This is a genomic window from Streptomyces sp. NPDC020996, assembly GCF_040641355.1.
GTDB lineage: Bacteria > Actinomycetota > Actinomycetes > Streptomycetales > Streptomycetaceae > Streptomyces.
The window spans coordinates 1-57671 of record NZ_JBFADM010000049.1 but is presented as its reverse complement, the minus strand read 5'-3'; the positions used below and the strand labels follow the sequence as shown (position 1 = coordinate 57671).

46 protein-coding genes and 1 pseudogene (1 of these 47 running past the window's edge) are annotated in these 57671 nt (G+C 72.2%); 31 read left to right on the top strand and 16 right to left on the bottom strand.

What is annotated here, in order from left to right; genetic code table 11:
• The 9 genes from AB0G63_RS28245 to AB0G63_RS28205 form a co-directional block, all read left to right on the top strand.
• Positions 1 to 2277, top strand: the 3' end of a protein-coding gene (locus AB0G63_RS28245) for a HAMP domain-containing protein (protein WP_360755686.1). The gene continues 3183 nt to the left of window position 1, outside the view; only the last 2277 of its 5460 coding nucleotides appear in the window; its start codon lies off the left edge, out of view; it ends in the stop codon at positions 2275 to 2277.
• A gap of 277 nt (positions 2278 to 2554) precedes the next feature.
• Complete coding sequence (locus AB0G63_RS28240; RefSeq protein ID WP_360755683.1) at positions 2555 to 3229, top strand: response regulator; 675 nt, start codon at positions 2555 to 2557, stop codon at positions 3227 to 3229.
• A gap of 125 nt (positions 3230 to 3354) precedes the next feature.
• Positions 3355 to 6087: a DNA translocase FtsK gene (locus AB0G63_RS28235; RefSeq protein ID WP_360755681.1), complete on the top strand. Its 2733-nt coding sequence runs from the start codon at positions 3355 to 3357 to the stop codon at positions 6085 to 6087.
• Positions 6088 to 6346: 259 nt separating this feature from the next.
• A complete protein-coding gene (locus tag AB0G63_RS28230) occupies positions 6347 to 7186 on the top strand; it encodes a RodZ domain-containing protein (RefSeq protein ID WP_360755678.1) in 840 nt (279 codons plus the stop codon).
• Between the two features lie 102 nt (positions 7187 to 7288).
• Positions 7289 to 8758 (top strand): 30S ribosomal protein S12 methylthiotransferase RimO, encoded by a 1470-nt coding sequence (gene rimO, locus AB0G63_RS28225; protein ID WP_360755675.1) that lies wholly within the window; start codon positions 7289 to 7291, stop codon positions 8756 to 8758.
• On the top strand, positions 8755 to 9480 hold the full coding sequence (pgsA, locus tag AB0G63_RS28220; protein ID WP_360755672.1) for a CDP-diacylglycerol--glycerol-3-phosphate 3-phosphatidyltransferase: 726 nt from the start codon (positions 8755 to 8757) through the stop codon (positions 9478 to 9480). The genes rimO and pgsA overlap by 4 nt, the downstream gene beginning before the upstream one ends.
• Complete coding sequence (locus AB0G63_RS28215) at positions 9477 to 10022, top strand: CinA family protein (RefSeq protein ID WP_360755669.1); 546 nt, start codon at positions 9477 to 9479, stop codon at positions 10020 to 10022. The genes pgsA and AB0G63_RS28215 overlap by 4 nt, the downstream gene beginning before the upstream one ends.
• Positions 10023 to 10131: 109 nt before the next feature.
• Positions 10132 to 10512, top strand: a complete 381-nt coding sequence (locus AB0G63_RS28210; protein ID WP_324789644.1) for a helix-turn-helix transcriptional regulator — start codon at positions 10132 to 10134, stop codon at positions 10510 to 10512.
• 247 nt (positions 10513 to 10759) lie between these two features.
• Entirely contained in the window at positions 10760 to 11098 is a 339-nt protein-coding gene (locus tag AB0G63_RS28205; RefSeq protein ID WP_360755665.1) for a hypothetical protein, read from the top strand.
• Here the strand turns inward: AB0G63_RS28205 and AB0G63_RS28200 are convergent.
• From AB0G63_RS28200 to AB0G63_RS28190, 3 genes are read right to left on the bottom strand one after another with little or no spacing between them, the layout of a single operon-like run.
• The gene (locus AB0G63_RS28200) at positions 11046 to 11810 is read right to left on the bottom strand and encodes an SDR family NAD(P)-dependent oxidoreductase (RefSeq protein ID WP_360755662.1); all 765 of its coding nucleotides are present in this window, start codon (positions 11808 to 11810) and stop codon (positions 11046 to 11048) included. The two genes, AB0G63_RS28205 and AB0G63_RS28200, sit on opposite strands and share 53 nt — an antisense overlap.
• Before the next feature lie 32 nt (positions 11811 to 11842).
• Positions 11843 to 12679, bottom strand: a complete 837-nt coding sequence (locus AB0G63_RS28195; protein WP_360755659.1) for a DNA-formamidopyrimidine glycosylase family protein — start codon at positions 12677 to 12679, stop codon at positions 11843 to 11845.
• A 44-nt stretch (positions 12680 to 12723) separates the two neighbouring features.
• Positions 12724 to 17628, bottom strand: coding sequence for an ATP-dependent helicase (locus AB0G63_RS28190; protein ID WP_360755656.1), 4905 nt, complete (start codon positions 17626 to 17628; stop codon positions 12724 to 12726).
• A gap of 488 nt (positions 17629 to 18116) precedes the next feature.
• Between AB0G63_RS28190 and AB0G63_RS28185 the strand changes: the two are divergent.
• The 3 genes and pseudogenes from AB0G63_RS28185 to AB0G63_RS28175 form a co-directional block, all read left to right on the top strand.
• Positions 18117 to 18947 (top strand): annotated as a pseudogene (locus AB0G63_RS28185) (AraC family transcriptional regulator); the annotation flags it as partial.
• A gap of 31 nt (positions 18948 to 18978) precedes the next feature.
• Positions 18979 to 19683, top strand: coding sequence for an AzlC family ABC transporter permease (locus AB0G63_RS28180; RefSeq protein WP_360755654.1), 705 nt, complete (start codon positions 18979 to 18981; stop codon positions 19681 to 19683).
• Positions 19680 to 19988 carry an AzlD domain-containing protein gene (locus AB0G63_RS28175; protein ID WP_360755651.1) on the top strand — a complete coding sequence of 103 codons (309 nt, stop codon included), beginning with the start codon at positions 19680 to 19682 and terminating at the stop codon, positions 19986 to 19988. Before AB0G63_RS28180 ends, AB0G63_RS28175 begins: the two co-directional genes overlap by 4 nt.
• Positions 19989 to 19990: 2 nt before the next feature.
• Here the strand turns inward: AB0G63_RS28175 and AB0G63_RS28170 are convergent, their stop codons facing one another.
• On the bottom strand, positions 19991 to 20935 hold the full coding sequence (locus tag AB0G63_RS28170; RefSeq protein WP_360755648.1) for a hypothetical protein: 945 nt from the start codon (positions 20933 to 20935) through the stop codon (positions 19991 to 19993).
• A gap of 78 nt (positions 20936 to 21013) precedes the next feature.
• Between AB0G63_RS28170 and AB0G63_RS28165 the strand changes: the two genes are divergently transcribed.
• From AB0G63_RS28165 to recX, 4 genes are all read left to right on the top strand, one after another.
• Positions 21014 to 21208 carry a DUF3046 domain-containing protein gene (locus AB0G63_RS28165; protein ID WP_324785082.1) on the top strand — a complete coding sequence of 65 codons (195 nt, stop codon included), beginning with the start codon at positions 21014 to 21016 and terminating at the stop codon, positions 21206 to 21208.
• Between the two features lie 60 nt (positions 21209 to 21268).
• On the top strand, positions 21269 to 22600 hold the full coding sequence (locus AB0G63_RS28160) for an AI-2E family transporter (RefSeq protein ID WP_360755645.1): 1332 nt from the start codon (positions 21269 to 21271) through the stop codon (positions 22598 to 22600).
• 256 nt (positions 22601 to 22856) lie between these two features.
• The gene (gene recA / locus AB0G63_RS28155) at positions 22857 to 23978 is read left to right on the top strand and encodes a recombinase RecA (RefSeq protein WP_360755642.1); all 1122 of its coding nucleotides are present in this window, start codon (positions 22857 to 22859) and stop codon (positions 23976 to 23978) included.
• 3 nt (positions 23979 to 23981) lie between these two features.
• Positions 23982 to 24659, top strand: coding sequence for a recombination regulator RecX (gene recX / locus AB0G63_RS28150; RefSeq protein WP_360755639.1), 678 nt, complete (start codon positions 23982 to 23984; stop codon positions 24657 to 24659).
• Positions 24660 to 24801: 142 nt separating this feature from the next.
• Here recX and AB0G63_RS28145 read toward each other — a convergent pair whose 3' ends face one another.
• The 8 genes from AB0G63_RS28145 to AB0G63_RS28110 form a co-directional block, all read right to left on the bottom strand.
• Positions 24802 to 25203 carry a rhodanese-like domain-containing protein gene (locus tag AB0G63_RS28145; protein ID WP_360755694.1) on the bottom strand — a complete coding sequence of 134 codons (402 nt, stop codon included), beginning with the start codon at positions 25201 to 25203 and terminating at the stop codon, positions 24802 to 24804.
• 32 nt (positions 25204 to 25235) lie between these two features.
• Positions 25236 to 25793, bottom strand: a complete 558-nt coding sequence (locus AB0G63_RS28140; protein WP_360755636.1) for a cysteine dioxygenase — start codon at positions 25791 to 25793, stop codon at positions 25236 to 25238.
• 132 nt (positions 25794 to 25925) lie between these two features.
• The gene (locus AB0G63_RS28135; RefSeq protein ID WP_309544753.1) at positions 25926 to 25997 is read right to left on the bottom strand and encodes a putative leader peptide; all 72 of its coding nucleotides are present in this window, start codon (positions 25995 to 25997) and stop codon (positions 25926 to 25928) included.
• A 112-nt stretch (positions 25998 to 26109) separates the two neighbouring features.
• Complete coding sequence (locus AB0G63_RS28130) at positions 26110 to 27714, bottom strand: FAD-dependent monooxygenase (RefSeq protein WP_360755633.1); 1605 nt, start codon at positions 27712 to 27714, stop codon at positions 26110 to 26112.
• Positions 27715 to 27903: 189 nt separating this feature from the next.
• Positions 27904 to 28815 (bottom strand): amino acid ABC transporter permease, encoded by a 912-nt coding sequence (locus tag AB0G63_RS28125; protein WP_360755630.1) that lies wholly within the window; start codon positions 28813 to 28815, stop codon positions 27904 to 27906.
• The gene (locus AB0G63_RS28120) at positions 28812 to 29480 is read right to left on the bottom strand and encodes an amino acid ABC transporter permease (RefSeq protein ID WP_324785089.1); all 669 of its coding nucleotides are present in this window, start codon (positions 29478 to 29480) and stop codon (positions 28812 to 28814) included. Before AB0G63_RS28120 ends, AB0G63_RS28125 begins: the two co-directional genes overlap by 4 nt.
• A gap of 109 nt (positions 29481 to 29589) precedes the next feature.
• The gene (locus AB0G63_RS28115; RefSeq protein WP_360755627.1) at positions 29590 to 30429 is read right to left on the bottom strand and encodes a glutamate ABC transporter substrate-binding protein; all 840 of its coding nucleotides are present in this window, start codon (positions 30427 to 30429) and stop codon (positions 29590 to 29592) included.
• Between the two features lie 195 nt (positions 30430 to 30624).
• On the bottom strand, positions 30625 to 31401 hold the full coding sequence (locus tag AB0G63_RS28110; RefSeq protein WP_360755624.1) for an amino acid ABC transporter ATP-binding protein: 777 nt from the start codon (positions 31399 to 31401) through the stop codon (positions 30625 to 30627).
• Positions 31402 to 31690: 289 nt separating this feature from the next.
• On the opposite strand from AB0G63_RS28110, the gene AB0G63_RS28105 reads away from it, so the two are divergent.
• Entirely contained in the window at positions 31691 to 32377 is a 687-nt protein-coding gene (locus tag AB0G63_RS28105) for a response regulator transcription factor (RefSeq protein WP_360755621.1), read from the top strand.
• 9 nt (positions 32378 to 32386) lie between these two features.
• Entirely contained in the window at positions 32387 to 33790 is a 1404-nt protein-coding gene (locus AB0G63_RS28100) for a HAMP domain-containing sensor histidine kinase (RefSeq protein WP_360755618.1), read from the top strand.
• Here the strand turns inward: AB0G63_RS28100 and AB0G63_RS28095 are convergent.
• The gene (locus tag AB0G63_RS28095; RefSeq protein WP_360755615.1) at positions 33780 to 34778 is read right to left on the bottom strand and encodes a TAXI family TRAP transporter solute-binding subunit; all 999 of its coding nucleotides are present in this window, start codon (positions 34776 to 34778) and stop codon (positions 33780 to 33782) included. The two genes, AB0G63_RS28100 and AB0G63_RS28095, sit on opposite strands and share 11 nt — an antisense overlap.
• 169 nt (positions 34779 to 34947) lie before the next feature.
• Here AB0G63_RS28095 and AB0G63_RS28090 point away from each other — a divergent pair, with 169 nt between their 5' ends.
• From AB0G63_RS28090 to AB0G63_RS28080, 3 genes are all read left to right on the top strand, one after another.
• Positions 34948 to 35352 (top strand): MazG nucleotide pyrophosphohydrolase domain-containing protein, encoded by a 405-nt coding sequence (locus tag AB0G63_RS28090; RefSeq protein ID WP_360755612.1) that lies wholly within the window; start codon positions 34948 to 34950, stop codon positions 35350 to 35352.
• Between the two features lie 87 nt (positions 35353 to 35439).
• Positions 35440 to 36957: a tRNA (N6-isopentenyl adenosine(37)-C2)-methylthiotransferase MiaB gene (miaB, locus tag AB0G63_RS28085; RefSeq protein ID WP_360755609.1), complete on the top strand. Its 1518-nt coding sequence runs from the start codon at positions 35440 to 35442 to the stop codon at positions 36955 to 36957.
• Between the two features lie 149 nt (positions 36958 to 37106).
• A complete protein-coding gene (locus tag AB0G63_RS28080; RefSeq protein WP_360755608.1) occupies positions 37107 to 37829 on the top strand; it encodes a class III extradiol dioxygenase subunit B-like domain-containing protein in 723 nt (240 codons plus the stop codon).
• 89 nt (positions 37830 to 37918) lie between these two features.
• On the opposite strand, the gene AB0G63_RS28075 is transcribed toward AB0G63_RS28080, so the two are convergent.
• Positions 37919 to 38230 carry an antitoxin gene (locus AB0G63_RS28075; RefSeq protein WP_360755606.1) on the bottom strand — a complete coding sequence of 104 codons (312 nt, stop codon included), beginning with the start codon at positions 38228 to 38230 and terminating at the stop codon, positions 37919 to 37921.
• 632 nt (positions 38231 to 38862) lie between these two features.
• Here AB0G63_RS28075 and miaA point away from each other — a divergent pair.
• The 6 genes from miaA (at position 38863) to hflX (ending at position 47039) form a co-directional block, all read left to right on the top strand.
• On the top strand, positions 38863 to 39801 hold the full coding sequence (gene miaA, locus AB0G63_RS28070) for a tRNA (adenosine(37)-N6)-dimethylallyltransferase MiaA (RefSeq protein WP_360755604.1): 939 nt from the start codon (positions 38863 to 38865) through the stop codon (positions 39799 to 39801).
• A 108-nt stretch (positions 39802 to 39909) separates the two neighbouring features.
• Positions 39910 to 40413, top strand: coding sequence for a hypothetical protein (locus AB0G63_RS28065; protein WP_360755691.1), 504 nt, complete (start codon positions 39910 to 39912; stop codon positions 40411 to 40413).
• 165 nt (positions 40414 to 40578) lie between these two features.
• Positions 40579 to 41448, top strand: a complete 870-nt coding sequence (gene dapF, locus AB0G63_RS28060) for a diaminopimelate epimerase (RefSeq protein ID WP_360755600.1) — start codon at positions 40579 to 40581, stop codon at positions 41446 to 41448.
• Between the two features lie 211 nt (positions 41449 to 41659).
• Positions 41660 to 43810: an HD domain-containing protein gene (locus tag AB0G63_RS28055; protein WP_360755598.1), complete on the top strand. Its 2151-nt coding sequence runs from the start codon at positions 41660 to 41662 to the stop codon at positions 43808 to 43810.
• Between the two features lie 69 nt (positions 43811 to 43879).
• Complete coding sequence (locus AB0G63_RS28050; RefSeq protein ID WP_360755595.1) at positions 43880 to 45397, top strand: M1 family metallopeptidase; 1518 nt, start codon at positions 43880 to 43882, stop codon at positions 45395 to 45397.
• A gap of 148 nt (positions 45398 to 45545) precedes the next feature.
• On the top strand, positions 45546 to 47039 hold the full coding sequence (hflX, locus tag AB0G63_RS28045) for a GTPase HflX (RefSeq protein WP_360755592.1): 1494 nt from the start codon (positions 45546 to 45548) through the stop codon (positions 47037 to 47039).
• Positions 47040 to 47119: 80 nt separating this feature from the next.
• On the opposite strand, the gene AB0G63_RS28040 is transcribed toward hflX, so the two are convergent.
• The gene (locus AB0G63_RS28040; RefSeq protein WP_360755591.1) at positions 47120 to 48343 is read right to left on the bottom strand and encodes a hypothetical protein; all 1224 of its coding nucleotides are present in this window, start codon (positions 48341 to 48343) and stop codon (positions 47120 to 47122) included.
• Between the two features lie 462 nt (positions 48344 to 48805).
• Here AB0G63_RS28040 and AB0G63_RS28035 point away from each other — a divergent pair, with 462 nt between their 5' ends.
• Complete coding sequence (locus AB0G63_RS28035; RefSeq protein WP_360755588.1) at positions 48806 to 50203, top strand: aminotransferase class III-fold pyridoxal phosphate-dependent enzyme; 1398 nt, start codon at positions 48806 to 48808, stop codon at positions 50201 to 50203.
• Between the two features lie 84 nt (positions 50204 to 50287).
• Positions 50288 to 52282 carry an ATP-dependent DNA helicase gene (locus AB0G63_RS28030; protein WP_360755585.1) on the top strand — a complete coding sequence of 665 codons (1995 nt, stop codon included), beginning with the start codon at positions 50288 to 50290 and terminating at the stop codon, positions 52280 to 52282.
• Between the two features lie 194 nt (positions 52283 to 52476).
• Here AB0G63_RS28030 and lexA read toward each other — a convergent pair whose 3' ends face one another.
• Positions 52477 to 53256 carry a transcriptional repressor LexA gene (gene lexA, locus AB0G63_RS28025; protein ID WP_360755582.1) on the bottom strand — a complete coding sequence of 260 codons (780 nt, stop codon included), beginning with the start codon at positions 53254 to 53256 and terminating at the stop codon, positions 52477 to 52479.
• 654 nt (positions 53257 to 53910) lie between these two features.
• Between lexA and nrdR the strand changes: the two genes are divergently transcribed.
• Both nrdR and AB0G63_RS28015 read left to right on the top strand, forming a co-directional pair.
• Positions 53911 to 54471, top strand: a complete 561-nt coding sequence (gene nrdR, locus AB0G63_RS28020) for a transcriptional regulator NrdR (protein WP_360755579.1) — start codon at positions 53911 to 53913, stop codon at positions 54469 to 54471.
• A 166-nt stretch (positions 54472 to 54637) separates the two neighbouring features.
• Positions 54638 to 57523, top strand: coding sequence for a vitamin B12-dependent ribonucleotide reductase (locus tag AB0G63_RS28015; protein ID WP_360755577.1), 2886 nt, complete (start codon positions 54638 to 54640; stop codon positions 57521 to 57523).
• The last annotated feature ends 148 nt before the right edge of the window (positions 57524 to 57671 follow it).

The window sequence follows — 57671 nt, the reverse complement described above, 5'->3', positions numbered from 1 at the left end:
GCCATCGCGCGCGTGGCGACGGCGGTGACCCGCGGCGACCTGAACCTGAAGATCGACGTCGACGCGTCCGGCGAGATCCAGGAACTGCAGGACTACATCAACAAGATGATCGCCAACCTGCGCGACACCACCATCGCCAACAAGGAGCAGGACTGGCTGAAGGGCAACCTCGCGCGCGTGTCCGCCCTGATGCAGGGCCGGCGCGACCTGGAGGACGTGGCCTCGCTCATCATGAGCGAACTGCCGCCCCTGGTGGCCGCGCAGCACGGCGCGTTCTTCCTGGCGATGCCTCCGGCCGACGGCAAGGACGACGGCGACGAGTACGAGCTGCGGATGCTGGGCTCGTACGGCTACTCGATGGGCTCCATGCCGACGTCGTTCCGGCCCGGCGAGGCGCTGATCGGGACGGCCGCGCAGCAGAAGCGCACGATCCTGGTGGAGGACGCGCCCAGCGGCTACCTGAAGATCTCCTCCGGGCTCGGGGAGGCGCCGCCCGCGCAGGTGATCGTCCTTCCGGTGCTGTTCGAGGGCAAGGTGCTAGGCGTGATCGAGCTGGCGTCGTTCACGCCGTTCACGCAGATCCAGAAGGACTTCCTCAACCAGATCGCGGAGATGATCGCCACCAGCGTCAACACCATCTCGGTCAACACCAAGACCGAGCAGCTGCTGAAGCAGTCGCAGGAGCTGACCGAGCAACTGCGGGAACGCTCGGCGGAGTTGGAGAACCGTCAGAAGGCGCTCCAGGCGTCCAACGCCGAACTGGAGGAGAAGGCGGAGCTGCTGGCGCGGCAGAACCGCGACATCGAGGTGAAGAACACCGAGATCGAGGAGGCGCGGCAGGTCCTGGAGGAGCGCGCCGAGCAACTCGCGGTCTCCATGCGCTACAAGAGCGAGTTCCTCGCCAACATGTCGCACGAGCTGCGCACGCCGCTCAACTCGCTGCTGATCCTGGCCAAGCTGCTCGCCGACAACGCCGAGGGCAACCTGTCGCCGAAGCAGGTGGAGTTCGCCGAGACCATTCACGGCGCCGGCTCCGACCTGCTCCAGCTGATCAACGACATCCTGGACCTGTCGAAGGTCGAGGCGGGCAAGATGGACGTCTCGCCGACGCGTATCGCGCTCGTCCAGCTCGTCGACTACGTGGAGGCCACGTTCCGGCCACTGACCGCGGAGAAGGGCCTGGACCTGTCCGTGCGGGTCTCGCCGGAGCTGCCCGCCACCCTGCACACCGACGAGCAGCGGCTGCTGCAGGTGCTGCGCAACCTGCTGTCCAACGCGGTGAAGTTCACCGACTCCGGCTCGGTGGAGCTGGTGATCCGGCCGGCCGGCGCGGACGTGCCGCAGTCCATCCGGGAGCAGTTGCTGGAGGCCGGTTCGCTGACCGACCCGGACGCGCCGCTGATCGCGTTCTCCGTCACCGACACCGGTATCGGCATCGCGGCCAGCAAGATGCGGGTGATCTTCGAGGCGTTCAAGCAGGCGGACGGCACGACCAGCCGCAAGTACGGCGGCACGGGCCTGGGCCTGTCCATCTCGCGGGAGATCGCCCAGCTGCTCGGCGGGGAGATCCACGCGCAGAGCGAGCCGGGACGCGGTTCGACGTTCACGCTGTATCTGCCGCTGCACCCCAGCGAACTGCCGCCGCAGGGCTACCAGCAGCCGGTGCCCGCCCTGGAGGCCGGTGACCTGGTGGCCGCCTCGGAACTGTCCCAGCTGTCCGAGGCGGAGATCGAGACGCCGGCCGAGGTGAAGTCGTACCAGGAGACGCAGAACGGGGCCGCCGCGCTGTTCCGGCGCCGCCGCAGGCCCGGTCCGGACGCCGAGGCGCGCACGGTGACGCCGGAGCGGCGGCCGGACGCCGAGCTGAGCGAGGCGCCCCGAGGGCGGCGCGGCATCCGGTTCGGCGGGCACAAGGTGCTGATCGTCGACGACGACATCCGCAACGTCTTCGCCCTGACCAGCGTCCTGGAGCAGCACGGGCTGTCCGTGCTGTACGCCGAGAACGGCCGCGAGGGCATCGAGGTGCTGGAGCAGCACGACGACGTGGCGGTCGTCCTGATGGACATCATGATGCCCGAGATGGACGGGTACGCGACAACCACGGCGATCCGCAGGATGCCGCAGTTCGCGGGCCTGCCGATCATCGCGCTGACGGCGAAGGCGATGAAGGGCGACCGGGAGAAGGCGATCGAGTCGGGCGCCTCCGACTACGTGACCAAGCCGGTCGACCCGGATCATCTGCTGACGGTGATGGACCAGTGGATGCGGGCCGAGTGACCGCGCGGAGCGAGGTGCCCGGGGAGCCGCCGACTCGGTGGCGCCGGGGCCGTGTAGAAGCGGGGGATCCGGGGAACCTTCTGGTCCCCCGCCCCGTTTCTGCTGTGTGCACAGTGACATCACGGTGACAGGGTGTGGCGACAGGCAGGGTGCGGCTACGATGACCGGCACAAGGACGGGCGGCGCAAGGGAGTCGTCCCCTGGGGCGGCACCCGAGGGTGTCATCCCAAGTCCTACGGACAGGGGATGCCCCACGCCGGGGCGAGGAGGGCGGGCCATGGTGCAGAAGGCCAAGATCCTCCTGGTCGATGACCGGCCGGAGAATCTGCTGGCGCTGGAGGCCATCCTCTCCGCGCTCGATCAGACGCTGGTCCGGGCATCGTCCGGGGAGGAAGCGCTCAAGGCACTGCTGACGGACGACTTCGCGGTCATTCTGCTGGACGTCCAGATGCCGGGCATGGACGGTTTCGAGACGGCCGCGCACATCAAGCGGCGGGAGCGCACCCGGGACATCCCGATCATCTTCCTCACCGCGATCAACCACGGCCCCCACCACACCTTCCGCGGATACGCGGCGGGCGCGGTCGACTACATCTCCAAGCCGTTCGACCCGTGGGTGCTGCGCGCGAAGGTGTCGGTGTTCGTCGAGCTGTACATGAAGAACTGTCAGCTCCGGGAGCAGGCGGCGCTGCTGCGGCTGCAGTTGGAGGGCGGCGACAAGGCCGCGGCCGGTGAGTCGAAGGAGCCGGCCGGTCTGCTCGCCGAGCTGTCGGCGCGGCTCGCGGCGGTCGAGGAGCAGGCCGAGGCGCTGTCCAAACAGCTCGACGACGAGTCGGCGGACGCGGCGGCGGTGGCCACCGCGGCCCATCTCGAACGCAAACTCACGGGGCTGCGGAGGGCGCTGGACGCGCTGGAGCCGGGTGCCGGGAGCACCTCGTCGGTGACCTCGTAGCACGCGGTGCCCTGGCGGGAGGCCGGTGAGCCCGCGTCAGCTTGCGTCCGCCGCAAGGGCGACACGAACGGGTGAAGCAGTGGGCACACGTGTCCGCGGCCGTCTCCACCGGTAACCTCACACCCATGGCCTCACGTCCCTCCGCAGCCAAGAAGCAGCCCGCGAAGAAGGCGGCCGCTCCGGCGAAGGCTCCGGCGAAGCAGGCCGCCGCGAAGAAGGCCCCGGCCAAGAAAGCGCCCGCGAAGCGGGCCGCGAAGAAGTCCGCGCCTCCGCCCAGGCTGGCGCCGAGCCCGACCGGGGGCCTCTACCGCGTCGTGCGCGCCCTCTGGCTGGGCGTGGCGCATGCGGTGGGCGCCGTCTTCCGCGGGATAGGGCAGGGCGCCAGGAACCTCGACCCGGCACACCGCAAGGACGGCGTCGCGCTGCTGCTGCTCGGCATCGCCCTGATCGTCGCCGCGGGGACCTGGGCCGACCTGGAGGGCCCCGTCGGCGACCTCGTCGAGATCCTGGTGACCGGCTCCTTCGGCCGTCTCGACCTGCTCGTGCCGATCCTGCTCGCGGTCGTCGCGGTGCGCTTCATCCGCCACCCCGAGAAGCCCGAGGCCAACGGTCGCATCGTGATCGGCCTGTCCGCGCTCGTCATCGGCGTGCTCGGCCAGGTCCACATCGCCTGCGGCGCCCCCGCCCGCAGCGACGGCATGCAGGCCATAAGGGACGCCGGCGGCCTCATCGGCTGGTCCGCGGCGACCCCGCTGACGTACGCCATGGGCGAGGTGCTCGCCGTACCGCTGCTCCTGCTGCTGACGGTGTTCGGGGTGCTCGTGGTGACCGCCACCCCGGTCAACGCGATCCCGCAGCGGCTGCGGCTGCTGGGGGTGCGGCTCGGGCTCGTCCACGACCGGCCGCAGGACCCGACCGACGAGGACCTGCGCTACGACGAGCAGTGGCGCGAGGCGCTGCCCGCCGGCCCGCGCCGGCGCGGCCCGGCCCCGGAGGCGTACGACCCGGAGTACGCCGAGCAGGAGGCACTCTCGCGGCGCCGTGGCCGCCCCAGGCGCTCCGCGGTGCCGCAGCCGGACATGGAGCGCCGGATGGACGCCGTGGACGTCGCCGCGGCGGCCGCCGCCGCGCTCGACGGCGCCGTCCTGCACGGCATGCCGCCCTCGCCGGTCGTCGCCGACCTCACCCAGGGCGTGAGCGTCGGCGACCGCGAGGAGACCACCCCGGTCCCCGTCGCGACGCCCAACCCGGTGCCCGCCGCGCGCCCGAAGCGGGAGAAGCTCGAATCTCCGGAGAGATCGGAGTCGGGCGTCGCCGACCTCACCAAGGCCCCGCCGGAGGTGCCCCGGGACCTGCCCGCGCGCGCGGAGCAGCTCCAGCTCTCCGGCGACATCACCTACGCCCTGCCGTCCCTGGACCTGCTCGAGCGCGGCGGCCCGGGCAAGGCGCGCAGCGCGGCCAACGACGCCATAGTGGAGGCGCTGACCACCGTCTTCACCGAGTTCAAGGTCGACGCCCGGGTCACCGGCTTCACCCGGGGCCCGACAGTCACCCGCTACGAGGTCGAGCTCGGCCCCGCCGTGAAGGTGGAGCGGATCACCGCGCTGACCAAGAACATCGCGTACGCCGTCGCCAGCCCGGACGTGCGGATCATCAGCCCGATCCCGGGCAAGTCGGCGGTCGGCATCGAGATCCCGAACACCGACCGCGAGATGGTCAACCTCGGCGACGTGCTGCGCCTCGCGGCGGCCGCCGAGGACGACCACCCGATGCTGGTCGCGCTGGGCAAGGACGTCGAGGGCGGCTACGTGATGGCGAACATCGCGAAGATGCCGCACGTGCTGGTCGCCGGAGCGACCGGTTCCGGCAAGTCGTCCTGCATCAACTGCCTGATCACCTCGATCATGATGCGGGCGACCCCGGAGGAGGTCCGCATGGTCCTCGTCGATCCCAAGCGCGTCGAGCTGACCGCCTACGAGGGCATCCCGCACCTGATCACGCCGATCATCACCAACCCGAAGCGGGCCGCCGAGGCGCTGCAGTGGGTCGTCCGCGAGATGGACCTCAGGTACGACGACCTCGCGGCGTACGGCTACCGGCACATCGACGACTTCAACGCGGCCGTGCGGGCGGGCAAGGTGAAGGCGCCCGAGGGCAGCGAACGCGAGCTCCAGCCCTACCCGTACCTGCTGGTCATCGTCGACGAGCTCGCCGACCTGATGATGGTCGCCCCGCGTGACGTCGAGGACGCCATCGTGCGCATCACGCAGCTCGCGCGCGCGGCGGGCATCCACCTGGTGCTCGCCACCCAGCGGCCGTCGGTCGACGTCGTCACCGGTCTGATCAAGGCGAACGTGCCCTCCCGGCTGGCCTTCGCCACCTCCTCGCTCGCCGACAGCCGCGTCATCCTCGACCAGCCCGGCGCCGAGAAGCTCATCGGCAAGGGCGACGGACTGTTCCTGCCGATGGGCGCGAACAAGCCGGTCCGCATGCAGGGCGCGTTCGTGACCGAGGAGGAGGTCGCGGCCGTCGTCCGGCACTGCAAGGAGCAGATGGCGCCCGTCTTCCGGGACGACGTCACGGTGGGCTCCAAGCAGAAGAAGGAGATCGACGAGGAGATCGGCGACGACCTCGACCTGCTGTGCCAGGCGGCCGAACTCGTCGTCTCCACGCAGTTCGGGTCGACGTCGATGCTCCAGCGCAAGCTGCGCGTCGGCTTCGCCAAGGCCGGCCGGCTCATGGACCTGATGGAGTCCAGGGGCATCGTCGGACCGAGCGAGGGCTCCAAGGCACGTGACGTTCTTGTGAAGGCTGACGAGTTGGACGGAGTGCTCGCGGTGATCCGCGGGGAGGCTTGAGAAGGGGAGGCTTGGGAGCAAGCCCCGACCGGTGTGCCGGCGATGCCTGATCGTGACTCAGCCGTGAGGAATCCGCGAGCAACCCTTTCCCCACGGCGGACGTCAAGTTGGGGTAAGCGTCAAGCAGTGACCCCACCATCGGCGTGTCCGGCCATACCGATGGGCTACAAAGTCCGACCGCCCGGTTGCCCCACCCTTTTCCACCCCCCCTAGACTGAACCTCCAGCACAGGTGGCTTAAACGCTCGAAAGGCGCCCCCGTGTCCATCGCCAACTCTCCTGAAGACGAGCGTCCGTTCGAAGACGACCGCGAAGAAGCCCGCCTGCCTGTCGGCCGTGCCCTGAAACAGGCGCGCATCGACGCCGGGCTGACCGTGGACGACGTCAGCAACGCCACCCGGGTCCGTATCGCCATCGTGCACGCCATCGAGGCTGACAACTTCGCCCCCTGCGGCGGGGACGTCTACGCGCGGGGTCACATCCGGACCCTGGCCAAGGCCGTCCACCTCGATCCGGCGCCGCTGCTGGCGCAGTACGACGCCGAGCACGGCGGCCGGCCCGCCCCGACCCCGGCGGCTCCGCTGTTCGAGGCGGAACGCATCCGCCCCGAACGACGCGGGCCCAACTGGACCGCGGCCATGGTCGCCGCGATCGTCGCCGTGGTCGGCTTCGTCGGGTTCACCGCCTTCCGGGGCGGTGACGACGGCGGCGCCGACACCCAGGTCGCCGAGGGCTCCACGCCCACGGCCGCCGAGTCCGCCTCCACCACGCCCAAGGGCGGCAAGCCCGCCGACCCCACCCCCGGCCCCTCCGACAGCGCCATCGCGGCCGCGCCCCAGGACAAGGTGACCGTCCAGGTCAGCGCCGCCGACGGACGCAGCTGGATCTCGGCCAAGGACCACAACGGCCAGCTGCTGTTCGACGGACTGCTCAAGCAGGGCGAGTCCAAGACCTTCCAGGACAGCGACAAGATCAACCTGATCCTCGGCGACGCGGGCGCGATCCAGCTCTACGTCAACGGCAAGAAGATCGAGGACGACTTCCAGCCCGGCTCCGTGGAGCGGCTGACGTACACCAAGGGCGACCCGCAGGTCGGATGACGGGCCGGACGAGCGGTCCGCAGCGGAGCACGTACGGGGTTGGCCGAGATCGGCCAACCCCGTCGACGTGGGCCGTCAGTGAGACAAAGTAGTCTTGAGCGCATGCCTGAACGCCGTACCGTCGCACTCGTCACCCTTGGCTGCGCCCGTAACGAGGTGGACTCGGAGGAGCTCGCAGGCCGCTTGGAGGCGGACGGCTGGGACCTCGTGGAGGACGCCGCCGACGCGGACGTCGCCGTCGTCAACACCTGCGGATTCGTCGAGGCCGCCAAGAAGGACTCTGTCGACGCCCTCCTGGAGGCCAACGATCTCAAGGGCCACGGGAGAACCCAGGCCGTCGTGGCGGTGGGCTGCATGGCCGAGCGGTACGGCAAGGAGCTCGCCGACGCCCTCCCGGAGGCCGACGGCGTGCTCGGCTTCGACGACTACGCCGACATCTCCGACCGCCTGCAGACCATCCTGAACGGCGGCATCCACGCCCCCCACACCCCGCGCGACCGGCGCAAGCTGCTGCCGATCACCCCCGCCGAGCGGCAGCAGTCCGCCGCCGGCGTCGCGCTGCCCGGGCACGGCCCGGCCGACCTCCCGGAAGGCGTCGCCCCGGCCTCCGGCCCGCGCGCCCCCCTGCGCCGCCGGCTGGACGGCTCCCCGGTCGCCTCGGTGAAGCTGGCCTCCGGCTGCGACCGGCGCTGCTCCTTCTGCGCCATCCCGTCCTTCCGCGGCTCCTTCATCTCCCGCCGCCCCGGCGACGTACTCAATGAGACGCGGTGGCTGGCCGAGCAGGGCGTGAAGGAGGTCATGCTGGTCTCCGAGAACAACACCTCCTACGGCAAGGACCTGGGCGACATCCGCCTGCTGGAGTCCCTGCTGCCCGAGCTCGCCGAGGTCGACGGCATCGAGCGGGTCCGGGTCAGCTACCTCCAGCCGGCCGAGATGCGCCCGGGACTCATCGACGTGCTGACCTCCACGCCGAAGATCGCCCCCTACTTCGACCTGTCCTTCCAGCACTCCGCCCCCGGCGTGCTGCGCGCGATGCGCCGCTTCGGCGACACCGACCGGTTCCTGGAACTGCTCGACACCATCCGCGGCAAGGCCCCGCAGGCCGGTGTGCGCTCCAACTTCATCGTCGGCTTCCCCGGCGAGTCCGAGGCCGACCTGGCCGAACTGGAGCGCTTCCTCGACGGCGCGCGGCTGGACGCCATCGGTGTCTTCGGCTACTCCGACGAGGAGGGCACCGAGGCCGCCGGCTACGACGGCAAGCTGGACGCGGACGTAGTCGCCGAGCGGCTGGCCCGCGTCTCCCGGCTGGCCGAGGAACTCGTCTCGCAGCGCGCCGAGGAGCGCGTGGGCGAGACCGTGCACGTGCTCGTGGAGTCCGTCGACGACGAAGGGGTGTACGGCCGCGGGGCGCACCAGGCGCCCGAGACGGACGGCCAGGTGCTGCTCACGGGCGGCGAAGGCCTCGTCGTCGGCCGTATGGTCGAGGCGAAGGTGGTCGGCACGGAGGGTGTCGACCTGGTGGCCGAGCCGGTGACCGGCTCGCTCGGATGTAGTGAGGAGGCGGGCAGATGACCGGAGTGCCGGCATCGGCGGCGAACGGCTCCTCCAAGGCGGCTTCCTCGAGACCCGCCGGCACCACCGATTCCGAGACGGCGGGCGGCGCCCGGCCCGCGCGGGGCGGAAAGCTGGCGGCCGCGGCCGTCAACCAGGCCAGCGTGTGGAACATCGCCAACCTGCTGACCATGCTCCGGCTGCTGCTCGTGCCGGGCTTCGTCGCACTGATGCTGGCCGACGGCGGGTACGACCCGGCGTGGCGCTCGCTGGCCTGGGCGGCCTTCGCCGTCGCCATGATCACCGACCTGTTCGACGGTCACCTGGCGCGCACCTACAACCTCGTGACCGACTTCGGGAAGATCGCCGATCCCATCGCCGACAAGGCGATCATGGGGGCCGCGCTGATCTGTCTCTCCGCGCTGGGCGACCTGCCGTGGTGGGTGACGATCGTCATCCTCGGCCGGGAACTCGGGATCACGCTGCTGCGTTTCCTGGTCATCCGCTACGGCGTCATACCGGCGAGCCGCGGCGGCAAGCTGAAGACGCTCACCCAGGGCGTCGCGGTGGGGATGTACGTCCTGGCGCTCACGGGCTGGCTGGCGACGCTGAGGTTCTGGGTGATGGGAGCGGCGGTCGTCCTGACCGTGGTGACCGGGCTGGACTATGTGCGACAGGCCATTGTGCTGCGCAGGCAGGGGATCGCCGCGCGCGGGTCCGCGTCGGAGGAGACGGGATCGTGAGTTCCGAGGCCGCCGACCTGGTGCGACTACTGACCGTGAGGGGCGAGACCCTGGCGGTCGCCGAGTCGCTGACCGGCGGCCTGGTCGCGGCGGAGATCACGGCGGTCCCCGGGGCCTCCAAGGTCTTCCGCGGCTCGGTGACGGCCTACGCGACCGAACTGAAGCACGACCTGCTGGGCGTGGACGCGGCCCTGCTGGCCCGGCACGGGGCGGTCGACCCGCAGGTCGCGGCCCAGATGGCGACCGGCGTCCGCAAGGCGCTCGGCGCCGACTGGGGCCTGGCGACCACTGGCGTGGCCGGCCCCGCTTCCCAGGACGGCCGGCCGGTCGGGACGGTTTTCGTCGCCGTGGACGGGCCGTTCGGCCCTGGCCCCGGTTCTGCCGCTGGCGGAAAAGTAGAGGCCCTGCGGTTGAACGGCGACCGCGCGGAAATTCGTATGGAGAGTGTACGGAGCGTGCTCGCGCTGCTGCTGAGGCGGCTGGCGGGCGAACAGACCGGAAATGAGCTGGCACAGGATACGGAACAGAACGGGGGGTTTTGATGTTTGCAGCCCTGAGTGAACACGACATCGCTCCCCGCACGGCCGCGGCGCGAGGCGGTACGGTGGGGCGAGAAGGATGCGGCTACGCGGTCCGAGGAGGGAGCCACCGATGATTCTGCTCCGTCGCCTGCTGGGTGACGTGCTGCGTCGGCAGCGCCAGCGCCAGGGCCGTACTCTGCGCGAAGTCTCCTCGTCCGCCCGAGTCTCACTCGGCTATCTCTCCGAGGTGGAGCGGGGGCAGAAGGAGGCTTCCTCCGAGCTGCTCGCCGCCATCTGCGACGCGCTGGACGTACGGATGTCCGAGCTCATGCGGGAAGTGAGCGACGAACTCGCCCTCGCCGAGCTGGCCCAGTCTGCTGCGGCCACCCCCAGCGAGCCCGTACCCACGAGGGTTCGTCCGATGCTGGGTTCCGTGTCGGTGACCGGTGTGCCACCGGAGCGGGTGACCATCAAGGCGCCCGCCGAGGCGGTGGACGTGGTCGCCGCGTGACACTCACGCGCGCGGGTGCGTGACACGGTACAGGGATTGTGCGAGGCCCCGGCCGGGGTTTCTCCAGATCGTCCAGATCGGCTGGATTGTCTGGAGAGGCGCCGGCCGGGGCCCTCGTGCATGGTGGGAGGGGCCGGGCCGGCGTGCCGAGCGGTGCCGAGCGGTGGGCGGTGCGCCCGTGTGCCCCTCGGTGCGCCCTGTCCGCCGGCGCGGAAGGCGCCCTAGCGTCGGGCTGGAGGTGACGTCCATGGCACGGCCGACGGTGCGCTGGGGGGCTTTGGCCGGGCTCGGGGTGCTGTGGTGGTGGGCCGTGCTGCGGATCGCCCTGGCGCCCGGCGCGGGGGTGCTGGAGGGAGCCGTCGCGGCCGGGGGATGGGGGCTGAGCCTGCTGCCGGTGCACTGTGTGCCGAAGGCGCGGGCGACGGGCGGCGTCGACGGGGCGCGGGAGCGGGTCATGCGGAAACGAACTGCGAGGGAGCGGGTCACGCGGAAACGGACCGCGCGGGAGCAGGCCGCGCGGACGGGGCGCCCGACTACCACGGCATCGCCACCCCGCCGTTCGGACGCAGGATCTGACCCGTCGTGAAGGCGGACGCGTCGGAGGCCAGGTAGAGCACGGTGTGGGCCACGTCCTCCGGTACGCCGACCCGGCCCAGCGGGGACGTCCGGGCCATCAGCGTTTCGTTCCTGGCCTGCTCCCCGGCCTCGTGGCGGTCGGTCATGGGCGTGCGGATCCAGCCCGGCGCGACCGCGTTGACGCGGATACCGTGCCGGCCGACCTCGCTCGCCAGTGTCCTGGTCAGCTGGACCACGGCCGCCTTGGCGACGCCGTAGCAGAGCAGGCCGGGGCGGCCGGTGTCGACGGCGCCGGACGCCATGGTGACGATGCTGCCCGCGGTTTCCCGGGCGAGCATCAGCCGCGCGGCCTCCTGGCAGGCGTACAGCACCCCTTTGAAGTTGACGCCCAGGACCCGGTCGAGGTCCTCGTCCCGGGTCTGCAGGACCGGGCTGGTGTGCATGATGCCGGCGATCGCGGCCATCACGTCCAGGCGTTCGCAGGCGGCGACGGCCCGGCGCAGCTGTTCGCGGTCGGTGACGTCGAGGCGGTGGGTGCGGGCCGTGCCGCCGGCCGATTCGATCAGGGCCGCCGTCTCGTGCAGGCCCTCGGCGTCGCGGTCGGCGCAGTGGACCGTGGCGCCGGCTTCGGCGAGCAGCACGGCCGAGGCGCGGCCGATGCCGCCCGCGGCCCCGGTGACGAATGCGGTGCGTCCGGTGAGGTCGTACGCCTTGACGGGCATGAGGGGACCGTACGAGGGTTTCTGACGGGTCGTCAATTGGTCGTGCGGCGTGCTGTCCCGCGCACCGGCGTCGAGCGGGGCGCCGGGCCCGGCTGGCAGAACGGGCACCAGTACGTGGGGCGTTCGCGGGAGCCGTCGCCCTGGTCGGCCACGCGCACGGGCGTCCCACAGCGCAGGCAGGGGCGGGGCGCGCGGCCGTACACGAACAGGTCCTGGCCGCGGCGGCCGGTCGTGCTGCGGACCGGGCGTTCGCGGTTGGCCTCCAGCAGCTTCTTCGCGAGGGCGGGCAGCTGCGCGGTGCGGTCGGCGGGCAGGGCGCCGACGGGGAGCCACGGCGTCACGCCGAGCAGGAAGCAGAGCTCGCTCTTGTACACGTTGCCGATGCCGGCGAGGTTGCGCTGGTCGAGCAGGGCCTCGCCCAGGGGGCGGGCGGGGTCCGTGAGGAGGTTGGCGAGCGCCTGGTCCGGGTCCCAGTCCGGGCCGAGGAGGTCGGGGCCGAGATGGCCGACGGCGCGCGCCTCGTCGCGGGTGCGCAGCAGTTCCAGGACGGGGAGACGGTAGCCGACGGCGGTGCGGTCGGCGGTGCCGAGGATCGCGCGGATCTGGTGGGCGGGGCCGCCGGTCCAGCGCCGGCCGGGCTCGTACACCTTCCAGGCGCCGTCCATCCGCAGGTGCGAGTGGAGCGTCAGGCCGCCCTCGACGCGGGTCAGCAGGTGCTTGCCGCGGGCGGTGACGTCCAGGACGGTGCGGCCCGTGAGGTCGGCCGTGGCGAACCGGGGCACCCGCAGGTCGCTGCGGGTCAGCACCTGGCCGGCGAGGGCGCCGTGCAGCCGCCTCGCCGCCTGCCAGACCGTGTCTCCTTCGGGCATGGGTCAAGGGTTGCACGGCGACGGGGCAGCGAGGGTGCCTCCGTTCATGCGCGCAGGCGCAGGCCGCGGGGGGTCGCGATGAAGCCGGCTCCTTCCAGCAGGGCGCCGATGGGGGAGGTGAGGGCCGATGCGCCGTTGATCCGTTCCACCGTGACGGTGCCGAGGGAGCCCGCGCGCGCGGCCGTGGCCAGGGCAGCGGAGGCCCGGGGCAGACGGGGGTCGTCGGGGCCCGCGCCGTCCGTGTCGGCGGGCCAGGCCAGCAGGGTCTTGCCGCCGCGCTCCATGTACAGCGTCAGCTCACCGTCCACCAGGACCACGAGAGAGCCCGCCTTGCGGCCGGGTTTGTGTCCGGCGCCGGTCGGGGGTTCCGGCCAGGGCAGAGCCGCGCCGTAGGCGTTCGCGGGATCGGCGGCGGCCAGGACTACGGCTCCCGTGTCGGCAGCGCGCTGAGGACCGCGACGGGGGGAGGCGGGGCCGAAGGCCCGGTCGTGGCCGACGGCGGGCCGGGAGTCGCGGAATCCCTGACCCGCGGCGTCGCGGGGGGACGCGTACTCGTGCGGAGCGGGGTTCCAGGAGGCGAAGTCGTCGGAGCCCAGGGCGCCGAATTCGGGGTCGGAGCGGGGGAACGGCTGGTCGTCGGGTGGGTCGAAGCCGTCGAGGCTGGTGAGCGCGCCGCTCCCGTCGGGCCGGTCCGGCAGGGGCTCGCCCCGGTCGCGGGCGTTGGACACCGCGCGCAGTCGGTCCACCGCGCCGTCCATCGCGAACTGGGCCGCGCCGAGTCCTTCCACCACGTAGCCGCGGCGCGCCTGGCCGCTCTCCTCGAAGACGGACAGGACGCGGTACGTCGCCGAGAAGCCGCCCTCGACGCCCTCCGCGGCCACGGCGCCCCGGGTGACCACGCCGTGCCGGTCCAGCAGGGTGCGGGCCAGCGCGTGCGCCCGCACCGTCGTATCGGGCTCGCGGGCCGGGAGCAGGGACCAGCGGCCGGCGACCGTGGGCGGGCCGGTGCGGGAGGCGGTGCGGGCGGCGGCGGTCAGGGAGCCGTAGCGGCCGCGCGGGACCGCGCGCTTGGCGCGGTGGGCCGTGGAACCCGCGGTGCGGCCCGAGCCCAGCAGGGACCGCAGGGGCGCGAGCGTGTCGTTCGTCAGGCGTCCGGACCAGGCCAGGTCCCACACCGCGTCGGCGAGCTGGGGGTCCGTGGCGTCCGGGTGGGTCGTCGCGCGGACCTGGTCGGCGATCTGGCGGAAGAACAGGCCGTAGCCGCCGGAGAGGGCGTCCAGGACGGACTGGTGGAGCGCCGTCAGCTCCAGCGGGTTGGGCGGGGGCAGGAGCAGCGGGGCCGCGTCCGCCATGTAGAGCGAGAGCCAGCCGTCCTTGCCGGGGAGGGCGCCCGCGCCGGCCCACACCACCTCTCCGGAGGCCGTCAGCTCGTCCAGCATCGCGGGGGCGTAGTCCGCGACGCGGGACGGCAGGACCAGCTTCTCCAGGGCCGACGCGGGGACGGAGGCGCCTTGCAGCTGCTCGACGGCGCGCACCAGGCCGTCGACGCCGCGCAGTGCGTGCCCCTTGCCGATGTGCTGCCACTGAGGCAGGAACTGGGCGAGCGCGGCCGGCGGCACCGGCTCCAGTTCGTGCCGCAGGGCGGCGAGGGAACGACGGCGCAGCCGCCGCAGCACCGTCGCGTCGCACCACTCCTGGCCGATGCCGGCCGGGTGGAACTCCCCCTGCACGACGCGGCCGCCCGCGGCGAGGCGCTGCAGGGCGCCCTCCGTGACCGCGACGCCGAGGCCGAAGCGGGCCGCCGCCGTGACCGACGTGAACGGGCCGTGGGTGCGCGCGTAGCGCGCGAGGAGGTCGCCGAGGGGATCCTTCACCGGCTCCGTGAAGGCCTCCGGGACGCCGACCGGGAGCGCCGTGCCGAGCGCGTCACGCAGGCGGCCCGCGTCCTCGATCGCCGCCCAGTGGTCGGCGCCGGCGACACGGACGCGGATCGCGCGCCGGGCCCCGGCGAGTTCCTGCGCCCAGTGCGGTTCCGCGCCGCGTTCGGCCAGCTCGGCGTCCGTGAGCGGGCCGAGCAGCCGCAGCAGGTCGGCCACGCCCTCGGCGTCCTTGACGCGTCGGTCCTCGGTCAGCCACTGCAGCTCCCGCTCCAGTTCGGCCAGCACCTCGGCGTCCAGGAGCTCGCGCAGCTCCGCCTGGCCGAGCAGCTCCGCCAGCAGGCGCGAGTCCAGGGACAGCGCGGCCGCGCGGCGCTCGGCGAGCGGGGAGTCGCCCTCGTACAGGAACTGCGCGACGTACCCGAAGAGGAGGGAGCGTGCGAACGGCGACGGCTCCGGTGTGGTGACCTCGACCAGGCGTACCTTGCGCGACTCCAGGTCGCCCATCAGCTCGACCAGTCCGGGCACGTCGAAGACGTCCTGGAGGCACTCGCGGACCGCCTCCAGGACGATCGGGAACGAGCCGAACTCGCTCGCCACCTGCAACAGCTGGGAGGCGCGCTGACGCTGCTGCCACAGCGGGGTGCGCCGGCCGGGGTTGCGGCGCGGCAGCAGCAGCGCGCGGGCGGCGCACTCGCGGAAGCGGGAGGCGAACAGGGCCGAGCCGCCGACCTGGTCGGTGACGATCTGGTCGACCTCGCCCTTGTCGAAGACGACGTCCGCGGCGCCGACGGGGGCCTGCTCCGCGTCGTACTCCCTGCCCGCCTTCGCCGGTTCCTGGTCCAGCAGGTCCAGGCCCATCAGGTCGGCGTCGGGCAGGCGCAGGACGATGCCGTCGTCGGCGTGCATGACCTGGGCGTCCATGCCGTACCGCTCGGAGAGCTTGGCGCCGAGCGCCAGCGCCCACGGGGCGTGCACCTGGGCGCCGAAGGGGGAGTGGACGACGACCCGCCAGTCGCCGAGCTCGTCGCGGAACCGCTCCACGACGATCGTGCGGTCGTCCGGGACGTGGCCGCAGGCCTCGCGCTGTTCGTCGAGGTACGACAGGACGTTGTCCGCCGCCCAGGCGTCCAGTCCCGCCGCGAGGAGGCGGAGGCGGGCGTCCTCCTTCGACAGCGAGCCGACCTCGCGCAGGAACGCGCCCACCGCGCGGCCCAGTTCCAGCGGGCGGCCCAGCTGGTCGCCCTTCCAGAAGGGGAGGCGGCCCGGGACACCGGGGGCCGGGGAGACGAGGACGCGGTCGCGCGTGATGTCCTCGATGCGCCAGGAACTGGTGCCGAGCGTGAAGACGTCCCCCACCCGCGACTCGTAGACCATCTCCTCGTCCAGCTCGCCGACCCGGCCGCCGCCCTTCTTGGGGTCGGCCCCGGCGAGGAACACTCCGAACAGACCGCGGTCCGGGATCGTGCCCCCGGAGGTGACGGCGAGACGCTGGGCGCCGGGGCGGCCCGTGACGGTGCCGGTGACGCGGTCCCACACCACGCGCGGGCGCAGCTCGGCGAAGGCGTCGGAGGGGTAGCGGCCGGCCAGCATGTCCAGGACCGCCGTGAACGCCGACTCGGGGAGAGAGGCGAAGGGGGCGGCGCGGCGGACCGTGGCCAGCAGGTCGTCCACCTGCCAGGTGTCCAGCGCCGTCATCGCGACGAGCTGCTGGGCGAGCACGTCCAGGGGGTTGGACGGCACCCGCAGGGACTCGATCGCGCCGGTGCGCATGCGCTCGGTGACGACCGCCGCCTGCACGAGGTCGCCGCGGTACTTCGGGAAGACCACGCCGGTGCTGACCGCGCCGACCTGGTGTCCCGCGCGGCCGACGCGCTGGAGGCCGGAGGCCACGGACGGGGGTGACTCGACCTGGACCACGAGGTCGACCGCGCCCATGTCGATGCCCAGTTCGAGGCTGGAGGTGGCCACGACGGCGGGGAGGCGGCCTGCTTTGAGGTCCTCTTCGACGAGGGCGCGCTGTTCCTTGGAGACCGAGCCGTGGTGGGCGCGGGCGATCACGGACGGGGCGCCCTGGGCCGCTCCGGAGCCGCCCATCAGTTGGGCGGGCGCGTGGTGTTCGTCGAGGGTTTCGCCGGTTGCCCGTTCGTAGGCGATCTCGTTGAGGCGGTTGCAGAGGCGTTCGGCGAGGCGGCGGGAGTTCGCGAACACGATCGTGGAGCGGTGGGACTGGACCAGGTCGGTGATCCGCTCCTCGACGTGCGGCCAGATCGACGGACGCTCCGCGCCCTCCGAACCGTCGGCGACGGGGGAGCCGCCCAGCTCGCCCAGGTCCTCCACCGGGACGACCACCGAGAGGTCGAACTCCTTGCCCGACGCCGGCTGGACGATCTCCACCTTGCGGCGGGGGGACAGGAAGCGGGCGACCTCGTCGACCGGGCGGACCGTCGCGGACAGGCCGATGCGGCGGGCCGGCCTCTTGAGGAGCTCGTCCAGGCGCTCCAGGGAGAGGGCCAGGTGGGCGCCGCGCTTGGTGCCCGCGACGGCGTGGACCTCGTCGAGGATCACCGTCTCGATGCCGGTCAGCGCATCGCGGGTGGCCGACGTCAGCATCAGGAACAGGGACTCGGGGGTGGTGATCAGGATGTCCGGCGGGCGGGTGGTGAGCGCGCGGCGCTCGGCTTGCGGGGTGTCGCCCGAGCGGATGCCGACCTTGATCTCGGGTTCGGGCAGGCCCAGGCGTACGGCCTGCTGTCGGATGCCGGTCAGAGGGCTGCGGAGGTTGCGCTCGACGTCGACCGCGAGGGCCTTGAGGGGGGAGACGTAGAGGACTCGGCAGCGCTTCTTCGGGTCGGCCGGCGGGGGTGCGGAGGCCAGTTCGTCCAGTGCGGCGAGGAAGGCGGCCAGGGTCTTGCCGGAGCCGGTGGGGGCCACGACCAGCACGTCCGAGCCCTCGCGGATGGCCTGCCACGCGCCGGCCTGGGCGGTTGTGGGCGCGTGGAAGGCGCCCGTGAACCAGCCGCGGGTGGCGGGGGAGAAGCCTTCCAGGGCTCGGTGTGCGGAGCTGACCATGGGTCCATCCTGCACCCGGGGACTGACAATGGGGTTGAGCTGGGGGAACGCGGGTGCCTGCGGCGGCCTGTGCGGCTTTGCGGGGGTTTGCCTGCGGTGGTCTGTCGCGGTTCGTTGGGGTGCGGGTGCCTGCGGGTGCCTGCGGGTGCCTGCGGGTGCCTGCGGCGGCTTTGTGGGGGTGCCTGCGGCGCCTGTGCGGGTTCGGTGGGGTGCGGGGTGCCTGCGGCGCCTGTGCGGCTTTCGGGGGGTGCGCGTTGCGCCTGCGGTGCGGGCAGAGTCGGGGCCGGGACGGGGGTGTCCGTCCTCGGAACGGCGCGGAATCCGGGGTTCGAGAGGTGCCGGCGTTGACGCGCCAACCGCTGCGGGCGAACACCCCCGTCCCGTCCCCTTCCCGCCGTCGGCGGGCGCGGGTCCCGCGACAGCACGGACACCGCTTGACCGCCGTGGGCGGCCGACGGCACGTTCCGGGCCGATGGGACAATGGGGGCATGGTCGGATCGGGTGAGCGGGCGCGGCACTGGCGGTACGCCGAGTTGCCCGGGGTCGATCTGCTCAGGGCCCGGTACATCCGCAAGAGCTTCGTGCGGCACACGCATGAGCACTTCGTCATCGCCGCCATCGCCGACGGGGTCGAGGTCTTCCACCATCGCGGGGCCGATCAGTACGCGGGGGCGGGCGCGCTGGCGCTGGTCAATCCCGACACCGCGCACACCGGCCGGGCCGGTGGACCGGAGGGGTGGCGGTACGGGGCCCTGTATCCGTCGCCGGAGGTGGTGGCGGAGATCGCCGCCGAGACGACCGGAATCCGGGGTACGCCGGGGTTCGTCAGGCCGGTGCTGGACGATCCGTACAGCGTGGGGCTGGTGCATCAGGTGCTGCGCGCCGCCGACGAGGGGAACGCGCTGGCTGCCGACACGCTCCTGAGGGTCGCCGTGACCAGGCTGCTGCGGCTGAACGGCGGGGTGCTGCCGCAGCGGGCGGTGCGGACCGCGGGGGCGCGGGTCGCGGCACGCGCGCGTGCGCTGCTGGAGGAGCGGATGGCCCGGCCGCCGACTCTGGAGGGGCTGGCAGCCGACCTGGGGACCAGTCCGTTCGCGCTGTTGCGGGCCTTTCGTGACGTGTACGGGATGCCTCCGCACGCCTGGCTCACGGACGCGCGGGTGCGCAGGGCGCGGCGGCTGCTGGAGGCCGGGACGTCGCCGGCCGAGGCCGCTGTCGCCGTGGGGTTCACCGACCAGCCTCATCTGAACCGGCACTTCAGCCGGATCGTCGGGGTGCCGCCGGGGGCGTACCAACGGGAGCGCAAGAACGTACAAGACGTGCGGCGGAGGCCGGGCTACCGTCCGGGGCGTGACGGAAGCTGTTGTTGACACACGTTCCCCGGAAAAGCCGGACGCCGCTGTCGTACGGGACGCCCTCGGCGTCGGCGTCGCCGTGGGGCTGTCCGGGTTCGCCTTCGGGGTGACCTCGGCCGGCAGCGGGCTCTCGCTGCTGCAGACCTGCGCGCTGAGCCTGCTGGTGTTCACCGGGGCGTCCCAGTTCGCGCTGGTGGGAGCCCTCGCGGCCGGGGGCGGTCCGCTCACGGCGGCCGCGGGCGCGTTCTTCCTGGGGGTGCGCAACGCCTTCTACGGGCTGCGCCTGTCGCAGTTGCTGGCGCTCCCGCGCGCGGTGCGGCCGTTCGCCGCGCAGTGGGTCATCGACGAGACCACCGCCGTCGCGCTGGCGCAGCCGACGCGCAGGAGCGTGCGGATCGGGTTCACCGTCACCGGGCTCAGTCTGTACGTGCTGTGGAACCTCACCACGCTGGCGGGGGCGCTGGGCGCCCAGGCCATCGGGGACACCGACGCCTGGGGGCTCGACGCGGCGGGGCCCGCGGTCTTCCTGGCGCTGCTCGCGCCGATGCTGAGGACCGTCACCGAGCGGGCCGTCGCGGGTCTCGCCGTGCTGCTGGGGCTCGGTCTGCTGCCCGTGCTGCCCGCCGGTGTGCCCGTCCTGGCGGCCGCCCTCGCGGCGCCCGTCGTGCTGTGGCTGCGCGGGCGGAGGGAACAGCGGTGAACACCTGGATCGCGATCGGCGCGACCGCCCTCGGCTGCTACGCCGTCAAGCTCGCCGGGCTGCTCGTGCCCGCCGGGGCGCTCGAACGCCCGCTCGTCAGGCGGCTGGCCGCGCTGCTGCCGGTGGCTCTGCTGGCCGCGCTCACGGCCCAGCAGACCTTCGCCGACGGGCGTGTCCTGGTGCTCGACGCGCGCGTGGCGGGGGTCGCCGCGGCCGCTGTGGCGCTCCTCCTGCGTGCGCCGTTCCTGCTGGTCGTCGCGGTGGCCGTGGCGGTGACCGCGGGGGTGCGGGCCATGGGCGGGTGAGGTCAGCCGATGGCGCGGCCGTACGCCCTGAGGGTGCTCAGGGCCTCGATCGTCACCATGGGGCGTGCCTCAAGGGCGATGCCCGGCGCCCACTGGCGCCAGTTGATCGGCCAGCCGCCGTCCTCCTGCTGGCTCCGCGCGAGGTGGTCCAGGGAGCGCGCCATCTCGGCGTCCGTGAACCACGTGCGCGCGAGGGAGCCCGGCGTCCTCGCGAAGTCGTGCGGGAAGTGGTGCTCGCCCGGGGCGTAGCCCGGCGCCACCGGGAACGCCGCCAGGTCGTCCGGGTCCAGCGCCGCGAGCCGCTGCGCGCGCACCAGACGGCCGAGGCGGTGGGCGGCCGCCTCCGCGCGCGGGCGGTCGGGCGCGAAGTCCAGGAAGGCGACGGCCGCCTCGATCTCGTAGGGGTGAGAGCTCTCCAGGGACTCGACCGCGTGCCAGCAGAACTCCGTGGCCCGGAACAGCCAGGCGTGCCACACCTCGTTGCGGTGCAGCAGGCCCACCACCGGTCCGGTGGCCAGGAGGTCGCCGGGCGGGTCGTCGACGACCGGGATGAACGGGGCGGCGGGATAGCCGCGTCGGCCGGGGTGGATCGCCGGCAGCGCGCCGTCCGCCGTCGAGACGGAGGTCAGATAGCCGCACACGCGCTCCGCGCGCCGGCCGTCGCAGCGCCCGATGGAGTCCAGGACGCGCAGCGCGCGACCGGTGTGCAGCGGCTGGCTGACCGGGCCGCGCAGGTCGGGCTCCAGCGCGTGGCCGTAGCCGCCGTCCTCGTTGCGGTAGGCGTCCAGCGCCCGCTCCACAGGGTCGGCGCCGCCGTTGCGGAAGTGGTGTGCGAAGAGGTGCTGCTCCAGCACGCGCGCGGTGAGCCAGAGGAAGTGTTCGGCGCGGAAGAGCGGGGAGCGCGCCGGGGGCGTCGCGGGGGGTGGGGGAGCTCCGGTTGCGGACATGCGTCAGACCGTAGGGGAAAGCGGTCGCGGCAGGTGGCCCCGGCTCGGGCGCACCCTCGCAGGCGGGATACTGGAGGCATGCGGTTGACGGTCTTCTGGCAGCGTATGGCGGAGCACTTCGGTCCCGAGTACGCCGACACCTTCGCGCGCGACCATGTCATGGCGCAGCTCGGCGGACGCACCGTGCACCAGGCGCTGGACGAGGGCTGGGAGGCCAAGGAAGTGTGGCGCGTGGTCTGCGCGGTCATGGACGTTCCGGGGGAGAAGCGCTGAGCCGTCACGAAGATCGCAGGACCGGAGCCGATTGTCCGTCGCGTGGGCGAGACTTGCACCGTGGCATCCACTGACGACACCAGGCAGCCGGCCCGGCAGCCCTCCCCGCCCGGCACGACGCCGACCGTCCCTCCCCCGGCCGACGGCGCCGCCGTGCCGGACGGGCGCATGCCGCGCTGGCTGCCGCGTGCGGTGGTGCTCGTCCTCGCCCTCTACGCCGCGTTCCAGTTGGGCACGTGGGCCTTCCACCAGCTCACCGGTCTGCTGGTCAACATCCTCATCGCGTTCTTCCTGGCCCTCGCCATCGAGCCCGCGGTGAGCTGGATGGCCTCGCGCGGGATGCGCCGGGGGCTGGCCACCGGGCTGGTCTTCCTCGCCGTGATGATCGTGACAGCGGGCTTCGTCACGCTGCTCGGGTCCATGCTCGCGGGCCAGATCATCAAGATCGTCGAGAACTTCCCGGACTACCTCGACTCCGTCATCGGCTGGATCAACACCCACTTCCACGCCGAGCTCAGACGCGTGGACGTCCAGGAGGGCCTGCTGCGCTCCGACTGGCTGCGCAACTACGTGCAGCACAGCGCCACCGGCGTGCTGGACGTGTCCGCGCAGGTCCTCGGCGGCCTGTTCCAGCTGCTGACGATAACGCTGTTCTCGTTCTACTTCGCCGCGGACGGCCCGCGGCTGCGCCGCACGGTCTGCTCCCTGCTGCCGCCCGCACGGCAGGCCGAGGTGCTGCGCGCGTGGGAGATCGCTGTCAACAAGACCGGCGGCTACCTGTACTCGCGTGGTCTGATGGCCTTCATCTCCGGCGTCGCGCACTTCATCCTGCTGCAGGTCCTGAACGTGCCCTACGCGCCCGTGCTCGCGGTCTGGGTGGGGCTGGTCTCGCAGTTCATCCCCACCATCGGCACGTATCTCGCCGGCGCCCTGCCCATGCTGATCGCGTTCACGGTCGATCCCTGGTACGCGCTGTGGGTGCTGATATTCGTGGTGGTCTACCAGCAGTTCGAGAACTACATGCTGCAGCCCAAGCTGACCTCGAAGACCGTCGACATCCACCCGGCCGTCGCCTTCGGCTCGGTCATCGCCGGCACCGCCCTCCTCGGCGCCGTCGGCGCGCTGATCGCGATTCCGGCGGTCGCCACCCTCCAGGCGTTCCTGGGGGCCTACGTGAAGCGGTACGCGGTCACGGACGATCCCCGTGTCCACGGGCACCGGGGCGGCGGAACGGGGCGGGGCCTGCTCCGGCGCGCGCGGCAGCTGTGGACACGGAGGCCGGGGGCGGAGCGGTCCGGTCCGGGTGACCACTCCGACTCCGATGCTGATTCCGGCCTCGGCTCGGGCTCCGATCCTGGTGCCGGCTCGGGCTCCGGGAGCGGTCCTTCCTGAGACGGCCGGGGCCGTGGGCTGTCGGGCAGGCCGGGCGTCACGGGCTTGCGCCGGCGCTGGGTGCGCTTGACACAAAAATCGAACATCTATTCTTATGGAGGCTCCGGCGGGGGCTCGGGTGGGTTTTTCGTCCCGGTCAGGGTGGGGATGTGACCGGGTTATCCACAGGCCGGACCGGCGTCGGGACGCATTGTCAGTGGCAGGCGTTAGCGTCTTTGACGTGAAGCGATCGAATCAAGCAAATCGGGTGGAACCCATGGCAGGAACCGACCGCGAGAAGGCCCTGGATGCCGCGCTCGCACAGATTGAACGGCAATTCGGCAAGGGCGCGGTCATGCGCATGGGCGAGCGGTCAAGGGAGCCCATCGAGGTCATCCCGACCGGGTCGACCGCGCTCGACGTGGCCCTCGGCGTCGGCGGCCTGCCGCGCGGCCGTGTCGTGGAGATCTACGGACCGGAGTCCTCCGGCAAGACCACGCTGACCCTGCACGCGGTGGCGAACGCCCAGAAGGCCGGCGGCCAGGTCGCCTTCGTGGACGCGGAACACGCCCTCGACCCCGAGTACGCGCGCAAGCTCGGCGTCGACATCGACAACCTGATCCTCTCCCAGCCGGACAACGGCGAGCAGGCCCTGGAGATCGTGGACATGCTGGTCCGCTCCGGCGCCCTCGACCTCATCGTCATCGACTCCGTCGCGGCGCTCGTCCCGCGCGCCGAGATCGAGGGCGAGATGGGTGACAGCCACGTCGGTCTGCAGGCACGCCTGATGAGCCAGGCCCTGCGGAAGATCACCAGCGCGCTCAACCAGTCCAAGACCACCGCCATCTTCATCAACCAGCTCCGCGAGAAGATCGGTGTGATGTTCGGCTCCCCGGAGACCACGACCGGTGGCCGGGCGCTGAAGTTCTACGCCTCGGTGCGTATCGACATCCGCCGCATCGAGACCCTGAAGGACGGCACGGAGGCGGTCGGCAACCGCACCCGCTGCAAGGTCGTCAAGAACAAGGTCGCGCCGCCCTTCAAGCAGGCCGAGTTCGACATCCTCTACGGCCAGGGCATCAGCCGCGAGGGCGGCCTGATCGACATGGGCGTGGAGCACGGCTTCGTGCGCAAGGCCGGCGCCTGGTACACGTACGAGGGCGACCAGCTCGGCCAGGGCAAGGAGAACGCGCGCAACTTCCTGAAGGACAACCCCGACCTGGCCAACGAGATCGAGAAGAAGATCAAGGAGAAGCTGGGCGTGGGCGTGCGTCCCGAGGAGCCGGCCACCGAGCCGGGCGCCGCCGTCCCCGCCGCCACGGACGACGCCGCCAAGACGGCGCCCGCCCCCGCGGCGGCCAAGGGCGCCAAGACCAAGGCTCCGGCGGCCAAGAGCTGACCCGTGACACGGCGAACCGACTGGGCCGAGTACGCCTACCCGGACACTCCACGGGGCGGGAGCCGGGCAGGCGACACAGGGTCCGCCGGGACGGGCGGCGAGATGCGCGGGCACGTCCCGGCGCACGATGAAGACGGGGGCTCGCCCTCCTCGTCGAGGGCCGAGAAGGGGGAGCCCCCAGGGGACCCGGTCGAGCGGGCACGGGCCATCTGCCTGCGCCTGCTGACCGGGACCCCGCGCACGCGGAAACAGCTGGCGGACGCCCTGCGCAAGCGGGAGATCCCCGATGACGCCGCCGAGGAGGTGCTGTCGCGGTTCGAGGAGGTCGGCCTGATCGACGACGGCGCGTTCGCGGACGCCTGGGTGGAGTCCCGGCACCACGGCCGGGGACTGGCCCGGCGGGCACTCGCCCGGGAGCTGCGGACCAAGGGCGTCGACTCCGCCCTGATCGACGAGGCCGTCGCACAGCTCGACTCCGAGCGGGAGGAGGCGACCGCGCGCGAGCTCGTCGCCCGCAGACTGCGCTCCACACGCGGCCTCGACCGCGACAAGCGGCTGCGGCGCCTCGCGGGCATGCTCGCCCGCAAGGGCTACTCCGAGGGCATGGCCCTGCGCGTGGTCCGGCAGGCACTGGAGGAAGAGGGAGAGGACACGGAGTTCCTCGAGGACGACGGAGTCTGAGGCGGAAGGCACGGCAGCCATGCCCGCCACGGGCTGCGGGCGGCCGAGCCGGCGGCCGGACGGGGCGGCCGACCCTCGAGGCCCCGCCGACGCTGAGACGGCCCGCTCTACTGCCCCATGGACTTCCCCTGACCCCGCGGGTCTACGGCGTCACCGGCAGCCCCGCCGCCCTCCACGCCTGGAACCCGCCCACCAGGTCGGTGGCCCGGTGCAGCCCAAGCCGGTGCAGCGACGCCGCCGCGAGACTCGACGCGTAGCCCTCGTTGCAGATCACGACGATCCGCAGGTCGTGACCGGTGGCCTCGGGTACGCGGTGGCTGCCCTGCGGGTCGAGGCGCCACTCCAGCTCGTTGCGCTCGACGACGAGGGCGCCGGGGATCAGGCCGTCGCGCTCACGCAGGGCCGCGTACCGGATGTCCACCAGCAGCGCCTCGCCGGCCCGGGCGGCCTCGTACGCATCCCGGGCCCCGATCCGCTCGTAATCCGCGCGCACCCGCTCCAGCAACTCGTCGATGCCGAGGGGCCGGTCCTCCGACTCACCCATGTGCCTGTCCGCCGCGGCGCCACTGGTCGCGCTCACTGCCAGTCCTCCGGGTGTTCGACCTGCTCCAGGCGCAGCACCTGGCCGGTGCGACTGTAGCGGCGGATCTGCGGCAGGGGCGGATAGTAGGCGTGGACGGAGACGGCGTGCCGGTCGGCGGAGGTGTTCAGCACCTCGTGGACGTGATGGCGGCCGAAGGAGCGGCCCTGGCCGGCCGACAGCCGCCGTTCCCGGTCCACGCCGTCGGTGAGTTCGAGGGTCTTCCAGCCGTCGGTGGGCAGCCGGGCGGCGAGCGAGTTCTCCCTCAGCTCACCGGCCGCGACCACGAACGCACCCATGGAATCGGCGTGGTCGTGCCAGCCGGTGCCCGTGCCGGGCGGCCAGCCGATCAGCCAGGCCTCGCTGCCGCCGGGGCCGTCGAGGCGTACCCAGGTGCGGCCCTCCGGGTCGAGCGGGAGCGAGGCGATGAGCTCGGCGTCGGCGGCCGTACGCCGCGCGAAGTCCAGGAGTTCGGCCTGGGTCGGCGCGGACCCGGGTGCGCCGGCGGATACGGAACCCGACGCGGAGGCGGAAGCGGACGCGGAAGTGGACACGGAAGCGGAAGCGGGCGCGGGTGCTTGTGTGGGTGCAGAAGGGGAGGAAGACAACTCTTACCGTCCTGATGAGGGTTCGCGGGAGCGCGCGGGAGCCTGGAAGGGGCGCGCGCGGAAAAGGGGGGAGCGAATTCAGCAGGACGGACGACACACGCAGCCCGCATAGCGGACGAGGTCCATGTGGACCCTCCGCCACAGGCGCACACAGGTGTCGGTCACGCTCCGGAGTGAACCATGACGGTGCGGACCGGTCAACTCACCGTCACCATGTGGACGCACGGTGACGGTGCGCCCGGCGACGGTGAGCACCGCGATGTCAGTGGGCACCCGCCTCGGCCTCGGCCTGCGTCTTCGCCGGACCGCCCAGCGTGGCCTCCGCCGCGGCGTACAGGTCGGCCGGCCGGACCCCTCCCAGCGCGGTGACGAGATGACCGTCGGGCCGTACCAGCAGGACGGTGTGGGCCGCCGCCCCCGGGTAGCTCTCGGCGACGAGCAGTTCGGCGGCGTGCGGCAGGGCGCTGACGGCGGCCGCCAGCCGGGGCATGACCCCGGCGGTCACCCAGTGCTTGCGGTCCCACACGCCCGTGCCCGGCGCGACGAGGATCACCAGCAGTGCGCCCCGGCCGAGCCGGTCCCGCAACCGCACGAAGGAACCGTCCTCCGCGGTGACCCGGACGTCGGCGACCGGCGCGCCCGGAGCGGTGTCCACGGGCACCTCCCCTTCGAGGTGCCGGGGGGCGAGCGGCGAGCCGGCGTACGTCCCCGGCGCGCCGAGGGCGCCGCGCCCCAGATGGCCCTCCGTCAGCAGCGCGTCGTGGCCGCGGGCGGAGCCGGGGACGTAGGCGCGCAGCCCTCCGCCGCCGCGCAGCAGCGGCAGCGCCTGGTCGGCGGCGCGCAGCCGGGCGGCGACGACCGCGCGCCGCTCCGCCTGATAGCTGTCGAGCAGGTCCTCGTGCGGCCCGTGGTGCCAGGCCGACGCCAGCTTCCAGGCCAGGTTGTCGGCGTCCCGCAGGCCCTCGTCCAGCCCCTGCGTGCCGAGCGCGCCGAGCAGGTGGGCGGCGTCCCCGGCGAGGAAGACCCGCCCGGCGCGCCAGCGGCGGGCCAGCCGGTGGTGGACGGTGTGAACGCCGGTGTCCAGCAGGTCGTAGGGCGGTGTCGAGCCGTCGCTCCAGCCCGCCAGCGTCTCCCTGATGCGGGTGACCAGCAGCTCGGGCGTGACCAGGTCCTTGCCCGGCGGCAGCAGCCAGTCCAGGCGCCACACGCCGTCCGGGAGGGGGCGGGCGGTGATTTCCCCGGCGCTGGGGCCGGACGTCCGCCACGGCGGCAGCCGGTGCAGCACCGACTCCTCGGGCCAGGGGAGCTCCGTGCGCAGCGCGGCGACGGCGTGCCGTTCCACCGCCGTACGGCCCGGGAAGCGGATGTCCTGCAGCTTGCGCACGGTCGACCGCGGGCCGTCGCAGCCCACCAGGAAGCTGCCGCGCCACCAGGTGCCCTTCGGACCGCGGGTGTGGGCGGTGACGCCGGAGCGCTCCTGCTCCATGGCGTCCAGTCGGCTGTCGACGGCGACCTCGGCCAGCGGCTCGCCCGCGAGGGCCGTGCGCAGGGCACCGGTCAGGACGTGCTGGGCGATGTGCAGGGGCGCGGGGCCGGTGTCGTCGTCGAACGTGATCTCGCGCATCACCTGCTTGCGCCGCAACGACCGCCATCCGGCCCAGGGCAGGCCCGTCTCGGCGAGCGGCACTCCGGTCAGTCGTTCCACGAGACCGGCGGTGTCCTCGCGCAGGACGACGGTGCGCGCGAGGCGCGGCTCGTCCTCGCCGGGGCCCTCGTCGAGCACGACCGACGGCACTTCCTGGCGTGCCAGGGCCAGGGCGAGCGTGAGCCCGACGGGCCCCGCCCCGACGATGATCACCGGATCCACGGCGTGGCGCCCCCTGCCCGCGGAGCCGTCCGGGAGGACGTGTGTGAACAGGAAGTTTGAGCAGGGTGCACGATCACAGAACGTATGCAACCCATTGCCGGTGCTTGCGTCAAGTGACGGAGGCAGTGGCGATCATGCCACTGCCTCCGCACAGGTGACGCGAGGTGCCGGAGCGTCGGAACGTGCCCGTCAGACGGTGCTCCTGCCGGCCCCGGCCGCCGGGGCGCCGCCCACCTCTCCGGCGTTGATGTCGTCCACGTCCTCGGCCCCGAGGACCGCGCCCGTGCTGCGCTTGCTGCGCCGCAGCCGGCCCTCGAGCCAGCTCGCGAAGCTGGTCAGCAGGAAGTTGACGATGATGTAGATGATGGCGACGCCGATGAAGCTGGGGACGACGTTGGCGTAGTTGGCGGCGAAGGTGCTGCGGGCGTTGAGCAGTTCGGTGTAGCCGATCATCACGCCGCCCAGCGCGGTGTCCTTCACGATGACCACGAGCTGGCTGACGATGGCCGGCAGCATCGCCGTGACCGCCTGCGGGAGCAGGATGGTGGTCATCGTCTGGCCCTTGCGCAGGCCGATCGCGTACGCGGCCTCCGTCTGGCCCCGGGGCAGGGCGAGAATGCCGGCCCGGACGATCTCGGCGAGAACCGAGGCGTTGTACAGGACCAGGCCGGTGACGACCGCGTACAGGGGCCGCTCCGCGCTGCTCACGCCGCCGGAGCGGGCGTAGACCTCGTTGGCGAACAGCATCAGCAGCAGGACCGGGATCGAGCGGAAGAACTCGACCACGACGCCGGCCGGCACCCGGACCCACCGGTGGTCGGACAGGCGGGCGATGCCGAAGAACGCACCCACCGGAAGCGCGATGACCATGGCCAGGGCGGCGGCCTTGAGGGTGTTGCCGAGACCGGGCAGCAGATACGTCGTCCACGCCTCGGAGGTGGTGAACGGCTGCCACAGGGACCACTTCAGCTGGCCCTTGTCGTCCATCGCCCGCCAGGTCCACCACCCGAGCAGGGCGAGCAGGACGACGAAGACGATCGAGAAGACGACATTGCGCTGCCGGGCCCGGGGGCCGGGGGTGTCGTAGAGGACGGAGGTCATCGCTTCACCGCCAGTCGCTTGCCGAGCCAGCCCAGGACGAGGCCGGTGGGCAGGGTCAGTACCACGAAACCGAAGGCGAAGACCGCGCCGATGGCCAGCGTCTGGGCCTCGTTCTCGATCATCCCCTTCATCAGGTAGGCCGCCTCGGCCACGCCGATCGCGGCCGCCACCGTGGTGTTCTTGGTCAGCGCGATCAGTACGTTGGCCAGCGGGCCGATGACCGAGCGGAACGCCTGCGGCAGCACGACCAGCCGCAGGGTCTGGCTGAAGCTCAGCCCGATCGCGCGGGCCGCCTCGGCCTGCCCCAGCGGCACCGTGTTGATGCCGGAGCGCAGCGCTTCGCAGACGAAGGCGGCGTGGTAGGCGACGAGGCCCAGCACCGCGAGGCGGAATCCCTGGGCCTTGAAGTCGTCGGGGGCGCCCAGTGTCATGCCGAAGATGTCGGCGAGGCCGAGCGAGGTGAAGACGATGATGACCGTCAGCGGGATGTTCCGCACGACGTTGACGTAGACGGTGCCGAAACCGCGCATCAGCGGGACCGGACCGACCCGCATGGCGGCCAGCAGGGTGCCCCAGACCAGGGAACCGAGGCCGGACAGGGCGGTGAGTTTCACCGTCATCCAGAACGCCCCGAGGACGTCGTAACCTTCAAGAAAGTCGAACACGATCTCCCGCGCTTCCGGGTGTGTGGTGAACGAGGAGGGCCTGGCGCGCCGCCGCCGTGATCGCGGCGGGCGGCGGCGCTGGAGGAACCCTGTGGAGCCGGGCCGCCGCTTACTTGACGATCTGACCGATCTTCGGGGCCGGCTCGTTCTTGTAGCCGGCCGGGCCGAAGTTCGCGTCGACGGCCTTCTGCCAGGAACCGTCGCTGACCATCTTCTCCAGGGCGGCGTTGATCTTGTCGACGGTCGCGGTGTCGCCCTTCTTCACGCCGACGCCGTAGTTCTCGTTGCTGAGCTTGAGGCCGGCGAGCTTGAACTGGCCCTTGTACTTGTCCTGCGCGGCGAAGCCCGCGAGGATCGAGTCGTCGGTGGTCACCGCGTCGACGGCGCCGCTCTGCAGGGCCGCGATGCACTCCGAGTAGCCGCTGTACTCCTTGAGCTGGGCCTTCGGTGCGATCGTGTCGTGCACGTTCTGCGCCGAGGTGGAGCCGGTCACGGAACACAGCTTCTTGCCGTTGAGGTCCGTCCCCTTGCTGATCGTCGAGTCCTTCTTGATCAGTAGGTCCTGGTGGGCCAGCAGGTAGGGGCCGGCGAAGTCGACCTTCTGCTTGCGCTCGTCGTTGATCGAGTAGGTCGCCGCGATGAACTTCACGTCGCCGCGCTGCAGCGCGTTCTCACGGTCGGCGCTCTTGGTCTCGACCCACTCGATCTGGCCGGGCTTGTAGCCGAGCTGCCCCGCCACGTACGTCGCCACGTCCACGTCGAAGCCGGAGAAGGAGCCGTCCGGCTCCTTGAGGCCCAGACCGGGCTGGTCGTACTTGATGCCGATCTTGATCTTCTTGCCGCCGCCGGACGAGCCGCTGTCCTTGTCGTTGTCCGAGCCGCAGGCGGTCGCTGCGACGGCGAGGGCGAGTACGGCGGCGGAGGCGGCGGTGACCTTGCGGAGCTTCATGGTGCACATCCTTCGGTGGTGGAGAGGCGGGAGGCCGTCCGGTGGTGGAGAGCCGGGGCCGTCGGTGGCGTGCGGCGGGGCCGTCCGGTCGTGAAGAGACGGGGGCCGTCAGTGGCGTGCGGCGGGGCCGTCCTGACGGAGGCCGTCAGGGGCGTGAGGTGGGGCCGTCGGTGGCGTGGGGTGGGGGCGGGCAGCTCAGTGGTGGAGGATCTTCGACAGGAAGTCCTTGGCCCGGTCGCTGCGCGGATTGCTGAAGAACTGGTCCGGCGCGGCCTCTTCGACGATCCGGCCGTCCGCCATGAAGACCACGCGGTTCGCGGCGGATCGGGCGAACCCCATCTCGTGCGTGACGACGATCATGGTCATGCCGTCGCGGGCGAGCTGCTGCATGACCTCCAGCACCTCGTTGATCATCTCCGGGTCGAGGGCCGACGTCGGCTCGTCGAAGAGCATCACCTTCGGGTCCATCGCCAGGGCCCGTGCGATGGCCACCCGCTGCTGCTGGCCGCCGGAGAGCTGCGCGGGGTACTTGTCGGCCTGCGTGCCCACGCCCACCCGGTCGAGCAGGGCCCGGGCCTTCTCCTCGGCCTGCCTCTTGTCCGCCTTGCGGACCTTGATCTGGCCCAGCATCACGTTCTCGAGCACCGTCTTGTGCGCGAAGAGGTTGAAGGACTGGAAGACCATGCCGACGTCGGCCCGCAGCCGGGCCAGTCCCTTGCCCTCCTGCGGCAGCGGTCTGCCGTCGATACTGATCGTGCCGGAGTCGACGGTCTCCAGGCGGTTGATGGTGCGGCACAGCGTGGACTTGCCGGACCCGGAGGGCCCGATGACGACCACGACCTCACCGCGGGTGATCGTCAGATCGATGTCCTGGAGCACGTGCAACGCGCCGAAGTGCTTGTTGACGCTTCTCAGGACGACCAGATCGCCGGCTGGGGCCAAGTCTCGCTTGTCCAAGGCTACTTCGGTCATCGCTATCGGGCTCCGTCCTCCTCGGTTTCGGAGGACAGTAGTGACCCGCCACGACCAGCGTCATTACATCTGAGGGGAATCTGAGCATCACGACTCGATAGCAATCGGACACGTGTCGTAGCGGTTGTCCGGGGGTGCGTATCGTCCGCGTAACTAAAGCGGCGGGCAACCGGAACCCTCTTGACGGCGTAGTCGTCAATCAGCGATGACTGCACTTGGTGCACGCGCGCGTGCACACGGATGTAATACCGATCCTGATCGTACGGCCGATGAACCGAAGAGGGACCGGATGAGACTGCTCCTCGTCGAGGACGACAACCACGTCGCCGCCGCGCTGTCCGCGGTGCTGGCGCGCCACGGCTTCGAGGTCACCCACGCGCGCAGCGGCGAGGAGGCGCTCCAGGCCCTCGTCCCGGAGGGCACCTGCTTCGGGGTCGTGCTGCTCGACCTGGGCCTGCCCGACCAGGACGGCTACCAGGTCTGCGGCAAGATCCGCAAGCGCACCAGCACCCCGGTGATCATGGTCACCGCCCGCTCCGACGTGCGCTCCCGCATCCACGGCCTCAACCTGGGCGCCGACGACTACGTGGTGAAGCCGTACGACACCGGGGAACTGCTCGCCCGGATCCACGCCGTCAGCCGGCGCACCGTCGCGGAGGACGCCGGCTCGGGCGGCGAGGGCGCGCTGCGGCTCGGCTCCGTCCTCATCGAGCTGCCCACCCGCCAGGTCACCGTGGACGGCACGGTGGTCCAGCTCACCCGCAAGGAGTTCGACCTGCTCGCCCTGCTCGCCCAGCGCCCCGGGATCGTCTTCCGCCGCGAGCAGATCATCAGCGAGGTCTGGCGCACCAGTTGGGAGGGGACCGGCCGCACCCTGGAGGTGCACGTCGCCTCGCTGCGCGCCAAGCTGGGCATGCCGGCACTGATCGAGACCGTACGCGGCGTCGGCTACCGGCTCGTCGCGCCGGCCGCTTAGCGGGCACGGGTGCGTACACGCCTTCTTCCGCTGCTCATCGTCCTGATGGCGGCCGTGCTGCTCGCGCTCGGCATCCCGCTCGCCGTGAGCGTCGCCGCGGCGCAGCAGCAGAACGTGGTCGTCGACCGGATCGACGACACGGCCCGCTTCGCCGCCCTCGCCCAGTTCGTCACCGACGCCTGCGGATCGAGCCGCACATCCAGCGACGAGCGCCTGAAGACGCTGATCAGCGAGCTCGCCAGCTACCACGACGTCTACGACATCAAGGCCGGCGTCTTCTGCCGGACCGGCACGCCCATGGCCAACGCCCCGGCGACCTGGCTCGTGCCCGAGACCGGCGAGGTGCGCGAGGCGTTCGCCGAGGCGCTGCTCAGCCGCCGCAGCCACGACCCGCAGCAGGTCTGGCCCTGGCAGCACGGAACCCTGGTCGTCGCCTCACCCGTCATCCGGGACGGCGACGTCGTCGCGGTCGTCGTCACCGACTCGCCCACCGGGCAGATGCGCTCCCGGATCCTGCACGGCTGGCTGGTCGTCGGCGTGGGCGAGATCGGCGCGATGCTGCTGGCGGTCGGCGCCGCGCTGCGGCTGACCGGCTGGGTGCTCAAACCCGTGGGCGTCCTGGACGCCACCACCCACGACATCGCCACCGGACGGCTGAAGTCCCGTGTCGCGGCCGCCGGCGGGCCCCCGGAACTCAGGCGCCTGGCCCAGTCGTTCAACGAGATGGCGGACCACGTCGAGGACGTGCTCGAGCAGCAGCGCGCCTTCGTCGCCGACGCCTCCCACCAACTGCGCAACCCGCTCTCCGCGCTGCTGCTGCGCATCGAGCTGCTCGCCCTCGAACTGCCCGAGGACAACGAGGAGATCGCCTCCGTCCGCACCGAGGGCAAGCGCCTCGCCCAGGTCCTCGACGACCTGCTCGACCTGGCCCTGGCCGAGCACACCGAGGCCGACCTGCGGGTCACCGACGTCGGCGCGCTGACCGCCGAGCGCGTCGCCGCCTGGACGCCCACGGCCGAGGCCAAGGGCGTGCGGCTGGTGGGCGACTGCCCGCCCACCACCGCCTGGGCCGATCCGGTCACCCTCTCCAGCGCGCTGGACGCGGTGATCGACAACGCGGTCAAGTTCACCCCCGCGGACGGGACCGTCGAGGTCACGGTCGCCATCGACGGCGACACCTCGACCGTCGTGGTCGCCGACCACGGCCCGGGGCTGACCGACGAGGAACTGACCCGGGTCGGCGACCGCTTCTGGCGCAGCGGCCGGCACCAGAACATCAAGGGCTCCGGCCTCGGCCTGTCGATCTCCCGCGCTCTGCTGACCGCGGGCGGCGGCTCCGTCTCGTACGCCCACAACGAGCCGCACGGGCTGCGGGTGACGGTGTCGGTGCCGAGGAGCGGACCTACGGTTTGACGGACCGGTAGTAGCGCCGGGCGCCCTCGTGCAGGGGCAGCGGATCGGTGTAGATCGCCGTGCGCAGGTCGACGAGCTGGGCGGAGTGGACGTCCCGGCCGATGCGGTCCCGGCTCTTGATCACGGTGCGGGTCACCCACTCGGTGAGCCGGGGATCCATGTCCTTGCGGGTCACCAGCAGGTTCGAGACGGCCAGCGTCGGCACGGCGACACCGTTCTGGATGCTCGGGTAGGCCGACTCCGGCATGTTCGTGGCGCGGTAGTAGCGGGTGGCGCCGCCCTGCTGGTGCAGCTTGGCGACGAGGCTCGCCCGGATCGGCACGAAGCGGAACGCGAAGGTCTCGGCGAGATCCTTCAGGCCGTCCGTCGGCAGCCCGCCCGACCAGAAGAAGGCGTCGATGCGGTGCTTCCTCAGCCCGCTCGGTCCGGTGTCGATGCCGTCGGACAGGGGGGTGATGTCCTTGGCCGCGTCGATCCCGGCCGCCCCGAGCACCCGCGTGGCGATCAGCCGCACCCCCGAGCGGTGCGGCCCTATCGCCACCCGCTTGCCGCGCAGGTCCCCGACGGAATCGATGCCCGAGTCGCGCGCCACCACCAACTGCACGTAGTCGTCGTACAGGCGGGCGACACCGCGCAGCCTGCCGGCCCCGGTCTTGTGGCCGAGCTCGTAGGTGTCCACCGCGTCGGCCGCGGCGATGGTGAAGTCGGCGCTTCCGGTCGCCACCCGCTTGACGTTCTCCTGAGATCCGGGGCTGGTCTTCAGCTTCACCCGCAGGCCCGGCATGTCCTTGTCGAACTCGTTGCGCAGCATCTCGCCGTACTTGTGGTAGACGCCCAGCTGCGTGCCCGTGCTGAACGTGATCGTGCCGCTCGGGGGATCCTCGCCCAGCGGCAGCAGCCACCACAGCAGCAGCCCGAGGGCGACGATGCCGGCGGCCGCGCCCCGCAGGGCCCGGCGCCTGCCGATCCGGGCGGACGTCTTTGACATGCGCGTGATCCTGCCAGCCGGCATGCCGTCCCGGCCAGCACCGGGGTCGGAACCGGGGCCACACCCGGGGTCGGAACCGGGGCCACACCCGGGGTCGGAACCGGGGCCACACCCGGGGTCGCAACCGTGGTCCCGGGGACTGTTCGGTGCCGGTCGGTAGGGTCGTCGCATGAGCTCATCGCCAGCCGACCTCGTCCGCGCGTTCCATCTGGCCGTCGGACTCGACGCCCGCACCACCCCCACCGAGGTCGAGCCGGAACTGGCCGCCCACCGCGGCGAACTGCTGGCCGAGGAGGCCGCGGAGGTCGCCGAGGTCGCGGTCACCGGCCCCCTCGACAAGCTCGCGCACGAACTGGCCGACGTCGTCTACGTCGCCTACGGCACGGCCCTGGTCCACGGCATAGACCTCGACGCCGTGATCGCCGAGATCCACCGCTCCAACATGACCAAGCTCGGGCCCGACGGCCGCGTCGCCCGCCGCGCCGACGGCAAGGTGCTCAAGGGCGAGCACTACGAGGCACCGGACGTGGCGGGCGTGCTGCGACGCCAGGGGTGGGAGCCGCGCCGGGCGTGACCGCGCCCCGTTGTCCGCGGTCTGCCGCCCGCCCTCTCCGGGCGAAAGGCGGCCCGGGCCGCTCCGGGGACCCCCTACCCTTGTGGCATGAGCAGCATCGACCGGAGCCAGGCAGTGGGCGCGAAGACCTACGAAGTGCGCACCTACGGGTGCCAGATGAACGTCCACGACTCCGAGCGATTGTCCGGGCTGCTGGAGGAGGCGGGCTACGTCCGCGCTCCGGAGGGCTCCGACGGCGACGCGGACGTCGTCGTGTTCAACACCTGCGCCGTGCGGGAGAACGCCGACAACCGCCTCTACGGCAACCTCGGCCGTCTCGCGCCCAAGAAGGCGAGCCGGCCGGGCATGCAGATCGCGGTCGGCGGCTGCCTCGCGCAGAAGGACCGCGACACCATCGTGAAGAAGGCGCCCTGGGTGGACGTCGTCTTCGGCACGCACAACATCGGCAAGCTGCCCGTCCTGCTCGAGCGCGCCCGCGTCCAGGAGGAGGCGCAGGTCGAGATCGCCGAGTCGCTGGAGGCGTTCCCGTCGACGCTGCCGACGCGCCGCGAGAGCGCGTACGCGGCCTGGGTGTCGATCTCCGTCGGCTGCAACAACACCTGCACCTTCTGCATCGTCCCGGCGCTGCGCGGCAAGGAGAAGGACCGCCGCCCCGGCGACATCCTCGCCGAGGTCGAGGCCCTGGTCGCCGAGGGGGTCTCCGAGATCACGCTGCTCGGCCAGAACGTCAACGCCTACGGCTCCGACATCGGCGACCGAGAGGCCTTCAGCAAGCTGCTGCGCGCCTGCGGGACGATCGAGGGCCTGGAGCGGGTCCGCTTCACCTCCCCGCACCCGCGCGACTTCACCGACGACGTCATCGCCGCCATGGCCGAGACGCCGAACGTGATGCCGCAGCTGCACATGCCCCTGCAGTCCGGCTCGGACACGGTCCTGAAGGCGATGCGGCGCTCCTACCGCCAGGAGCGCTACCTGGGGATCATCGAGAAGGTCCGCGCGGCCATCCCGCACGCGGCGATCACCACCGACATCATCGTGGGCTTCCCCGGCGAGACCGAGGAGGACTTCGAGCAGACCCTGCACGTCGTCCGCGAGGCGCGCTTCGCGCAGGCGTTCACCTTCCAGTACTCCAAGCGGCCCGGCACCCCGGCCGCGACCATGGAGAACCAGATCCCCAAGGAGGTCGTCCAGGCGCGCTACGAGCGTCTCGTCGCCCTCCAGGAGGACATCTCCTGGGCGGAGAACAAGAAGCAGGTCGGCCGCACCCTGGAGCTGATGGTCGCGGAGGGCGAGGGGCGCAAGGACGGCGCCACCCACCGCCTCTCCGGCCGGGCCCCCGACAACCGGCTGGTCCACTTCACCAAGCCGGAGCAGGAGGTTCGCCCCGGCGACGTGGTCACCGTCGAGATCACCTACGCCGCCCCGCACCACCTGCTGGCCGAGGGAGCCGTCCTCGGCGTGCGCCGCACGCGCGCGGGCGACGCCTGGGAGAAGCGCAACGCCGCCGAGGCCGCCAAGCCGGCCGGTGTGATGCTCGGCCTGCCGAAGATCGGCGTGCCCGAGCCGCTGCCGGTCGCCACGGGCGGCGGCTGCGGCAGCGACTGAGCGGCGGGGCCGGGCGGCTGACCTGCGGGCGGGGTGACTGACCGCACGGCCGGGCGGTCGGGCGGCCCGTCTGCGTCCCACCACCCCGCCCCGCCGGGCCGGGGTGGTGCCGGGGACCGGGCGCGCGCCGACCGCGTAATCTGCCGATCATGCTTGTCGCCGCTGCCGTCTGCCCCTGCCCGCCGCTCCTCGTGCCCGAGGTCGCCGCGGGCGCAGCCCCGGAACTGGACGCCGCGCGTGCCGCGTGCACGGACGCCCTCGGTGTCCTCGCCGCCGCCCGGCCCGACCGGCTCGTGGTCGTGGGGCCCGCCGCGGAGAGCGAGCACGGGGCGTATCCGGAGGGCGCCCGCGGCTCGTTCCGCGGCTTCGGGGTCGAGCTGGACGTGCGGCTGGGCAGGGCCGGGGACGCAGCCGGCGCCCCCGGGGCCCGCCGGCTCCCGCCCTCGCTCGCCGTCGCCGCGTGGCTGCTGCGGCGGACCGGGTGGTCGGACGCCCCGATCGAAGGGCTCGGCGTGCGGGAGACCCTCGCGACCGAGCGCTGTGTCGCGGCCGGGAAGGAGATCGCGGCCCGCGCCGGGCGGGTGGCGCTGCTGGTGATGGGCGACGGCAGCGCGTGCCGCACCCTGAAGGCGCCGGGCTATCTGGACGAGCGCGCGGCGCCCTTCGACGCGCAGGCAGCGCGGGCGCTGGCGGCGGCGGACGTGGCGGCCCTCGAAGCGCTGGACGCCGGGGCGGCGCAGGAGTTGATGGTGTCGGGCCGGGCGCCCTGGCAGGTCCTAGCGGGCGCCGCGGAGGGCGCGGGGCTCTCGGGTGCGCTGCTGTTCGAGGACGCGCCGTACGGGGTGGGGTACCTGGTCGCGGCCTGGTCGTAGGACGGCCGTAGGGCCGCGGCCGTGATCCGGACACGGCGGACGGCCGGGAGCGCTCGGGCCCCGCGGCCGTCCGCCGGCGTGCCGTGCCGTCAGGCCGGCGGCGGAGAGGAGGGCGGCGGAGAGGAGGGCGGCGGAGAAGAGGGCGGCGGAGAGGAGGGCGGCGGTGTCTCCGCGTCGCCTGCCTTCGTGCCGCCCTTGTGCGCGAGCCGGTCCACGGCGCCCTTGGCCTTGTCGGTCCCCGTGTGGATCCGGTCGCTGTACTTGCCCTTGGTCTTCTCGTCGACGACCCGCGCCGCCTTGTCGATACCGTGCGAGATCTTGCCCCCGTGCTGCTGGGCGAGGCCGGAGACCTTGTCCTTGGCCGGGGCGAGACGGGACTTCAGATTGTTCAGGAGACCCATGGTCCACCTTTCGTGGCGCTCTTGCGGGCGGTTACCTGCGGGCGCCCTCGCCGGCCTCGCTGTCGGCCGCAGGCGCGCCGGACTGCTGCTTGGGGATCCCGATGCCCGGACCCCCCGCCCCGTCACCGGACTCCGTCGCGGTCTCGGACTCCGTCGCGGCCTCGGGCTCAGCCGCGGCCTCGGTCCCGGTCTCGGCCTCGGTCCCGGTCTCGGCCTCGGTCCCGGTCTCGGTCCCGGTCCCGGTCCCGGTCCGAGTCTGCGTTCCGGTTCCGGTTCCGGCCCCGGACCCGGCCTCGGCCTCGATCGGTCCCTTCGCTTCTTCCGCTTCTGCCGTCGGCGCTGCCTCTGTCGCCGGGGACCCGGCCGTCGGCGCGCCGGCCGGTGCCTCGGCGGCCGACGCCTGCTCCGTGGTGGCCGACCTCCGGAAAAGTCGTGCGAAAACGCCCATATCAGCTCCATACGTTACTCGTGCGGGCGACATCCCGCGTCGTCCGGTGCGTCCGTTCGCGGCGCCCGGGCCGCCCGCCCGGGAAGCCCGGCGGCGGGGAATCTCGCAACGGGCAACGACCCCGCGCCCGTACCGTCACGCAACTCGTTCGAGGAGTACCCCGCGTGTTTGCGAGACTGGTGCGGTGAGCACCGCACCCTCCGCCCCCCGAGTCATCGCTGTCGTCGGACCGACCGCGGCAGGCAAGTCGGATCTGGGCGTCTTCCTCGCCCGGCAACTCGGCGGCGAGGTCGTCAACGCCGACTCCATGCAGCTCTACCGGGGCATGGACATCGGCACCGCCAAACTGACGCCCGAGGAACGCGGCGGCGTCCCGCACCACCTCCTGGACGTCTGGGACGTGACGGTCACCGCGTCCGTGGCGGAGTACCAGAGGCTGGCCCGCGCCAGGATCGACGAGCTGCTCGCCGAGGGCCGCTGGCCGATCCTGGTGGGCGGCTCCGGGCTGTACGTCCGCGGGGCCGTGGACAACCTCGAGTTCCCCGGCACCGACCCCGAGGTCAGGGCCCGGCTGGAGGAGGAGCTCACCCTGCGCGGCTCGGGCGCGCTGCACGCCCGCCTGGCCGCCGCCGACCCCGAGGCGGCCCAGGCGATCCTGCCCAGCAACGGCCGCCGTATCGTGCGCGCCCTCGAAGTGATCGAGATCACCGGGCGGCCCTTCACCGCGAACCTCCCCGGCCACGACTCGGTCTACGACACCGTCCAGATCGGCGTCGACGTGACGCGCCCCGAACTCGACGAGCGCATCGCGCGCCGGGTCGACCGGATGTGGGAGGCGGGGCTCGTGGACGAGGTGCGCGCGCTGGAGTCGCAGGGCCTGCGCGCGGGGCGCACGGCCTCCCGGGCGCTCGGCTACCAGCAGGTGCTCGCGGCGCTCGCGGGGGAGTGCACGCTGGAGGAGGCGCGGACCGAAACCGTGCGTGCCACCAAACGCTTCGCGCGCCGTCAGGATTCGTGGTTCAGGCGCGATCCGCGGGTGCACTGGTTGAGTGGGGCCGCGGCGGACCTCATGGAACTTCCCGAACTCGCCCTGGCGTTGGTCGAACGACCGGTTACAGCCTGATCACGTCATGGCATCGGGACGCTCCGGCCGTCATCCCGGCCTCCGGTGCCGTGCCATCATCGTGCTTCGATCGACCAAGTGGAGTCCAAGTTGGGAGGGCGCGTGGCGATGGAGGCCGGCCCTCGCGACACTGCACAGGACACCGAGCCCCTCACCGCCGACAGCGGTGAAGCGGAGCGCGAGGCGGAGGGGCTGGACCCGGACGCGCTCGACGAGATGCAGGACGGCGTGACCGACGACGGCCCCGAGCCCGAAGAGATGTTCACGGGCGGACCCGAGGTCGAGGTCGAGCTGCGGCCGCAGCGGCGGCTGCGCATCTGGCAGCTCGCGCCCATCGTGGCGCTGGCCGCGGTCGGCTCCCTGATGTTCGCCTTCCCGCTCGCCTTCGACTTCGGCGACAGCGGGGCCGTCATCGCGATGCTGGGGCTGCTGATCTGCTCCTGCGCGGCCGGCTGGGGCATGACGGCCGCCCGGCGGGTGGGACACACCTGGCCCGGGCTGCCGCAGCGCGGGTCCGGCCGCCGCCCGGACTGGCGGGTGGTGCTCGCCTACGTCGTGGTCGTCGCCGCGGTGGTCGTGCTCGCCGTGTGGCGCGTGGCACGGCTGCGCTGACGCGCCCCACGGGGCCAGGGGTCACGGGGCCCCGGGAAACCCCGCGGCCGGTCTCCGCGTACCTGCCCGTACCGCCCGCCACCGGCCCCACCTGCCCGTTCCGCCCGCCACCGGCCCCGCAAGCCCGTCCGGCCTTCCGGCGGCGCGCTCCCGTACGATCGAGGAATGAGCACGCGGATCGCCTTCCTCAAGGGGCACGGCACGCAGAACGACTTCGTCATCGTCCCGGACCCCGAGAACGCCGTCGCCCTGCCCCGGGCCATCGTCGCCGCCCTGTGCGACCGCCGCGCGGGCATCGGTGGCGACGGACTGCTGCACGTGGTGCGGTCCGCGGCGCATCCCGAGGCGCGGCACATGGCGGCCGAGGCGGAGTGGTTCATGGACTACCGCAACGGCGACGGCTCGATCGCGGAGATGTGCGGCAACGGCGTGCGCGTGTTCGCGCGCTACCTGCAGCGCGCCGGACACGTCGGCGAGGGCGACCTCGCGGTCGCCACGCGCGGCGGGGTGAAGACCGTGCACATCGCCAAGGACGGTGACATCACCGTCGGCATGGGCAGGGCGCTGCTGCCCGAAGGGGCCGTCACGGTCAGCGTGGGCGAGCGCAGTTGGCCCGCGCGGAACGTGAACATGGGCAACCCGCACGCGGTGGCCTTCGTCGACGACCTCGCGCACGCCGGCGACCTGCTCAGCCCGCCGCCGTTCAGCCCGGCCGCGGCCTATCCGGAAGGCGTGAACGTCGAGTTCGTGGTCGACCGCGGTCCCCGGCACGTCGCGCTGCGCGTGCACGAGCGCGGCGCGGGCGAGACCCGCTCCTGCGGCACGGGCGCGTGCGCCGTCGCCGTGGCCGCCGCCCGCCGCGACGGCGCCGACCCGGCGGTCACCGGCAGCCCCGTCACGTACACCGTCGACGTGCCCGGAGGCACCCTGGTGATCACCGAGCGGCCCGACGGCGAGATCGAGATGACCGGCCCCGCGGTGATCGTGGCCGAAGGCGAGATCGACGCGGAGTGGCTGGAAACCGCCGTTCGGTGAAACCGGTCGCACTTCTGCGACCTCGAACCCGTAAACCTCAAAACGGTCGCTCGAAGGGGTGATCCGTTTCACGCTCGACGAGAGCTGGTCAGGCGCACGTGGTGGGCTCGGTAGCATCAAGCACCGGCCCGGACGGGGGACCGATGCCGCCCCCTGAGCCGTGTCCGCCCTGGGGCACCCCGTCCGCCGGTCCACGCAGCCGGAGGTGCCCATGAGTGCGGAGGCCACGAACCCCGCGACCCCGAGTCCGGTGACAGGCCCGGGGGCGCGCTGGCGGGCGCGGATCGACCTGCGCCGCCTCGGCCGGGCCGCGCTGCTCGGCCCCGCCGCCCGCGACCGGCTGCCCGACGCCATCAGCCACCTGGTCGACGCCCACCGCGCCCACCACCCCGACGCCGACCTCGAACCCCTGCGCCGCGCCTATGTGTTGGCCGAGTCCTCGCACCGCGGCCAGATGCGCAAGAGCGGTGAGCCGTACATCACGCACCCCCTCGCGGTGACCCTGATCCTCGCCGAACTCGGCGCGGAGACAACGACGCTGACGGCCTCGCTGCTGCACGACACCGTCGAGGACACGGACGTGACGCTCGATCAGGTCGGCGAGCAGTTCGGCGAGGAGGTCCGTTACCTAGTCGACGGCGTCACCAAGCTGGAGAAGGTCGACTACGGCGCCGCCGCGGAACCCGAGACCTTCCGCAAGATGCTCGTCGCCACCGGCAACGACGTCCGCGTGATGTCGATCAAACTCGCCGACCGCCTGCACAACATGCGCACCCTCGGCGTGATGCGCCCCGAGAAACAGGCCCGCATCGCCAAGGTGACCCGCGACGTCCTCATCCCGCTCGCCGAACGGCTCGGCGTCCAGGCCCTCAAGACCGAGCTGGAGGACCTGGTCTTCGCGATTCTCCACCCCGAGGAGTACGAACACACCCGGGAGTTGATCGTCGACAACGCCTCCCGGCCCGACGACCCGCTCGCCGAGATCGCCGACGAGGTGCGCGGCGTCCTGCGCGACGCCGACATCCCGGCCGAAGTCCTCATCCGGCCACGGCACTTCGTCTCCGTGCACCGGGTCGCCCGCAAGCGCGGCGAACTGCGCGGCACCGACTTCGGCCGCCTGCTGGTGCTGGTGAACGAGGACGCGGACTGCTATGGCGTCCTCGGCGAACTGCACACCTGCATGACGCCCGTCGTCTCGGAGTTCAAGGACTTCATCGCCGTCCCCAAGTTCAACCTGTACCAGTCGCTGCACACCGCCGTCGCGCGGGCCGACGGCCAGGTCGCCGAAGTCCTCATCCGCACCCACCTGATGCACAAGGTCGCCGAGGCCGGCGTCGTCGCGCTCGGCAACCCCTACGCTCCCCCCGCCGAGGAGCAGTCCTCCACCGAGTCCTCCGCCTCCGCGGATTCCGCCACGAGCTACGGCGAGCGCGTCGACCCCACCCGCCCCGGCTGGCTCTCCCGCCTCCTGGACTGGCAGGAGGCCGCGCCCGACACCGACATCTTCTGGTCCACCCTCCGCGAGGACCTCGCCCAGGACCGCGAGATCACCGTCTTCCGCCCCGACGGCGGCACCCTCGGCCTGCCCGAGGGTGCGACCTGCGTGGACGCCGCGTACGCGCAGTACGGCGAGGACGCGCACGCGTGCATCGGCGCCCGCGTCAACGGCCGTCTCGCCACCCTGAGCACAGTCCTGCGGGACGGCGACACCGTTCAGCTCCTCATGGGCCAGGACCCGGCCTCCGAGCCGTCCCGGGAGTGGCTGGAGCACGCGCACACCCCCGCCGCGCGCATCGCCATCCAGCGGTGGCTGGCGACCCATCCGACCCACCCGACGCGCACCGAGGAGGCGGTGGACGAGCGGCCGGCCGCCGCTCCCCGCCCCGCCGCCGAGCAGCCGGCCGCCCGCCCGGCCCACCCCGACGTCATCGTCGACCAGCCCGGCGCGACGGTACGCCTCGCCGGCTGCTGTACCCCCGTACCCCCCGACGAGGTCACCGGCTTCTCCGTGCGCGGCGGTGTGGTCACCGTCCACCGCGTCGAGTGCGCCGCGGTGGCACGCATGAAGGACGGGGGGCGCGCGGAGGTCGGCGTCCGCTGGGGCGACACCGCGGAGTGCCGGGTCACGCTGCTCGCCGAATCGTTCGTCCGGCCCCACCTGCTGGCCGACCTGACCGAGGCCATGGCCCTCGAAGGCGCCGAGATCGTCTCCGCGACCGTGGAGCCCCCGGCCCAGCAGCGGGTCCGCCACACCTACACCGTCCAGCTCCCCGACGCGGCCCTCCTGCCGGGTCTGATGCGGGCCATGCGCAACGTGCCGGGCGTGTACGACGTCAACCGGACACAGGCGCCCGGCGCCTGAACGACCCGTTCGGGTGGACCGGTCGCGCGTCGTCGCCGCCACGCGCGCGTGCACTGGTAGCGGTGGTGCATGCCGCTCACCCACCGCCCCAGGCCCCGCCTCCGGCCGCGGGCCGCCGCGCTGCTCGCCCCGGCCGTCTGCGTCTGCCTCCTCGCGGCGAGCGCTCCCGCCACCCCCCTGGGCGTCGGCGACCGCCTCTTCCCGTACCTGGGCAACCCCGGGTACGACGTGGCGTCGTACGACCTCTCCTTCACCTACTCCGGCAGCAACAGGGAGCCGCTGCGGGCGGTCACCACGATCGACGCCTGGACGACCGCGGACCTGGACCGGGTCAACCTCGACTTCGCGCACGGCACGGTCGAGTCGGTGCGGGTGGACGGCGAGCCGGCCACGTTCACGCAGGCCGGCGACGACCTGGTGGTCACGCCCGAGGACCCGCTGCCCGAGGGCAGTTTGGCCCGCATCACCGTGCGGCACACCAGCGACCCCGTCCCCGCCCGAGGCCAGGACGGCGGCTGGGTGCGCACCGCGGACGGACTCGCCATGGCCAACCAGGCCGACGCCGCCCACTTGGTGTTCCCGTGCAACGACCACCCCTCCGACAAGGCGCGGTTCACCATCCGGATCACCGCGCCCGACGGCTACACGGCCGTCGCGAACGGCCCGCCGGCCGGTGTCCACCGGGCCGGCGGGGCGACCACCTGGACGTACCGCAGCCGGCACCCCATGGCCACCGAGCTGGCCCAGGTGTCCGTCGGCCGGTCCAGCGTGCGGCACCGCGAGGGCCCGCACGGCCTGCCCGTGCGCGACGTCGTGCCCGCCCGGGACCGTGAGCGGCTCGAGCCGTGGCTGAGGCGGACGCCCGAGCAGATCGCCTGGATGGAGAGCAAGGTCGGCCCCTACCCCTTCGAAACGTACGGCCTGCTCGTCGCCGACGCCGGCACCGGCTTCGAACTCGAGACGCAGACGCTCTCCCTCTTCGAGAAGGGCCTGTTCACCGGGGCCGCCTACCCGAAGTGGTACGTCGAGTCGGTCATGGTGCACGAGCTGTCCCACCAGTGGTTCGGCGACAGCGTCACCCCGCGCACCTGGTCCGACGTCTGGCTCAACGAGGGACACGCCACCTGGTACGAGGCCCTGTACGCGCAGGAGAAGGCGGGCAAGCCCATGGAGACGCGCATGAAGGCCGCCTACGCCGCCTCCGACCGATGGCGCGCCGCCGGCGGACCGCCGGCCCTGCCCAAGCCCCCCACTCCCGGCCGGAAGATCAGCATCTTCCGGCCCAACGTCTACGACGGAGCCGCGCTCGTCCTGTACGCCCTGCGCCAGGAGATCGGCCGCCCGGACTTCGAACGCCTGGAACGGGCTTGGGTGCGGTACCACCGGGACTCCACGGCGACGACCGAGGACTTCGAACGGCTGGCCGCCGAGATCTCCGGACGCGACCTGAGCGGCTTCTTCAAAGCCTGGCTGTACGGCGAGAGGACCCCGCCGATGCCCGGCCACCCGGACTGGAAGCCGGCCGCGCCCGCCGCCGCGTCCACCGCCGCGTCCACCGCCGCGCCTGCCGCCGCGCACGCCGAATAAGACGGTGACGGAACGGACCGCACCGTGCCACCATCGTCAGGCCGGCGTCGCAGGGGACACGGGAATCTCCCGCGGTACTCGTGCGTTGTGCAGAATGACGGCCGGCAACCACTGCCGACACGGCACCCACCGACGACGTAAGGATCCAATGACCTCCTCTTCATCCCCTTCCCAGGACACGCAGCGCCTCGCGCACAACTACCCCGAGGGTCTTCGGGCCGATGCCCTGATGGAAGAGGACGTCGCCTGGAGCCACGAGATCGACGGCGAGTGGGACGGCGACCAGTTCGACCGCTCCGAGCGCGCGGCCCTGCGCCGCGTCGCGGGACTGTCCACCGAACTCGAGGACGTCACCGAGGTCGAGTACCGCCAGCTCCGCCTGGAGCGGGTCGTCCTCGTCGGCGTCTGGACCTCGGGGACCGTGCAGGACGCGGAGAACTCGCTGGCCGAGCTCGCCGCCCTCGCGGAGACCGCGGGCGCGCTGGTGCTCGACGGCGTGATCCAGCGCCGCGACAAGCCCGACGCGGCCACCTACATCGGCTCCGGCAAGGCCACCGAGCTGCGGGACATCGTCCTGGAGACCGGCGCGGACACCGTCATCTGCGACGGTGAGCTCAGCCCGGGCCAGCTCATCCACCTCGAGGACGTCGTCAAGGTCAAGGTCATCGACCGTACGGCCCTGATCCTGGACATCTTCGCCCAGCACGCCAAGTCCCGGGAGGGCAAGGCGCAGGTCGCGCTCGCGCAGATGCAGTACATGCTGCCGCGGCTGCGAGGCTGGGGTCAGTCGCTGTCCCGGCAGATGGGCGGCGGCAAGGGCGGCGGCCTCGCCACCCGTGGTCCCGGTGAGACCAAGATCGAGACGGACCGGCGGCGGATCCGCGAGAAGATGGCGAAGATGCGCCGGGAGATCGCGGAGATGAAGACCGGCCGCGAGATCAAGCGCAGGGAGCGCAAGCGCAACAAGGTGCCGTCCGTCGCCATCGCGGGCTACACCAACGCGGGCAAGTCCTCGCTGCTCAACCGCCTCACCGGTGCGGGCGTCCTGGTCGAGAACGCCCTGTTCGCGACCCTGGACCCGACCGTCCGCCGGGCGCAGACCCCGAGCGGCCGGTTCTACACGCTCGCGGACACCGTCGGCTTCGTCCGGCACCTGCCGCACCACCTGGTCGAGGCGTTCCGCTCCACCATGGAGGAGGTCGGCGAGTCCGACCTGATCCTGCACGTGGTGGACGGTTCGCACCCGAACCCGGAGGAGCAGCTCGCCGCCGTGCGCGAGGTGATCAGGGACGTCGGCGCCACCGGCGTACCCGAGATCGTCGTCATCAACAAGGCCGACGCGGCCGACCCGCTGACCCTCCAGCGGCTGCTGCGGATCGAGACGCGGTCCATCGCCGTCTCTGCCCGCACCGGCCAGGGCATCCCCGAGCTGCTCGCCCTGATCGACAGCGAGCTGCCCAGGCCGTCCGTCGAGATCGAGGCGCTGGTGCCGTACACCCACGGCAAGCTGGTCGCGCGCGCTCACTCAGAGGGCGAGGTGATCTCCGAGGAGCACACCCCGGAGGGCACCCTGCTCAAGGTGCGGGTGCACGAGGAACTGGCGGCCGACCTCGCGCCGTACGTCCCGGCGCCGGCCGCGTAGTCCCCCGTTCAGCCACCTGCGCAGTCACCCGAGACAGCCGAAGACCCGCCCCTCGCCGAGGGGCGGGTCTTCGGCGTCGTTCACTGCTTGGCGAACTTGCCGCTCACCTCGTCGTACACGCCCTTGGCCACGTCACCCAGCCGCGGACCGGCCAGCCAGCCCGACGTCACCGGGCCGATCGAGGTGTTGGAGACCAGTGCCGGCTTGCCGTCCGACCCCGTCTCGACCCAGCCGCCGCCGGACGAACCGCCGGTCATCGTGCAGCCGATGCGGTACATCGTCGGGTCGGAGGTGTTCATCGACAGCCGGCCCGGCTTGTCCGTGCACTGGTACAGCTTCTGCCCGTCGTAGGGGGCCGCGGCCGGGTAGCCGGTCGCGGTGATCGCGGAGACCTCCGGCACGGCCGGAGCGTCGAAGTTCACCGGAAGCGCCGCACCGACCGTCTCCTCCAGGGACTTGCCGTTGCCGCCCTTCTCCGGGGTCACATGGATGACCGCGAAGTCGTACGAGGCGCCGTCGCCGCCCGTCTCCCCGCCCTGCTTGATCCACTGGTCCGAGGTCTGCGCCCAGTCGCCCCACCACACGCCGTACGGAGCGACCTCCTCCCGGGTGGCGTTCTGCAACTGGTCGGCCGTCCGGCCCGCGTCGTTGTACGACGGCACGAACGCGATGTTGCGGTACCAGCCGCCCTTCTTGCCCGCGTGCACGCAGTGGCCCGCCGTCCACACCAGGTTGGACTTGCCCGGGTGCGCGGGGTCCTCCACCACGGTCGCCGAGCAGACCATCGTGCCCTCGGGGGCGTCGAAGAACACCTTGCCCGCCGTCGCGGCGTTCGCGTGGTACGTGGGCGCCACGGCCTTCGCCTGCACCGGCGCGGGCTCCGGGTCGGTCACCCCCTGGTCGCCGGAGATGTCGTTCTCGTCGACGCTCTTGTCCGGGTCCTCGGCGTCACGCATCCGGTCCGGGTCCCACAGCCCCTTGATGATCGGGTTGATGAACTCGTCGGCCTCACGCAGCCAGTCGTCCTTGTCCCAGTTCTTCCAGGCGCCGTTCTTCCACTTGTCGAGGTCGAACCCGTGCTCCTTGAGCTTCTGCTTGATGTCGTCGGGTATCTGGATCTTGCCGTCGCTGCCGCCGGTCGGGGTGGCGGAGGCCTGACTGCCGGCCTCGGCGTCACCGGAGGAACAACCGGTGGCGGTGAGCGCCAGAGCCGAGGCGAGGGCGACGGCGGCGAGAACGGGGGAGGTCCTGCGGCGCACGCTCCTCTCACTGCGAGCGGTGAACGGCGGCCTGGTGGATCGCATGGTCTGAACTCCCCCTGAGCTGATGAAAGTACCGGTGTTGCGGCCGTGACCGCACGCGCTGCCCCGGTTCGTCGGAACGGCACCACACACTATGCGGTCGCTGTGGGCGAGTTCCGACGGAACGGCAACGGTTCGGCTACAAGGCGTCTGACCTGCCGCTCCGTGAGGGGGAGTCGGCTCGCGCCGATGCCAACGGCGGAGGGTGCGGCCCGTGTTGCGGGCGCCGGGGCGGGCCGAGCAGCACAGAAGGATCTTGGAGCCGACCGTGACCCGTCGGGCGGAGCGGAGTTGTAGCGGTTGGGGGGTCTGCCGTGCGTGTGCGGTCCTCCATGCCTGTGCCGACGCGGCACGCCCGCCTGCGTCGTGAGACGCCGACTCGCCCCGCACCGCCGGGCGGACCGGGCAGACGGGGCGGATCGGGTGGAGCGGGTGGAGCGGGAGAAACGGGATGGCAGGGAGAACGTGGCAGAGTCTGCGCACGAGACGATCCCGCGGCGTCGGCCCGCACGGGAGTCCGCGGCCCGCACCTACCCGCGCGCCCTGCCGATCGTCCCCGTGCGGGCCCGCGGGCTGACCATCGAGGGCGCCGACGGACGCCGTCACCTCGACTGCCACTCCGGCGCCGGTACGCTCGTCCTGGGCCACAACCATCCCGTCGTCCTGGAGGCGACCCGCAGGGTCCTCGACTCGGGCGCGCCGCTGCACGTACCGGACCACGCGACGCCGGTCGAGGACGCGTTCGTCACCGAACTGCTCGGCACCCTGCCGCCCGGTCTCGCCGGCCACGCGCGCGTGCGCTTCTGCGGGCCGGGGGAAGGGGACGCGGTGCGGACCGCGCTCCGGCTGGTGCGGGCCGCGACCGGGCGTACGGAGATCCTGGCGCTCACCTGTGCCCGGGCCTGCCACGGCGCGACGGCGTGGGCGGAGTCCGGGCTCGACGGCCTCCGCTCCGGGACGCCGCGGCCCGCCGGGGTGCTCCTCGAACCGGTCGGGTACGAGGGCGGGGTGCTGCCCGCGCCCGACGCGTGGACGCGGCGCGTCCGGCAGCTCACAGCGGCCCGGTCCGTACCGCTGATCGCCGACGAGTCCCACACGGGGGTGGGACGGACCGGCGCCTTCTGGGCGGTGGAGCACAGCGGCGTCACCCCGGACGTGATGGTCCTCTCCGGGGCCGTCGGCGGCAGCCTCCCCCTGGCGGCCGTGGTCCACCGCGACGACCTCGGCGCAGCCGGCCCCGGCACCCCGTCGGGCGCGCTCCGCGGCAACCAGCTCGCCATGGCGGCGGGCGCGGCGACCCTCTCCTACGTCCGCGCGAACGGCCTCGCCCGGAGGGCGGCCGTCCTCGGCGCGCGGATGCTCGACCGGCTGCGGGGCTTGGCGGCGGAGTTCCCGTGCGTGGGCGACGTGCGGGGGAGGGGGCTCATGATCGGCGTCGAGCTGGTCGACGCGGACGCGGACGGGGATGGGGACGGGGACGGGGACGGGGAGGGGGAGAGAGACCGGCCGGGTCCCGCGGGCCTTGTGGAACCCGTCGTCGCGGCGTCCCGCCCGCCCGTTCCTGCACTCGCCCTCGCCGGGTCCCACCGACCCGCTCCCGGACTGGCCCTCGCCGGTTCCCGTCGACCCGCTCCCGGACTGGCCCTCGCCGTCCGGCGTGAGTGTCTGCGCCGGGGCCTCGTCGTGGAGACCGGCGGCCGCCACGCCGGTGAGGTGCGGCTGCTGCCGCCGCTGACGATCAGCGACGAGCAGGCCGCCGCGGTCCTCGACCGGCTGGCCGACGCGCTGGCGGCGGCCCGCGACCGCACCGGTCGTCACGGGCCGCCGTACCCGCCGGGGAACTTGTCTCGTCCCGCCTCCTGAGAGGAGCGCCGCCGTGCCGCCCACCGCCCCCGGATCCGCCTTGATCGCCCGATTGTCAGTGCCGGGCCGTAGGGTGGTCGCGCTATGACGAAGCCCTCACTCCCCGAACTCCTGCATGCCGCCGTCGCCGCCGTCGGCGGCACGGAGCGCCCCGGCCAGGTGACCATGGCCGAATCCGTCGCGGAGGCGATCGACGACGGCTCCCATCTGCTGGTCCAGGCCGGCACCGGCACCGGCAAGTCGCTGGGCTACCTGGTGCCCGCGCTCGCGCACGGAGACCGCGTCGTCGTGGCGACGGCCACCCTCGCCCTGCAGCGCCAGCTCGTCGAGCGGGACCTGCCGCGCACGGTCGACGCGCTGCACCCCTTGCTGCGCCGCCGCCCGGAGTTCGCGATGCTCAAGGGCCGGTCGAACTACCTGTGCCTGCACCGCCTGCACGAGGGCGTCCCGCAGGACGAGGAGGATGGCCTCTTCGACCAGTTCGAGGCGGCCGCGCCGACCAGCAAGCTGGGCCAGGACCTGCTGCGGCTGCGTGACTGGGCGGACGAGACCGAGTCGGGTGACCGCGACGACCTCACGCCCGGGGTCTCCGACCGTGCCTGGTCCCAGGTGTCGGTCTCGTCCCGCGAGTGCCTGGGCGCGTCCAAGTGCGCGTACGGCGCCGAATGCTTCGCCGAGATGGCCCGCGAGCGCGCCAAGCTCGCCGAGGTCGTCGTCACCAACCACGCGCTGCTCGCCATCGACGCCATCGAGGGGGCCCCGGTCCTGCCGCAGCACGAGGTGCTGATCGTCGACGAGGCGCACGAGCTGGTCTCGCGGGTCACCGGCGTCGCCACCGGCGAGCTCACCCCGGGCCAGGTCAACCGCGCGGTGCGCCGCGCGGCGAAGCTGGTCAACGAGAAGGCCGCCGACCAGCTCCAGACCGCCGCCGAGGGCTTCGAGCGGCTGATGGAGCTGGCCCTGCCGGGCCGCCTGGAGGAGATCCCGGAGGACCTCGGCTACGCCCTCATGGCGCTGCGCGACGCCTGCCGTACGGTGATCTCCGCGATCGGCGCGACCCGCGACAAGTCCGTCCAGGACGAGGACGCGGTCCGCAAGCAGGCCCTGGCCTCCGTGGAGTCGGTGCACGACGTGGCGGAGAGAGTGGTGAACGGCTCCGAGTGGGACGTCGTCTGGTACGAGCGCCACGACCGCTTCGGAGCCTCCCTGCGGGTGGCCCCCATGTCGGTGTCGGGCCTGCTGCGGGAGAAGCTCTTCGCGGACCGCTCCGTGATCCTGGCCTCCGCGACGCTGAAGCTGGGCGGGGACTTCAACGGCGTCGGCGCGTCCCTGGGCCTCGCCCCGGAGGGCACCGAGGGCGACGACGTGCCGCAGTGGAAGGGCATCGACGTCGGCTCCCCCTTCGACTACCGCAAGCAGGGCATCCTCTACGTCGCCAAGCACCTGGCCCGACCCGCCCGCGACGGCGACCGCGCCGACATGCTCGACGAGCTGACGGAGCTGATCCAGGCGGCGGGCGGCCGCACGCTGGGCCTGTTCTCCTCGATGCGGGGGGCGCAGCTCGCCGCCGAGGAACTGCGCTCCCGCATTCCCGAGTTCCCGATCCTGCTCCAGGGCGAGGAGACCCTCGGCGAGCTGATCAAGAACTTCGCGGCCGACCCGCGGACCTGTCTCTTCGGCACCCTGTCGCTCTGGCAGGGCGTCGACGTCCCCGGCCCCAGCTGCCAGCTGGTGGTGATGGACAAGATCCCGTTCCCGCGGCCGGACGACCCGCTGATGAGCGCCCGCCAGAAGGCGGTGGAGGACGCCGGCGGCAACGGATTCATGGCGGTCGCCGCCACCCACGCCGCGCTCCTGATGGCCCAGGGCGCGGGCCGCCTCGTACGGGCGTCGGGGGATCGCGGTGTGGTCGCGGTGCTGGACCAGCGGCTGGCCACCGCCCGGTACGGGAGTTACCTGAAGGCGTCCCTGCCCGACTTCTGGTACACCACGGACCGCAACCAGGTGCGCAGGTCGCTGGCGGCGATCGACGCGGCGGCGAAGCAGGCCGAGGCGCAGGCGGCGGTGGAGGCGGAGTAGGCCGAGGCGGGGTAGGAGTGGGGCCCCGGCCCCACAGGGCGGCCCCGAGGGCGGCCGGGGACAGGGCAGAACAGGGCAGGGCAGGTCAGGCCAGAACAAAGCAGGGCAGAACAGGGCAGGGCCCCGGAACCGGCGCAGTGGTTCCGGGGCCCGGTCAGGGAGCGGTTCCGACGCAGGACCGCTCGCTGCGGCCGTCACACGCGCCGCAGCACCGCCACCACCTTGCCCAGGATGGTCGCGTCGTCGCCGGGGATGGGCTCGTACGCGGAGTTGTGCGGGAGGAGCCAGACGTGGCCGTCCTCGCGCTTGAAGCGCTTGACGGTGGCCTCGCCGTCGAGCATGGCGGCCACGATGTCGCCGTTCTCGGCGACGGGCTGGCGGCGCACCGTGACCCAGTCGCCGTCGCAGATCGCGGCCTCGATCATCGAGTCGCCGACGACCTTCAGCACGAACAGCTCACCGTCGCCCACGAGCTGGCGGGGCAGGGGGAAGACGTCCTCCACCGACTCCTCGGCGAGGATCGGACCACCGGCGGCGATGCGGCCGACCAGCGGGACGTACGACGCGGCGGGCTTGCCGGCGGTGTCGGTGGGCTGCACGGAGGCGGCCTGGTCGGAGCCGCGCACCTCGTAGGCGCGCGGGCGGTGCGGGTCGCGGCGCAGGAAGCCCTTGCGCTCCAGTGCCATCAGCTGGTGGGCGACCGAGGAGGTGCTGGACAGGCCGACCGCCTGGCCGATCTCCCGCATCGACGGCGGGTAGCCGCGTCGCTGCACGGAGTCCCTGATGACCTCGATCACCCGGCGCTGCCGGTCGGTGAGCCCGGAGCTGTCCGCCCGGATGCCTGGAGGTCGGCCCGGCAGGGAGCGCTTGGGTCCCTCGGCGTTCACAACTTCGTTCATCGCATGCACCGGCTCGAGTCGGCCCTGGGAGCGGTCCTGGGCAGTGATGGTGGCGCTGTCTGCGGTGGTGGTCACGTCGGCCCCTCTCGATGGTCTCCCTGCTGGACAACGGTAGTTGCTTTCGAAAGGTTGCGCCAAACACACGTTCGAGTGAAAAACTGCGAGTTACCTGACGCGATCGCGTGTTTGGGTGTATGGCTGACGCGGCACCTGGCAGGCCAGGCAATAGGGCTCATTGTTGTACGCTTCACCGCCGGGCCGACGACCTTGTGGGTCGCCGCCCAGTCTGCCATCCGGGACGTCGGCGACCGGCACCGGCTCCGCGTCCGCGTGGGGGCCTCGCGCCCCCTCCGCGTGGCGCTCACGGTATCCCCGTACGCTCGGTGACGATACGGCCGTGCGCCGACGTCTTCCCGATGTGTCCCGACGTGTCACCGGTGGGTGTCGACGAGTGCCGGCGAGTGCCGACGAGTACCGTCGCCGCGCGTGCCGGCCCCGCGGCGCCCGCCCCGTCGCGCCGTGTCCCGGCCCGACATCGCGCGACACGCGCGGGCGACCTGTGTGTATGGGCCAATCCCCACATCTAGTGGTTGGATTGCGACAGCAGCCCAGAAGTTGTGGTGCCCCGGGTCTTCGGACCTCCGGAGATCGCCTATGCTGGGGGCTGCTTCGAGGGGCTCGTGAGGCCCAGCGAGGTTGTTGAGTCTGCTGTGAGGAGGGTTGGGAACCATGCACTGCCCCTTCTGCAGGCACCCCGACAGCCGTGTCGTCGACAGTCGTACGACCGACGACGGCACGTCGATCCGCAGGCGCCGTCAGTGCCCTGACTGCTCCCGTCGTTTCACGACGGTGGAGACGTGCTCACTGATGGTGATCAAGCGGTCCGGAGTCACCGAGCCCTTCAGCCGCACCAAGGTCATCAACGGCGTGCGCAAGGCGTGCCAGGGGCGGCCCGTCACCGAGGACGCACTCGCCCAGCTCGGCCAGCGGGTCGAGGAGGCGGTGCGGGCCACCGGGAGCGCCGAGCTGACCACCCACGACGTGGGGCTGGCCATCCTCGGCCCGTTGCAGGAACTCGACCTCGTCGCGTATCTGCGGTTCGCCTCCGTCTACCGGGCGTTCGACTCGCTGGAGGACTTCGAGGCCGCGATCGCGGAACTCAGGGAGGAGACGCGACGCGCCGCCGCGGACGACGACGACCGCCAGGGCGCTGTCGCGGAGAGCCGGGAAGACGAATCCGGGCCCGGGGAGACCGTCCAGGTCCCCGAGCCCGCCCACGCCGCCGACTGACCGGAGGGCCGGAACCGGGCTGGAGGTCCCGGGACCGGCCGGACGGCGGCGATCGAAGACCCGTTGCGGGCGGCAGCGAGAGGGCGCCCGCGACATCAGACACCACACCGTGCCACGGGAACATTCGGGGCACTTCAGGGCGTTTCGCCCGTACCAGGGAGGCGGCATGACAGAGACGGCGAGCGGTCCGGCACGAGGTTCCCGAGCCAAGGGCGCCAAGGCCGGCAAGGGACTGCGTATCGAGCGCATCCACACCACCCCGGGCCTGCACCCGTACGACGAGGTGACCTGGGAGCGCCGTGACGTCGTCATGACCAACTGGCGCGACGGCTCGGTCAACTTCGAGCAGCGCGGCGTCGAGTTCCCCGACTTCTGGTCGGTGAACGCGGTCAACATCGTCACCAGCAAGTACTTCCGCGGTGCCGTCGGCACCCCGCAGCGCGAGACCAGCCTCAAGCAGCTGATCGACCGCATCGTGAAGACGTACCGGAAGGCCGGCGAGGACCACAAGTACTTCGCCTCGCCCGCCGACGCCGAGATCTTCGAGCACGAGCTGGCGTACGCCCTCCTGCACCAGGTCTTCAGCTTCAACAGCCCCGTCTGGTTCAACGTCGGCACGCCGCAGCCCCAGCAGGTCTCCGCCTGCTTCATCCTGTCCGTCGACGACTCCATGGAGTCGATCCTCGACTGGTACAAGGAAGAGGGCATGATCTTCAAGGGCGGCTCCGGCGCCGGCCTGAACCTTTCCCGCATCCGTTCCTCGAAGGAACTGCTGTCTTCCGGCGGCAACGCCTCGGGCCCCGTCTCCTTCATGCGCGGCGCCGACGCCTCCGCCGGCACGATCAAGTCCGGCGGCGCCACCCGCCGGGCCGCCAAGATGGTCATCCTCGACGTCGACCACCCCGACATCGAGGACTTCATCGAGACCAAGGTGAAGGAAGAGGAGAAGATCCGCGCCCTGCGCGACGCGGGCTTCGACATGGACCTCGGCGGCGAGGACATCACCTCCGTCCAGTACCAGAACGCCAACAACTCGGTCCGGGTCAACGACGAGTTCATGAAGGCGGTCGAGTCCGGCGGCAAGTTCGGCCTGCGCGCGCGGATGACCGGCGAGGTGATCGAGGAGGTCGACGCCAAGTCCCTCTTCCGCAAGATGGCGGAGGCGGCCTGGGCCTGCGCCGACCCGGGCATCCAGTACGACGACACCATCAACCACTGGCACACCTGCCCGGAGTCCGGCCGCATCAACGGCTCCAACCCCTGCAGCGAGTACATGCACCTGGACAACACGTCCTGCAACCTCGCCTCGCTGAACCTGATGAAGTTCCTGAAGGACGACGGCAAGGGCCACCAGTCCTTCGACGTCGACCGCTTCACCAAGGTCGTCGAGCTCGTCATCACCGCGATGGACATCTCCATCTGCTTCGCCGACTTCCCGACCCAGAAGATCGGCGAGAACACGCGCGCGTTCCGCCAGCTCGGCATCGGCTACGCCAACCTCGGCGCCCTGCTGATGGCGACCGGCCACGCCTACGACTCCGACGGCGGCCGCGCCCTCGCCGGCGCCGTCACCTCGCTCATGACCGGCACGGCGTACAAGCGCTCCGCCGAGCTCGCCGCGGTCGTCGGCCCGTACGACGGCTACGCCCGCAACGCCGACGCGCACCACCGCGTCATGAAGCAGCACGCCGACGCCAACGCCGTGGCCGTCCGCATGGACGACCTCGACACGCCGATCTGGGCCGCCGCCACGGAGGCCTGGCAGGACGTGCTGCACCTGGGCGAGAAGAACGGCTTCCGCAACTCCCAGGCGTCCGTCATCGCCCCGACCGGCACCATCGGTCTGGCGATGTCCTGCGACACCACCGGTCTCGAGCCCGACCTCGCCCTGGTCAAGTTCAAGAAGCTGGTCGGCGGCGGCTCGATGCAGATCGTCAACGGCACCGTCCCGCAGGCCCTGCGCCGCCTGGGCTACCAGGAGGAGCAGATCGAGGCGATCGTCGCCCACATCGCCGAGCACGGCAACGTGATCGACGCTCCCGGCCTCAAGCACGAGCACTACGAGGTGTTCGACTGCGCCATGGGCGAGCGCGCCATCTCCCCGATGGGCCACGTCCGCATGATGGCCGCGATCCAGCCGTGGATCTCCGGCGCGCTGTCCAAGACGGTCAACATGCCGGAGACGGCGACCGTCGAGGAGGTCGAGGAGATCTACTTCGAGGCCTGGAAGCTGGGCATCAAGGCGCTCGCGATCTACCGCGACAACTGCAAGGTCGGCCAGCCGCTCTCCGCCAAGAAGAAGGAGACGACGCAGGCCAAGGCCGAGCAGCCGGCCGCGGAGTCCAAGGTCGAGAAGGTCGTCGAGTACCGTCCGGTCCGCAAGCGCCTCCCCAAGGGCCGCCCCGGCATCACGACGTCCTTCACGGTCGGCGGCGCCGAGGGCTACATGACGGCGAACTCCTACCCTGACGACGGACTGGGCGAGGTCTTCCTGAAGATGTCCAAGCAGGGCTCGACCCTCGCCGGCATGATGGACGCCTTCTCCATCGCCGTCTCCGTGGGTCTGCAGTACGGCGTGCCGCTGGAGACGTACGTCTCGAAGTTCACCAACATGCGCTTCGAGCCGGCCGGCATGACGGACGACCCGGACGTGCGGATGGCGCAGTCGATCGTCGACTACATCTTCCGTCGCCTGGCGCTCGACTTCCTGCCCTTCGAGACCCGCTCCGCGCTCGGCATCCACTCCGCCGAGGAGCGTCAGCGCCACCTCGAGACGGGCTCCTACGAGCCGTCGGAGGACGAGGTCGACGTCGAGGGCCTGGCCCAGTCGGCGCCGCGCGCCCAGGAGCTGAAGGCCGTCGCCACGCCGAGGGCCGAGGTCGAGGCGGCCCAGCCCGCCCCGAAGCAGGCGCACACCAGCGCCGAACTGGTGGAGATGCAGCTCGGCATCCAGGCCGACGCCCCGCTGTGCTTCTCCTGCGGCACCAAGATGCAGCGCGCCGGCTCCTGCTACATCTGCGAGGGCTGCGGCTCCACCAGCGGCTGCAGCTGACCGGGGCGGGGCGCGTCCCCGCCTGACGGACGCTTCACGCGAGAGGGGGGCCGACCCACGGGGGGCGCCCCACTCACCCCGGGGCGGCGGGGGCCCGGGGGGGGGGAATAGGGGGGGGGTGGGTGTGAGTGTAGAGGTAGAAGGGGAG

Excerpts from the sequence above, each read along its gene's own strand:
- AB0G63_RS28065 (WP_360755691.1), top strand. The coding sequence starts at position 39,910 with ATGGAGGCCGGCCCTCGCGACACTGCACAGGACACCGAGCCCCTCACC.
- AB0G63_RS28200 (WP_360755662.1), bottom strand. The coding sequence starts at position 11,810 with ATGCCCGTCAAGGCGTACGACCTCACCGGACGCACCGCATTCGTCACC.
- AB0G63_RS28105 (WP_360755621.1), top strand. The coding sequence starts at position 31,691 with ATGAGACTGCTCCTCGTCGAGGACGACAACCACGTCGCCGCCGCGCTG.
- AB0G63_RS28170 (WP_360755648.1), bottom strand. The coding sequence starts at position 20,935 with ATGTCCGCAACCGGAGCTCCCCCACCCCCCGCGACGCCCCCGGCGCGC.
- AB0G63_RS28190 (WP_360755656.1), bottom strand. The coding sequence starts at position 17,628 with ATGGTCAGCTCCGCACACCGAGCCCTGGAAGGCTTCTCCCCCGCCACC.
- nrdR (WP_360755579.1), top strand. The coding sequence starts at position 53,911 with ATGCACTGCCCCTTCTGCAGGCACCCCGACAGCCGTGTCGTCGACAGT.
- AB0G63_RS28240 (WP_360755683.1), top strand. The coding sequence starts at position 2,555 with ATGGTGCAGAAGGCCAAGATCCTCCTGGTCGATGACCGGCCGGAGAAT.
- AB0G63_RS28050 (WP_360755595.1), top strand. The coding sequence starts at position 43,880 with ATGCCGCTCACCCACCGCCCCAGGCCCCGCCTCCGGCCGCGGGCCGCC.
- AB0G63_RS28090 (WP_360755612.1), top strand. The coding sequence starts at position 34,948 with ATGAGCTCATCGCCAGCCGACCTCGTCCGCGCGTTCCATCTGGCCGTC.
- AB0G63_RS28165 (WP_324785082.1), top strand. The coding sequence starts at position 21,014 with ATGCGGTTGACGGTCTTCTGGCAGCGTATGGCGGAGCACTTCGGTCCC.
- AB0G63_RS28080 (WP_360755608.1), top strand. The coding sequence starts at position 37,107 with ATGCTTGTCGCCGCTGCCGTCTGCCCCTGCCCGCCGCTCCTCGTGCCC.
- recA (WP_360755642.1), top strand. The coding sequence starts at position 22,857 with ATGGCAGGAACCGACCGCGAGAAGGCCCTGGATGCCGCGCTCGCACAG.
- AB0G63_RS28075 (WP_360755606.1), bottom strand. The coding sequence starts at position 38,230 with ATGGGTCTCCTGAACAATCTGAAGTCCCGTCTCGCCCCGGCCAAGGAC.
- hflX (WP_360755592.1), top strand. The coding sequence starts at position 45,546 with ATGACCTCCTCTTCATCCCCTTCCCAGGACACGCAGCGCCTCGCGCAC.
- AB0G63_RS28095 (WP_360755615.1), bottom strand. The coding sequence starts at position 34,778 with ATGTCAAAGACGTCCGCCCGGATCGGCAGGCGCCGGGCCCTGCGGGGC.
- AB0G63_RS28125 (WP_360755630.1), bottom strand. The coding sequence starts at position 28,815 with ATGACCTCCGTCCTCTACGACACCCCCGGCCCCCGGGCCCGGCAGCGC.
- pgsA (WP_360755672.1), top strand. The coding sequence starts at position 8,755 with ATGACCGGAGTGCCGGCATCGGCGGCGAACGGCTCCTCCAAGGCGGCT.
- AB0G63_RS28015 (WP_360755577.1), top strand. The coding sequence starts at position 54,638 with ATGACAGAGACGGCGAGCGGTCCGGCACGAGGTTCCCGAGCCAAGGGC.
- AB0G63_RS28235 (WP_360755681.1), top strand. The coding sequence starts at position 3,355 with ATGGCCTCACGTCCCTCCGCAGCCAAGAAGCAGCCCGCGAAGAAGGCG.
- AB0G63_RS28205 (WP_360755665.1), top strand. The coding sequence starts at position 10,760 with ATGGCACGGCCGACGGTGCGCTGGGGGGCTTTGGCCGGGCTCGGGGTG.
- AB0G63_RS28055 (WP_360755598.1), top strand. The coding sequence starts at position 41,660 with ATGAGTGCGGAGGCCACGAACCCCGCGACCCCGAGTCCGGTGACAGGC.
- AB0G63_RS28195 (WP_360755659.1), bottom strand. The coding sequence starts at position 12,679 with ATGCCCGAAGGAGACACGGTCTGGCAGGCGGCGAGGCGGCTGCACGGC.
- AB0G63_RS28115 (WP_360755627.1), bottom strand. The coding sequence starts at position 30,429 with ATGAAGCTCCGCAAGGTCACCGCCGCCTCCGCCGCCGTACTCGCCCTC.
- AB0G63_RS28030 (WP_360755585.1), top strand. The coding sequence starts at position 50,288 with ATGACGAAGCCCTCACTCCCCGAACTCCTGCATGCCGCCGTCGCCGCC.
- AB0G63_RS28145 (WP_360755694.1), bottom strand. The coding sequence starts at position 25,203 with ATGGGTGAGTCGGAGGACCGGCCCCTCGGCATCGACGAGTTGCTGGAG.
- AB0G63_RS28040 (WP_360755591.1), bottom strand. The coding sequence starts at position 48,343 with ATGCGATCCACCAGGCCGCCGTTCACCGCTCGCAGTGAGAGGAGCGTG.
- rimO (WP_360755675.1), top strand. The coding sequence starts at position 7,289 with ATGCCTGAACGCCGTACCGTCGCACTCGTCACCCTTGGCTGCGCCCGT.
- dapF (WP_360755600.1), top strand. The coding sequence starts at position 40,579 with ATGAGCACGCGGATCGCCTTCCTCAAGGGGCACGGCACGCAGAACGAC.
- AB0G63_RS28210 (WP_324789644.1), top strand. The coding sequence starts at position 10,132 with ATGATTCTGCTCCGTCGCCTGCTGGGTGACGTGCTGCGTCGGCAGCGC.
- AB0G63_RS28110 (WP_360755624.1), bottom strand. The coding sequence starts at position 31,401 with ATGACCGAAGTAGCCTTGGACAAGCGAGACTTGGCCCCAGCCGGCGAT.
- miaB (WP_360755609.1), top strand. The coding sequence starts at position 35,440 with ATGAGCAGCATCGACCGGAGCCAGGCAGTGGGCGCGAAGACCTACGAA.